We start from the raw sequence: 57,671 nt of genomic DNA on the forward strand, positions 1-57,671 counted from the left end.
AAGTGATTATCTAGCTCCGCCTTAAGCATGCTCTCTATAGTTCCGCCAAGTAGATCTTTTAAGGCTTCTTGTATATCTTCAGCGCTTTGAATATCATACTCTTCAATTAAATTTGCTATGATATTTCTTTTTCCTTCGCTAAGCTTTTGTTTTCTTTTTCCCATAATAAAACAGCCTCCTATAATAATTAAATATTATCATAGAAAGCTGTTGAATTTTGTTATTTACAGAGTTTTTTTCACACACTCAAGGGGGTAACAAAAATGTTACACCCTTTAATTTTGTCTAAATTTGTTAATGAAAAGTCAATGTGTTTGAAGGATTTATTTATTATTTAATTTTTCTATTCTATACCCAATTTCTTTATTGGCAAGCTTATAACTTTCTTCAATCATGTTTTTAGTGTTCATATCATTACCCAATAAACCATCTATGGTAAGTTGATTTCTTTGATGAAAATATTTTTCTAATAGAAGTTCTTCCAAGTATTTTTGTGTTTTTAAATTACCTTCGTGCATTATATGTTTTACTTCAAATTCCTCTTTAATTAATTCTTTTCCAACTAATATGGCACGAGGACATCTTATAGGTTCTTGCATAGCACCAAGTAAGACTATCCTATAACCTTTGATGCAACCAATTTTTAATCTTTCGATACCTTTCTTAAAGTCATCTTCTAATATAACTTTAGCAAAATCTGCATATCCTTCATTATTATAACTTGTTCTAGTTTTTCTCTTAGCACCAAACTCATCAGCCATATAGATATAGGTATAGCCTAACCTTTTTAAGTTTGTTTGAAAAAATTCTTTGTTATATTGAGTATTATACTTTGAATATGGAATAGCTCTTATATCAACTACACAATCTATATTGTATTTCTTTAATATCTCTATAAATTTATCAAAAGAGTAATTAGAATGACCTATTGTATATATTTCCATCTGAATCACTTCCTTGTTATGTATTTAGTTATATAAATATAATACCCTAATTTTAATGTGATACGTAATATAATATCTAAGTTATAAAGTTAATGAAGAGCAATTTTAACCTAATATATATTTATGAAATACAAAAAAATGAATTTTTATTGTAAACAATGGAAATACTGATTAATAATATATAATAAGTAAATTTATTGACATTTAAATTAAAAGATAATAAGATTAAAATAGAAAACCATATAATAAATCCCATGATAAGGAAGAGTAATTAAATTAAGATTCAATATAGAGAGTTGAGGATGGTGGAATCTCGACAAGAAAGATTTGATGAATGGACCTTTTAGGAGTAAATTGAAATCAGTTGAGAGTAGACTTTACCGTGAATTGCACGTTACAGCAGTTGAGGTATGCTAGTACCAAGAATTAAGAGGTATATTTTATTGTATACAATTTAGGTGGCAACGCGGATATAACACTCCGTCCTATAGTTTTAGGACGGAGTGTTTTTAATTGTAAGGAAATTATGTGTTATCTGGTTTATGGATAACATATAATTTCCAACTTATTAATTTGAGCAAGGTCGTTGCCTGAAGCGATAGCAAAATGATTCGCCAACACGTTGCTCGAAGGCGTCTCGTTGGCGACATGAAGTGTAGCGCCCACACAGTGGCTTAAGCGAAGCGAATTTTTAATTATAGAGAATACTGAAAACTATAAATATCATAAGGAGATGAAGAAATGAGTAAAAAAATAATATTAACAGGAGATAGACCTACAGGAAAACTTCATTTAGGTCATTATACAGGTTCATTAAAAAACAGGGTAGCATTACAAAATTCAGGACTATACGATATGTTTGTTATGATAGCTGACCAACAAGCTTTAACAGATAATGCCAAAAATCCAGAAAAAATAATAAATAGTGTAATGGAAGTTACTATGGACTACTTAGCAGTAGGATTAGATCCAGAGAAAACCAATATATTTATACAATCACAAATACCAGAGTTAGCAGAGCTTACAGTGTATTACTTAAACTTAGTTACAGTAGCTAGACTTAGTAGAAATCCTACAGTTAAGGATGAAATCAAACAAAAAGGATTTGGAGAAGGAATACCAGCAGGATTTTTCGTTTACCCAGTAAGTCAGGTAGCTGATATAACAGCTTTTAAAGCTGATTTAGTTCCAGTAGGTAACGATCAAAAACCAATGATAGAGCAAACTAGAGAGATTGTAAGAAGTTTTAACAACACATATGGTGAATTGTTAGTTGAACCAGAAGGAATGTATCCAGAAGGAATAGAAGGAAGAATGCCAGGAATAGATGGTAAGGCTAAAATGAGTAAATCATTAGGAAATGCAATATATTTAAGTGATGACGAAGAAACAGTTAAAAAGAAAGTTATGAGCATGTTTACAGATCCTAATCATATAAGAGTTGAAGATCCAGGATGTGTTGAAAATAATACAGTTTTCACTTATTTAGATGCTTTCTGTACAGACAAAGCTTACGTAGAAGAGTTAAAAGCCCACTACAGAAGAGGTGGTCTTGGAGATGTTAAAGTAAAAAGATACTTAAACGAAGTGCTTCAAGCTGAATTAACTCCAATAAGAGCGAGAAGAGCTGAATTGGAAAAAGATAAATCATATTTATATGAAGTATTAAAAAAGGGTAGCGAAAATGCTAGAGAAGTAGCCGCTCAGACTTTAAAAGAAGTAAGAGAAGCTATGGGAATAGAATACTTTAAAGGTTTATAAGAATAGATAAAAAGGCATTGCTTATTAGTAATGCCTTTTATTTTTTGTAATTACTCCCTTCACTATGATATTATAAGTATGTTGAAAATATTAGATATAATGTTAAATTATAAAAAATAAAATTTATATATTCATGTTTATATAAATGAAATCGTGTTGTATAATTTTTATAGTAAATTGAAAGAAGAGGAAGGTAGTATGAAAATATTTAATCAATTAGGAATAATATTTGGAATATGGGCAGGAGGAGAATTAATAAGCTCTTTATGTAGTGATTTTATTAAAATACCTGGAACAATAGTAGGGATGATGATTTTATTTCTATTACTTCAATTTAAAATAATAAAAGAAGAAACAATTAAAGAAGTATCAGATTTTTTACTTAATAACATGGCTCTATTTTTTGTGCCAGCAGGTGTATCTCTTATAAACTCTCTAGGTTTAATAGGAGAAAATATGGTTGTTTTATTATTAAGCGTAACGGCTGCAACTATGATTATTATGTTTGTAACGGGCAAAACAGTAGATATTATGATTCATAAAAAGGAAGTAGAAATAGATGAAGAAGAATCAGACGAAAGATTCGCATAGTAGAGGGATAGGAGATAATAAATGGAGCAGATATTAAATACACAATTATTTGGACTTGTAACAATTTTAGTTTTTTATAATATAGGTTTATTTATACAGAAAAAAGCAAAAAAACCTATATTTAATGGTTTATTAATATGCATAATACTAATTATATTATTTTTAAAAATTACAAATATACCTTATGAAAGCTTTAAAATAGGTGCAGATATAATGAATTTCATGTTAGGACCTGTTACAGTGGTTTTAGCAGTACCGCTTTACAGACAGTTTGATTTATTTAAAAAGCACTTTAAAGAAATTCTTATTGGGATTGTAGTAGGAGTAGTAACTTCTTTTATAATAATAACTATTATAGGAAAATTAACTTTAACAAATAACGATATAGTTTACTCTATTTTACCAAAATCAATTACAACGCCAATGGGAATATCATTAGTTAACGCACTAGGTGGAGTGGAATCTATAACTGTTGTTTGTATAATTGCAACAGGTATATTTGGAAACATATTAGGGGATTTAGTATTAAAAATAGGTAAGATAACGCATCCTGTGTCAAAAGGAATAGCACTGGGTACGGCAGCTCATGCTATGGGTACAAGTAAGGCTCTAGAAATGGGCGAGGTGGAAGGTGCTATGTCATCTCTATCTATAGGTATTTGTGGTGTTTTAACAGTTATGCTAGTACCTATATTAATGAATTTTGTAGGATAAGATTATATTTAAAGTGTTTTAATTTGGATATAAAAGTGAATAAGTCGAAAGATCAATAAGCATAAAATTTAGGTTAAATAAAAGCTCCTTTATGGCAACGGTTAAAATATAATCATAGTCGAATGGAGCTTTTTATTATATAGCAAATATTTATATTCTAATTTCGTTTAAAGTACCATTAGCACTACTATTTGCATATCTATATACAACTTACCCATCGATTATGATTAATCAAATTTTTTAGGTTTTCATTATACTAGATGACTTATTTAGATTAATTCTCAGGTGAATATTATAAAAGCTAAAAAACAGCATTTGTTATCACAAAATGATAAATTTCGACAAGGGCTATATATTATACTATCTATTGTAGAAATCATATTATTAATAAACAGAGGAGAATTGAGTAATGTCAAAAATGATACAATGTAAATCTTGTTCTAAAGAAATAGCATCTAATGAAAAGTTTTGCCCAGGATGTGGAGCAAAAAATAAAAAACCAATATATAAAAGACCTTGGTTTATAGTAATAGCATTCTTTGTAATAGTTGGAGCAATAGGTTCAGCAGGTGGTGGGGATTCAACTAAAACAAATAGTGGGACAACTGGAACTGAACAGGAAATTAGTAAGAATCAAAAAACAGAAGAAAATGCTTCAGTAGAAGAAAAAGTGGAAGAGGATGTTCCAACAGAATATAAGTCTGCATTGGAAAAAGCCAAAATATATAGTGATACTATGAATATGTCTAAGGCTGGATTATATGACCAATTAATATCAGAGTATGGAGAAAAGTTTTCAAAAAAAGCTGCTAAATATGCTATAGATAATGTAGACGCAAATTGGAAGGAAAATGCATTGAAAAAAGCAAAAACATATCAAGAAAGCATGGCTATGTCTCCAAAAGCAATTTATGACCAATTAACATCAGAATATGGAGAAAAATTTACAAAAAAACAAGCGAAGTATGCTATAGACAATCTGGAGTAATATATTGTAAAAAAGAACTTAAGCACCTAGTATAAAAACTAGGTGCTTTTTATAGTATTATAAATAACTATTAAATCTTTTATTAAATTTATTCTAAGATTAATCTAATTTTCTTAAATCTTCCAGAACCTTTGTTTTATCAGCAGTTTTTTCATCTTTATTCTTAATTATTCTAGCAGGAGAGCCAGCTACTACAACACCTGGAGGAACATCTTTTGTAACAACAGAACCTGCAGCAACAACAGAACCTTTACCGACTCTAACACCTTCAAGAATAACTGAATTTGCGCCTATTAATACATCATCTTCAATTATAACAGGAGTAGCAGAAGGTGGCTCAAGAACACCAGCAACAACAGAACAAGCCCCAAGGTGTACATTCTTACCAAGCATTCCCCTAGCACCTATTACAGCATTCATGTCTACCATAGACCCTTCTCCAACAACGGCACCTATGTTTATTACAGCGCCCATCATGATTACGGCATTTTTTTCTATTGTAACCATATCTCTTATTAGTGCACCTGGCTCAATTCTAGCTTCTGCATGTAAGAAATTATAAAGAGGGATAGCTGAATTTCTTCTATCGTATTCTATATGAATATCATCCACAGAAGATTTAAAGTTTTCCACATCTTTCATTATAGTTTTATAATCACCAATTAAAATATAAGAACCTTCTTGACCAAACACTTTGTAGTTATCATTTTTTTCTATTTTTATATTACCAGAAACATAAACTTTTACAGGTGTTTGTTTTTCAGCATCTTTTATATATTTAGCTATTTCATACGCATCATTTAAGTTAACCATAGTTTTCCTCCAAATTTTGTCTAGTTTTAGTCTAACATATTGTTCATATTGTAATATCCAGTTTCTTTATTTACTAAGAATTTTGCAGCAGCAATAGCCCCTTTTGCAAAAATATCCTTAGATTGAGCTGTATGTTTTATTTCTACAACTTCATCATGGCCGGCAAATATAGTAGTGTGTTCCCCTACTATAGTTCCACCTCTTATGGCGTGAATACCCACTTCAGTAGGCTTTCTCTTTTCACTGCGACCATATCTTCCATAGATACATTCACTATCTTGCAGAACCTCTTTAATTCCATTAGCTATCATAACAGCTGTACCACTAGGAGAGTCTAGTTTTTTATTATGGTGTTTTTCTATTATTTCTATATCAAATCCATTAAGAGCTTTGGCAGCATCTTTAACTAATTTAACTAGAACATTCACACCTAGAGACATATTAGAAGAGTGGAAAATAGGAATAACAGCCGAAGCTTTTTCTATTGCACCTAATTCTTCATCATTAAATCCTGTAGTTGCTATTACTAAAGGTGTTTTTGTTTTTGTGGCATAATCCAAAACATCATATATAGCACAGTGATTAGAAAAATCGATAATAATATCAGCATTTTCTTCTACTTCACTCATTTTATGATAAGTTTTGAATGGGACATCTAATTCATCTCTTGATACACCACAAACAAGTTGTAGCTCACTATCTTCGTTAACACATTTAGTTAAAACTTTACCCATACTACCGCTATAACCATTTATAATTACTCTTAACATGTTGCCTCCTGTATTTTTAGTCCCCAATTAACTAATTCTCTTTTTAAAACTTCTAAATTTTGTTCTTCCATTTCAGCTAGAGGGAGTCTTAAGTCTCCCACATTAAATCCTAATAAATTAACAGCAGTTTTTACTGGTATAGGATTTACTTCTATAAATAAAGCATCTATTAAAGGTTTCATACCTAATTGTAATTCTCTAGAACCTTCTACATCACCTTCCATGAACTTAGCTACTAGATCATGAGTTTCCTTAGGACAAATATTAGCTAGAACTGATATAACTCCAGCCCCTCCTAGAGAAAGTAGGGGTACTATTGAGTCATCATTACCAGAATATACAGCAAAGCCTTCTGGAACTAACCTGCAAACTTCAGCTACTTGAGCTAAATCTCCACAGGCTTCTTTAAGAGCTACAATGTTATCCACATTTTTAGCTAAATCAGCAACAAGTGCAGGTGGAATATTAACCTTTGTACGTGAAGGAACATTGTATAAAATTATAGGAAGCTTAACACTATTTGCAATAGATACAAAATGTTTTCTAAGTCCTAATTTATTAGCCTTATTATAGTAAGGAGTTATAATTAAAAGAGCATCTGCACCTAATTTTTCAGCTTCTTGGCTCATATAGATGGAGTGAGCAGTGTCATTTCCACCTGTTCCAGCTATTACAGGAACCCTTTTATCAACAGCATCAACAATAGTTTTGATTGCTAATAAATGTTCTTCGTCACTCATGGTACTGGCTTCACCAGTAGTACCACAAGCAACTATAGCATCAGTGCCGTTTTCAATTTGAAAATCCACTAATTCTTTTATCTTTTTAACATTAACCTTCCCACTTTCATCAAATGGCGTAACTAAAGCAACTGCAGAACCTTTAAAAATCATAAACAAACCTCTCCTTTTCACCTTAAATTTAATCTCTATTAATTAATATTTATTAAAGCTCATTTTTATACTAAATCATATTTTAATAATAATTCAGCTATTTGAACTGCATTAGTAGCAGCACCTTTTCTTATGTTGTCAGCAACAACCCACATATTAACACCATTATCCACACTAAAGTCTCTTCTGATTCTTCCAACGTAAACCTCATCATGACCTTCAGCATCAACTGCTAGAGGATATTCGTTGTTAGCAGGATTATCAACTATAACTACACCTTCAGTATTTTTTAGAGTACTAAATACATCTTCTAACTCAAAAGGTTTATTAAACTCTAAGTTTATAGATTCACTGTGAGCACCTCTTACTGGAACCCTTACAGTAGTAGCAGTAACTTTAATATTATAGTCTTCTAAGATTTTCATAGTTTCATTTACCATTTTCATTTCTTCTTTTGTATATCCGTTTTCTTCGAAAACATCTATATGAGGAAGACAGTTAAATGCTATTGGATGAGGGTAGAAAGTGTTTGGTTTTCCCTGGATTCCATCTTCCAAGTCTTGAACTCCTTTAACTCCAGAACCTGATACGGCTTGATAAGTTGAGTAAACCACTCTTTTTAAACCATATTTATCATGTAATGGTTTAAGAGGAACCATAGCTTGTATAGTAGAGCAGTTTGGGTTTGCAATTATTCCCTTATGATTTTTTACTGCTTCTGGGTTAACCTCTGGAACAACTAGTGGAACATTAGGATCCATTCTCCATTGGCTTGAGTTATCAACAACAATTACTCCTTTAGAAGCTGCTATTGGTGCGTATTTTTGGCTTATTCCTCCACCAGCAGAGAATAGAGCTATTTGTATATCTCTATCAAAAGAATTTTCATTTAATTCTTCTACAACCACATCTTTGTTAGCAAATTTAACAGTTGTACCTGCAGATTTTGCAGAAGAGAACATATAGATATTATCTATTGGAAAACTTCTTTCTTCTAAAATTTTTATAAAAGTTCTTCCCACCATACCAGTGGCACCAACTAAAGCAACATTAATTTTTTTCATTTTTAATCACCCCGTAATATATTTTAGATTTAACATTAATAACATAGAGAAAATTTAAGGGAGAGCTTTATATTTATATATATAAAAAAACGTACAAAGGTATACTTTGTACGTTTAAAACGACATGTCAAAGTAAACCTTGTAGCTCACCACTTAAAAATAAGTGACAGTGTTATACATATTATGCATAACCCCAAAAATAATCTTTGCCAAGATTATTTTTTCGGCAATGGTTCCTTTCTTTGAATATTAACGTCTGCCGACTACTTTCAAATACTTTTAACCACTGCACCTCTACCCTAGGTTAAGATAGTTTTTTTAAATTATTAATAATAGTAATACAAAAAAATGAAAAAATCAATAAAAATGTAAAAAATTACCTCAAACAACATCTAGATTTTTTGTCGCATTTTAGGTAAAATGTTTTATATGTTATTTAATATTTATAAAAATATTTTTTAAAGGTAAATAATTCTTAAATTATTATTATTATTATTGGAAATATATAATTTTAATTGGGAATATGTTTTCTTATTAAAATAAAAAGAATATCTAAATCCCCGAGGAGGAACAAAATGGAATCACTAAAAGAACTTTACAAAATAGGTAATGGACCTTCCAGCTCACATACAATGGGACCACAAAGAGCTGCTGAACAATTTAAGAACAAATACCCAGAAGCTGTTAGCTATAAAGCTCACTTATACGGAAGCTTAGCTGCAACAGGAGAAGGGCATTTAACTGATTATATAATCAAGAAAACGCTTGAGCCAAAAGAAGTTGAAATACTTTGGAGAGAAGATATAGTTAAACCATATCATCCAAATGGTATGATGTTAGAAGCTATAGATGCAGACGGAAACGTAATGGGAGATTGGACTATCTACTCTGTTGGTGGAGGTACAATAGCTGAAGAAGGAATGAGAAATGCAGGTGGAAACGACACTTACCCTCATTCAACTATGGAAGAAATAATAGCTTGGTGTAACCAAAACAATAAAAACTTCGTAGACTATGTAAAAACTTACGACGATGCTGATATAATGGATTACTTAGTAACTATTAAAGATGCTATGAAAAAATCAGTAGAAGACGGTTTAAAAGCTACAGAAGTTATACCAGGTAAATTAAATCTAGAAAGAAAAGCTGGATATTTCTATAAGCAATATCTTGCTAAGAAGCAATTAAATACATTAGTTTATGCTTATGCTTTAGCTGCTTCAGAGCAAAATGCATCAGGATATGTTATAGTAACTGCTCCAACATGTGGTTCTGCAGGTGTTTTACCAGGAATATTCTTCGCAATGAAAGACTATGAAGGATACACTGATGAGCAATTAGTTGAAGCTTTAGCTGTAGCAGGTATAGTTGGTGTTCTTGTTAAGAGAAACGGATCTGTTTCAGGTGCTGAAGTTGGATGTCAAGGTGAAGTAGGAGTTGCTTGTGCAATGGCTGCTGCAGCAATAGCTTTCTTAAAAGGTGGATCATTAAGACAAATAGAATATGCTGCGGAAATCGGTTTAGAACATCACTTAGGAATGACTTGTGACCCAGCTTACGGATACGTTCAAATACCATGTATAGAAAGAAATGCAATGGGTGCTCAAAGAGCATTAGATGCTGCTAACTATTCATTATTAACTGATGGAGAGCATCAAGTTACTTTTGACCAAATAGTTAAAATAATGGACGAAACTGGTAGAGACATGATGGATAAATACAGAGAAACTTCAAAAGGTGGAATAGCTAAATTATTCTTCACTTGCTAGTTTTTAAATATTGAAATATTTATATTAAAATAGATAAAAGAAACAGGAATTTTCCTGTTTCTTTTTTTTTACAAATTTATAACGAAAGTTGTATTTTATTAAATCTTTATAACAAAGAGAGCACAATCTTATAAAATATAATATTTTTATAATTTTTTTAGATATAGTTAGATATAAGAAAATTAATAAATGGAGGGGAAGCAATTCTAAAAATACAATCAACGATAAAGGGAGGAAAAGAATGAAGGGTGTTTTAAAATTAGCTTTTTATTATTTAAAAAATCAAAAAGGAAGAAGTTTTTCTATAGTAATAGCAATAGGGTTAGCTACGTTGATATCATTTTCTAATATTGTTCAAAAACAAACAAATATAAAACTAGGAACAGAAAAGCTGCATAACACATTTGGAACTTATGACTATGAATATAGTGATATTGATGATGAAGCATTGCAAAAAATATTAAATGATGATACAAGGGATGCTACATATACAATAATGAATTTAGGTAGTATTGTTTACAAAAATGGTGTTAAGAGCACTCTTAATACGTATAATCCAGACTATTTAGAAGAAAGTGAATATACACTTATAAATGGAAGGGCACCTAAAAATGAAAACGAGATAGTTTTAGATAATAAATCTATAGAGGAAATGAATTTAGAAAATAAATTAGGTGAAGACATAGATTTTAACATAGTTAAAAAATATAAAAGTCATGATGGAAATGATGAAATATACAATAAAAATTATAAATTTAAATTAGTTGGAATAGTCAGCAGACCTAAGAACTACTACGAAGAATATAAAGAATATACACTTAAAGTTTTCACAGGTGGATACAAAAATTTAATACCAGAAAACTTTATTACTAATGATGGCATCTTAAATGTAGAAAATGAAGATTCTACAATGGATAATATGTATAAACGAATGGAAAAATACGGCCTTACAGAGGATAAATTCTTTATGAATATCGGTTTAATTCAAGGCCTAAACTCTCTTGGTGTTGGTGAAGAAGCAACAAGCTATGAAATAAGAAACATGTTATTACCTATAGCTGTATCGGCGCTTTTAATATGCAATATTTTTGTAATGACTTTATTTGATATGAAAAAAACAATAGGGATGTTAAGAGCCATAGGTGCTAAAAGGCATCAAATATGTTCTATGATTTTTATACAAAGTTTAATGTTGGTAACTATTGGTATATCCTCTGGTTTTTTAATTGGTAGAGCGTATGTGTATAATTATATATCTAAAATGTACCCTCAAAATCCAAGCCTCTATATAACTAAAGAAGCAATATTCATACCAATATTAATAGCAATAATTACGGTGTTTATTTCAAATATAGTTCCCATATACAAGGCTACTAGAATATCTCCAGTAGAAGGAATGAGAGATAATGGTTTTAGTGACAGAAAGTTTAAAAATAGATTTTATTATAAATGGATAAGAAAAGTATTTAATATGACTGGAGAGATGGCATATAAAAATGCATTCAGATTTAGGACAAGAGCTATCCTTTGTATATTATCTATGGGATTAGTTGGATCTATGTATATAACTGCATTATCAAATTACAACAAAATTGGTATGGATGTAATGCATATGCCAAGTCAAAATATTGATGAGTATGATATAAAACTAAATAAAGACGATTATAATGTGGAAAATGCTCTAGGGATGTATAGTAAGAGTGATGTAGAAAAAATTAAAAATATAGATGGTGTAGACTATGTAGATGGAAAATTAGTGTTGTCTGGGTCTATGAATAAGAATGAATCATATTTAGAAGTTAGGGGTTATACAGAAAAAGATCTGAAAAAATTAGATAAATACATAGAAGAAAAAAGTGATGAGAAAAATAGTGAATACATAAATGTTTTGGTTAATAATCATACTGATGGAACCAATGAACCAATAGATAAGGATTTGAAAATTGGAGAATTAATTGAAATTAAAATACCATCAGCAAATGATGGAAAGCTAAGTTATAAAGTCGAAAAAGTTAGAATCGCTGGTTTCTTAGACAGAAAATGGATTTTAAATAATTTCTATGGAAGAATGATAACGGTAATAATGCCAATAGAGGAATTATCTAAATTGACTAATATAAATGATGTTAATGTAATAGGAGTAAAAGCTTCTAGTGGAAAAGAAAAGGAAGTTGAAAATAAAATAGAAAAAATGATTGGAAATAAGGATTATAACAATATAGAAAGTAGAGGGAAATATAAAGCAGAACAAGAAAAATTACAGGAAATGGATAAGATGCAAAGTATGTTTTTATTATTACTTATGTCTGTAGTAGCATCTTTAAATATTTACTACACTATAAAAACAGGAATACTAATTAGAACTGGAGAGTTATCAACATTAAGAAGTATTGGTATGAGTATGAAAAAGATAAGAAGTATGCTTATTAAGGAGTCTTTAATTTATGCTCTTATTAGCTGCATGCTAGGGTCTGCTCATGTTATATATAAAGGATACAAGGATGTATCTATGGTTAATGAAATTATGGAAACTGGATTTGGTGCTAAGAATCTAGAAAAATTTGAAGTGCCTTTTAATGAAATAGCAATATTTACTTTTTTAGTAATAGTAGTTTGTATTATATCGGTGTACTTGTCTAAGAAAAAACTAGAAAAAATGAGTATATCAGATGGAATTAATAGGAATGAATAAGGGGGAATCAGTATGACGATATTAAAAATAGAAAATTTAAACAAAATTTATGGTAAAAAAGAAAATAAGTTGCATGTTTTAAAGAATATAAATTTAGACATAGAAGAAAATAAATTTATTACTGTAGTAGGTGCTAGTGGGTCTGGAAAAAGTACATTATTAAATTGTATGGCAGGTCTTGATAAACCAACTGATGGAAATATTTATTACAATAATGAAGAAATAAGTAATATGCCAGATGGAAAATTAGCTGATATAAGAATAAAAAACTTTGGATTTGTGTTTCAGAACTTTAACTTAATACCAGTTGTTAATGTATACGAAAACATAACAATGCCTTCATTATTAGAAAATAGAAAAATAGATGAAAAATATCTAGAAGAATTGTTAGATAGGCTACAAATAAAAGATAAAATAAAGAAATTTCCTAATGAATTATCTGGAGGACAACAACAAAGAGTAGCAATTGCTAGAGCTCTTATAAACAAACCTAAAATAATATTTGCTGATGAGCCTACTGGAAATTTAGATACAAAGTCAACAGAAGAAGTTATGAATATACTAAGAGAATGTGTAAACGATTATAATCAGACATTAATAATGATTACTCATAATGAAAATATAGCTAAAGAAGCTGATATTTGCATAAAGATAAAGGACGGACAAGTATTAAGTTAACTTAATAAAACCTAAAATAGATCTTAGAAATAATCATGAACTTAGTATTAATGTATAGAGAGAACGCAAAAAAAGAACAAGAATTAATCTTGTTCTTTTTTTTACATATAAGGAAACTATAGTTGAATTTACGCTGTTGATAAACTCTGGAATTAAGTTATATCAACTCATTTAGGAAATGTAAAAAATGTATTTTTGAGCAATGGAGTTGCCTAAAATTTCATAGCGCCCACGCAGTGGTTTAAAGCGAAGCAAAATGATTCGCCAACACGTTGCTCAAAGGCATCTCGTTGGCGACATGAGCGAAGCGAATTTTTTATAAAAAAATATTATAAGTTTATAATAGAAATGTTATTATTTATTATAAGAAGTTACGATAAATTAGGGGGGTACTCTTATGGATAAAAATAATAAATGCAAACTTAATGATATTTCAAACTATTTGGTAGAAAAGCTAAAAGCAAAAGAAATGACAGTAGAAGAATTTTTAAGTATGAATAGTAATATATCTGCAGAGGAACTCAACAATAATTCAAAGATTTTCAAGATAAATGATTGCAATTTAATAAAATCACTACTAAGTGAAAATGAAAAATCAGAATTAGAAATAACTATGAATCATCTAAATAAAGATTTGGACCATATAGATAAATCATCTTATGAATATAGGATAAGTACAGGAAATTTGGTAGTAATAATTTTAGAAAGTGAAGATGGAGAGTATCTATCAGGTTTTATTATGGATGGGAACGTAGAATTATTATTTAACTCCTTATTAGAATTAATAGGAAACGACTTTGAAAAAAGCAATAACACATTAGAATATATGATCGAAGAATTAAGACGATTTAAACCATATGGCACAATCTAATTTATAAACAAGGGGGATTTTTATGGTAACAAAATATTTAGAGGACAGAGTAAAAAGTCACAGGTATAACTTGCATAACTTAGCAGAACTTTCTCACATGGAATTTAATACAGCAAAGTATATTAGAGACTACTTAGAAAAACTAGGTGTGGAATATGAAATATATTTAGAAACAGCAACAGTGGGAATTATAAAAGGGAAAAATCCTAAAAAAACAATTGCATTTAGGTCAGATATAGATGCACTACCTAGTCCTAAAGGGGCTGAGCACTTATGTGGACATGATGGACACATGAGCATACTTCTTGGGCTAATAGAATATATAGTTGATAATAAAAATAAGCTAAATGATAATATAGTGTTTGTATTCCAACCAGCAGAAGAAGATACTGGTGGAGCCGAAAGACTTATGGACGCTGGTGTATTCAAAAAATACAAAGTAGATGAAGTTTATGGACTACATATACATCCTGATTTTCCAGAAGGATATGTGGCTTGTAGACCAGGTTATTTAATGGCCCAAAATGGAGAAATAAACATAAATATAATTGGCAAAGGTGGCCATGGAGCCATGCCACAAAATACGAAGGATGCAGTTTTGATTGCATCAGAATTTGTTACAAGTTTACAAAGTATAATATCTAGAAATATTAATCCTATAGAAGGGGCTGTTATAACTATAGGAAAAATAACTGGAGGAAGTGTTAGAAATATTATTGCAGAAGAAGTGAGATTAGAAGGTACTATTAGATGTTTTAACCCTTTTGTTTATGATACCATGGTAAATAGAATAAGAGAGTTTATTAAAGGATTTGAAATGTCTTATGGTTGTAAAATAAATGCTGAAATTGTACATGGATATTTGGCAGTTAATAATGATAAAAAGCTGTATGATGAATTTGTAAATGCTATTGGAAAAGATATGATAATAGAAACGGATCCCCTTATGATTTCGGAAGATTTTTCTTATTACCAAAGAGAGGTACCAGGGCTGTTCTTTATGTTAGGTGGAAGAAATGAAGAAAAAGGATTTGTAAACGGTCTTCATAATTTTAACTTTAATTTTAATGAAGATATATTAATCGGTGGCTTAAATATATATAAGCAACTGTTGGAGTATAAAGATTCGTTGCACTCATAGAGCCAACGATATATCCTTGCTAGCGCTACGGATAAATCCGTTGCTTAGAATTCGATGGGATCATAGTGGTAAGGAGTTAATTTTATTTAGTTGATAATATATACCCCTTAGTTTTTGTATAAATTTTTGTCAAGATGACAAAACTACAAAAAAAGAAGGGGTGTTTTTTATGGATAAAAATAAATTAACTAAAGAATTCATTTATAAATGTGAAAAACAAAGAAAGAAAAATGAAAAAAAGGTAAAACCATTGACACAAGATGATATAATGAAATATGAGATAGCAGGAGAATTAGGCTTGCTTGATAAAGTTGATGAAAAAGGATGGGCTGGTCTTACTGCTAAGGAAGCAGGAAGAATAGGTGGAATTCTCACATCACGAAAAAAACAATTAAAAAAGAAAGCTGAAGAAGAGGATAAAAAGGATGAATCAGTATAGTGATTTTGCCTTTGTTTATGATGAACTTATGAACGAAGTTGATTATAACAATTGGGTTAAATACATTGAAGATATAATAAAAAATGAAAATGTTGAAGTACAAAATATATTAGAATTAGCTTGTGGTACAGGAAATTTAACTATACCACTTACTAAAAAAAATTATGATATTGCAGGAATAGATATTTCAGAAGAAATGCTACAAGTTGCCCGAGAAAAAGGAGAAAGAGAAAATGTTGAGTTAGTACTATTAGAACAAGATATCGTAGAACTTGATTTTGATGTGACTAACTTAGACAGTATCCTTTGTGGCTGCGATGGATTTAACTACATAACTTATGACGAAGATTTAGAAGGTGTATTTTCTAAATGCCATGAGTTACTAAAAGATAATGGAATTTTTATATTTGATATAAGTTCTTATTACAAATTATCAAAAGTTCTAGGAAACAACATGTATGGTGAAAACAGAGAAAATGTGGCATACATGTGGCAAAACTATTTCGATGATTACGAAAATTTAGTAGAAATGGACCTTGCATTCTTTGTTAAAGGAGAAGATGGTAGATTTGATAAATTTGAAGAAAACCACTTACAAAGAGCTTATAAAAATGAGGAAATAATCCAATTACTAAAAAATGCAGGATTTGAGTATATAAAAACTTATGGAGATTTTAAATTAGAAGCTCCAAAAGAAGACAGCGAAAGAGTATTTTTTGTTTGTAAAAAATAGGCATAAATGGAGGGAAAACAATGAAGGATTACGTTATAAAAGCAACTAGCACAAATGGACAAGTAAGAGCTTATGTTGGTATAACTAAAAACTTAGTTCAAACTGCTAGAGATAATCATAATACAATAAAAGTTGCAACTGCCGCACTTGGAAGAACATTAACAGCTACAGCTATGATGGGATTAATGATGAAAAATGATAAAGATGAGTTAAGTGTAATCATAAAAGGTGGAGGACCTATAGGGACTATACTTACAACTGCTGACTCAAAAGGAAACGTTAAAGGTTATGTACAATATCCAGACTTAAACGGTGTAGAAGTACAGGACTATCCAAATGGAAAACTAAACGTTGCTGGAGCAGTAGGAAATGAGGGCTATGTTAAAGTAATAAAAGACTTAGGACTTAGAGAGCCTTATGTTGGTTCTTATCCATTAGTAAGTGGAGAAATCGCAGAAGACTTCACTCATTACTTTGCATTATCTGAGCAAACTCCATCAGTAGTTTCTTTAGGTGTTCTTACAACAGCAACAGAAGTTCAACAAGCTGGAGGATTAATAGTTCAATTAATGCCAGATGCAACAGAAGAAACTATAGCTACTTTAGAACAAAACGTAGGTAAGTTAAAATCAGTTACTACAATGTTAAGTGAAGGAATGACTCCAGATGATATATTAAATTTAGTGTTAGAAGGATTAGATCCAAAGATACTAGATATATGTGATGTTAAATTTGACTGTAACTGTTCAAAAGATAGAATAAAGAAAGTTTTAATATCATTAGGTAGAGAAACTTTAACTGAAATAATAGAAGAAGATAAGCAAGCTGAAATAAGCTGCCATTTCTGTAATAGTGCGTATCACTATGATGAAGAGGAATTAAGAGAAATCTTAAATGAGATGTAGTTAATAGAGAGAGTTGTCGTGAGACAGCTCTTTTTTTGATAAATATAAATAGTAGCTATCGTATAAGAAAAATAGCATTAATTTACGATAGCTATTTTTAGTTGTTATTATATGTGAAAATAATAATTGACTTTTTTGGTGTATTAATAATATAATACACTTGTACATGAAGTGTATTATATTATTAATACACAGGGCGAAAAATAATTAAGAAGGGAGAAATACCTTGAAATTTACAGTAAATGATAGAGAGCCAGTTTATATTCAAATTATCAGAAATATAAAACAGAAGATAGTCACTGGGGAAATACAAAAGGGAGAGAGACTACCTTCTAGAAGAGAAATGGCAGTTAATATAAATGTAAATCCAAATACAGTTCAAAAAGCTTATAAGGAGATGGAAGAAATGGGGATAATCAATACAATCAAAAATAATCAAAGTACAATTACTAAAGATGATAATTTAATAAGACAAATAAGAAAAGATTTAATAAGTGAAGCGACAGATGTTTTTATAAAGCAAATGAAAGCAATTAATGTACCCATAGAAGAAGTTAAGGATATTATTACTAAGAAATATATATAAGTAAGGGAAATATATAGGGGAGGAAAATAATGATTGAAGTTAAACATGTGAAAAAGAAATACAAGAGAGTAAAAGCTTTAGATGATGTTTCCTTTAATATAGAAGAAGGAAAGATCACTTGCATACTTGGTGTTAACGGCGTTGGAAAATCAACTATTCTAAAAGTTATAGCAGGACTAGTAAAACCAAATAGTGGAGAAATTTTAATTGATGGGGAGAAATTTAGTCAACAAACTTATAATAAACTAGCTTTTGTGACAGATATAGATATTCACTTTAACCATCTTAATATAAAAGAAACTTTTGATTTAATGAAGTTATTTTATAAAAATTGGGATGAAGATAGAGCTTATGAAATGCTTAGTATGTTCTCTTTAACTGATGATAAAAAAATAAGTGAACTGTCTAAAGGTAATAAGGCAAGAGTAAAGATTATAATTGGATTTGCTCAGAGGGCAAAATATATTTTACTTGATGAGCCATTTTCAGGGATAGATATTTTTAAAAGAGAAGAGTTTATAAATGCAATGTTAACATTAATGGAAGATGACGAAAGTATTGTAATAACGACTCATGAAATTGGTGAAATAGAGCAAATAGTAGATGATGTAATAATTCTAAATAACGGAAAAATTGAACAGATATTTAATGCAGAAGAAGTTAGACAAAATGAAGGAAAATCAATACTAGATAAAATGAGGGAGGTATATAATGGGGAGTAAGATATTAACACTTTTTGATATAGAGTTTAGAAGAGTGCAGAAGATATTTTTTACTGTAATTTCATTGATAACACTAGGTAATGTAGGAATTTTTATTTTAGGAATATATAGAGTACTTGAAGATGTAAAAGCAGAAACTGGTGTAGCACAACAAATATCAGTATTAAAAACTAATATAGGAAAGCATATGTTTTTAGAACTTCAGCTACCTAATTTTATATATTATTTATCAAATTTGCTGATGTTTTTAGCTTTGATAGGATGTGCATTGTACTGTGTATTAATATGGCAAAAAGATTTTTCTAGTAAATCAAAAACAATATATACATTTTTTATGTTGCCGGAAAATAGATTTATCATATTTATTTCAAAATTAATAACAATGCTTACTTTAATTTATAGCATAATATTTGTGCAACACTTGTTATGGGGAATAGAAGCTTTTATAGTTAGTAAATATGCAAATATACCGATAATAAACATGATCAATAGTATAAATAATATAAATGCTATGGAAGGAATTACTCGTTTAATATTAATGCCAATCTACCCTATGGAATTTTTAATGATATTTATAATAGGACCAATAGTTGCTGTAACATCTATATTTACAGCAGTTCTTATTTCTAAATCAATAAAAAAAGTGGGCGGAGTTATAGGAATTGTATCTATGGTTATTTTATTCATAGTATATTTTGTAATAATAGTAGATAATAAATACTCTGACTGTATTTTAAGAAATAATATAATTTTCTACATAGTAGTATTTTTCGTATCAATATTTGTATCTTATAATTTATTAAAAAATAAAATGTATGATTAGGGGGGGATATCATGAAAATAAAATTATCAAAAATAATATTAATAATATCAGTAGTGGGAACTATAATAGTTGGTATTTCTCTAGCTAATATATATCAAACAGATGTAGTGGTAAAAGATGTACACGGTAAAAGATCTGCTTTAGGAGATATGAATATATTACTTCAAAAAACAGGAGGAGTATTTGAAACAGATGAGATTCTTATAGATAAAAACAGTACTACAACGAAGAAACTTGTAAAACAAAAAGATATACTTTTTAATTTAACAAAAGAAAATTTAGATAATAGGGAGTTATTTGAATTTCAATATGATAAAAATATTTTGTTTGAAGACAAAGACACTGTTGGTACAGCTGAGATATCTGGATATGAAGTAGCTGGTAATAAGCAAAGAATGATGGCTTATATTAAAACAAAAGATAAGAAAAATAATAAAATAGAATCTTATAATATTGATATGGGTGAAAATATAGAGACTAACGAAAATTATACTTATGCATCAATACCTGTAAAAAAAGAAGGAGATATTCTTTATGTAGCAACTATGTACTCCTACGGCGATGTTTCGGATGATTCGTCTGATGAAGATTATGTAGATAATTCTACATTAGAAGATACATGTTATAAAATTACAAATTTGAGTCTATATAAATTAAATTTATCTAATAAAACTTCTAAATGTATAGTCAGTAAAGATTATGAAGGGAAAGATTTAAGTATAAAACAATCAGGATTTAGTAATGGAAATAAAGCATATTTTATAGTTAATAAGAAAAATAATAAATCAGCTGATTATAATACGAATTTATTTGAATTAGATATAAAACTAAAAGAAGTGAATTTAATAGATCTAAAAACAAAGGATGATTATATTGAAACATCTTATAATATAGAAAATGATGAAATATTATTATTATCTATGTCATCAATAGATCAAATAAATAGTGAGATAAGTGAAAATGTAGAGGGTATTTTAGTAAATCTAAAAGATAGAGATTTAAAATATAAATATAAATTAAATATAAACTATAATGGAGATTTCACATCTGGAGATAGAGTAAGAAGAGATAATGGGAAAATATATGTAGCATCAGCTACTTATGCTAAGACAGATAAGTATGAAAATAATTATCATACACCATATAATTTCTATGTGTTTGATGAGAAAGATGGTGAGCTGTTGTATGAAGGAAGTACAACAATTAATTCTAGTGATAAAGTAAATATGGGAATTGTTAAGAATGATGAGATTTAGCAATTAATATGATGATAAAGATTTTAAGTATAAACAGTTTTTTATAGAAGGAACGATTGAATAAAAAACATTTGCTGAAAATTTTATATAATATAAAACTTAATATTAGAATTCTGTATTTGATTATTGCATAGTGATTATAATTGCTATGCAATAATTTTTATAAGAGGAATACATCTATGATAAAAGTTAAATGCAAGGCACACCAAGGCACAGCATAAACACAGACATAGGCACAAGCTGGATGTTAGTAAAGGGCAGTGTTTGAAGGAGTGTGTGCCTATAAAAAGCTCTAGTTATTTAATAATCATAGATAATAAGAAATAATGGCGTGTATGTGCATGTGCGCGCGTATAGGTTTTTGGGTGCATAGGCACAAGGCATGTATAATAATAAAAATTAATGATAATGAACCTTATGTAAATGGCAAAAAATATATTGCTATATGTCAAAATTATTAATAAATTGAAATTAGAATAGTATACTACCAAAGTCAAGTACGTTAAAAAACTATGTACTTGATGAAAACTTAATATTTTTATTAGGCTCATTTTAATTATAACTAATTAAGGGGGAGATGGATTATGGACTATAATGAAATTTTAGATTTTCTAAAAGAAAACCAACCTTTTCCGGATGATGAAAACATAAAAGAATATGAAATAGATATGTATGCAGATGCTGTAAAATATTTAGACGAAGTATATTCTGATGAAAAATGTATACCGTTACTATTAAATTGTTTTGGAGATTGGTTTACATATGATATAAATAAACATGTAGAATTTATCATATGCAAATTTGATAAAGAATTAGTGTTGCCACATTTAAGACAAGCATTAAGAAGTAATAATAAATATGTGAGGTACTGGGCATGTCAATATACTATGTCATTCCCAGATAAAAGCCTGATAGATGGTTTAAAAGAAATCATAAAAAATAAAAAAGAAAATGATAATGATACAAGATTGTCAGCAGTTACAGCATTAACATTTATAAATAATTCAGATGTTAAATTTTATTTAGAAAAAATGGATTTAAGGTGTGAAGATAATGAATTTATTGAACAATTTATGGAAATTTTAGATGAAGAAGGTTTTTCTCATATTTAATATAAACGTAGGTTTCTTTCTAATATAAAATTTAGTGTTAAAAAAATATATCGACGATTATAATATTTTTAAAACCTCTAAACTCGATAAAAGCTTAATATTTTTATCAAGTTTATTTTAATTATAATTTAGGCAAGGAATTGATTTGAATTTTGATGGAACACTACATGATAAACATAAAGGACTTGCTAATCCAAGCAATAAAACATTAATATGGCTGAAAAAACGTGGATGGAAGGGGAACAAATAATGGATATATATGGATATAAAAAGGATGAAGACGAAGAAATATTAGAACTAAATGAAGTTTGTTTTTATTGTAATAATAAATGGGAATTAAATAAAATTATAGAATTTTTAAACTATGTTAAGAATGAATATAATAATATGCCAAAAGAAGTAACAGGAGATTGCCATATACATTATCAAGATTGGGATAGAAAATGGAAGCATGATTCTCCAGATATTATTATTACACTAAATCTTGATAATAAGTAATAATAGTATGAAACTAACGGCTGGTATTATAATAATGATATATATGTGTATAATTTAAAGGTAAACATCTAGTATCAATGGATCCTAATACTGGTGAGATGTATAAACTAGCAGTAAGTGGAAGGAAAATAGAAAGATAGGTTAGAAAGGAATATATAGTATGGAATTTTGTTGTAAAAATATGAAAGATAATATTGATAAGAACTGTAGTATTCACAATGAATGTTTTAAGTGTCCTGATACATTAATATATTATAATCAGAAATTTGATGAATTTGGTATTATAATACATGACGGAGGAATGTCTTATATTCATATTAATTTTTGTCCATGGTGTGGGAAAAAACTTCCTGAATCAAAACGAGATAGATGGTTTGATGAACTTGAACAATTAGGATATGATTCACCATTTGACATGGATATACCAGTAGAGTATAAGTCTAATAAATGGTATAAGTGATAGTTTATAGATAAAAAACAAACTTAATATACTTAGAATAAAAATAACAATATAATGATTGTATATAAATACCACAAATTTATACTTATGACAAAGTAGGTAACAGAGTCAAAGAAGTCAAAGATGGAAGTTAAGAATCATCTAAAGATGAGGGAGAGTCCCACACCACACTATCAAATAAAAAATTTCATTTATTCAAGCATATACTTATGATTTAAATGGAAATCAGATTTATGCTCTCTTCAAAAATATTTATTAAAAGTTAAATTCAAGGAACACCTAGGAACAGCAAATTTGATATAAATTCTGTTCCTAGGTAGATCGGAACACCATAGGAACAGAGATAGGAACAAGCTAGGTGTTAGTAAACAATAGTGTTTGAAGGAGGTGTGTTCCGATGTTCCGATAAAAATCTCTAGTTATTTAATAATCATAAAATAATAAGAAATAATGGCGTGTATATGCGTGCGCGCGCGTATAGGTTTTTTGGAACATCGGAACGGAACTTTGGAACAGGGCATGATAATAACTCATGGCAAATGTTTTAATAGCCCATAAATTTATAGTACAACTCACCTTTAAGGGGTTTTTTTAATACTATATATAATAATCTAAATTTTACAGGGGTGATTATTTTGTATAAGGGGTACTTAACAATAAAAATTACTAATGAAGAAACTAATTTTCCTATTGAAGGTGCGAGAATTAAAATATCTACGATATCTAAAGATGAATGTAAAAAAAATAAGATTTTATACAATAACTTACTTACTAATGATTCTGGTCAGGTAAAAAAAGTATTACTAGATGCTCCTAATTTCATGTATTCCCAAGTACCTAATTCTCCTAGAGCATATAGTACTTATTTACTTGAAGTTGAAAAGGAGGGCTATGACACGGTAATAATAGAAGGTGTTCAAATATTGCCCTGTATAGAAGCTATTCAAAATATATCATTATCCAAAGCTTCTAATCTAAAAAAACCAAATGTAAAAGTTTATACCATAGGAAAGCATTCTTTATACGGACCTTACGAATCAAAAATATTAGAGTCATCTTTAAAGGCTGTACCCTATGTTTTACCTAGCGTTGTAGTTCCTGAATATATAATAGTTCACGACGGATTACCAACTGATAAAAATTCTCCAAACTATTGGATACCATTTAGAGATTATATAAAAAATGTTGCAAGTTCTGAAATTTACGCAACATGGCCGACTCAAACTATATATGCAAATGTTATTGCTATAGTTTCTTTTACCTTAAATAGAGTTTATACAGAATGGTATAGAAATATGGGATATGATTTCACTATCACTTCAAGTACACAGTATGATCACAAATTTATTTATAACAGAAATATTTTTGATACTATAAGTATTGTTGTTGATAATATATTTAATGTTTTTATACAAAGACCTAAAGGAGCTAGTCAGCCTCTTTTGGCTCAATATTGCGATGGAGTACAAACACAGTGTCCTGGAAAAATGACTCAGTGGGGTAGTAAATATTTAGGGGATCAGGGATACAAATTTGAAGATATCCTAAAATATTACTATGGAGATAATATAGGACTTAAGGGAACAGATACAATAAAAGGAGTTCCATCATCATTTCCTGGGTATACCCTTTCTCTTGGATCAAGTGGAGAAAGTGTAAAAGTAATTCAAAATCAATTAAATGCAATATCAAATGCATATCCAGCCCTGCCTAAAGTTGCAGTTGATGGTATATATGGCCCAGCAACTAGGAACAGTGTACTGAAATTCCAAGAAATTTTTAGAATGAACCAAAGTGGTGTAGTTGATTTTGCAACTTGGTATGCCATATCCAAAATTTATGTTGCAGTTACTAAAATAGCAGAATTTAATCAATAAGTATATAAAAAATCCATTTTTCTTAAGTTGCTTATTTACAATCATAATATGACTAAAACTTTATAATAGGTAAAAGCGATTATAAATTAGTTATAATCATTTTTACCTATTTAATATTTTTTGATTTATATTACATCTTTGTTTTACTTTGCATATTATCTGGCATATTTTTTAGTTATTTTATAGTAAAGAATGAGTAAAAGGGTAATTAAAATCACATTGTGAAAATAATTTTTATTTGTAGTATAATCACTATTGTAAGAAGCATATAATTCAAATCAAGAAAAAATTATATAGAAATGACAATAGATTATATTAAGGGGGACAAATATGAAATACAATTTTGATAAGAAAATAGACAGAAGAAACAATAATTCTACTAAATGGTCAGGTATGAAAGGGGGATTCATATCAAATGACTTACTACCATTTTGGATAGCAGATATGGATTTTGAAATATGTCCTAATATAAGTGAATCTATGAAACAAGTCTTAGATCAAAATATATTTGGATATGTAAACACGGAGAAAAGTTATTTTGAAAGTGCATGTAATTGGACAGAGAAAAGATATGGATATAGCATAAATCCAGAAACTTTAGTACATGCTTCAGGAGTGGTATTATCCTTAGTTTTAGCAGTGGAGTTATTAACTTGTGAAGACGATAACATTATGATTAGCTCGCCAGCATATCCTCCATTTTATGATTGTGTATTAGACAATAACAGAAAGCTATTTTTAAATGAATTAATAATTAAAGACAATAAATATGTAATTGATTTTGAAGATTTTGAAAAGCAAATAGTAGAAAATAATATAAAGTGGTACATATTATGCAATCCTCACAATCCTACAGGGAGAGTATGGACAAGAAATGAATTGGAGAAAATAGCTGATTTATGTTTAAAACATAATGTAAGAGTAATAAGTGATGAGGTGTGGAGAGATTTAGTGTTTAAAGATTATAAATATACTCCTTTTGCATCTTTGTCAAAAGAGGTTGAAGAAATAACAATAACATGTTTCTCTGCAAGTAAGACTTTTAACTTAGCTGGATTACAAGCATCATTTATTTCCATACCAAAAGAAAATGAGCGAGAAAAATTTAAAAAAGAATTGGCAAAATACCATATTGCAAGAAATAATTCTTTTAGTGTGGCAGCTGTGGAAACTGCATTTAATGAAGGTGAAGAGTGGCTAAGTCAATTATTAGATTATCTAGAAAGAAATTTAAATTACTTAAGTGATTTTATACATGAAAACTTATCAAAGATTAAGTTTATAAGACCTGAAGGAACCTATGTGGTTTGGCTAGATTTTTCAGAGTACAAAATAGGTGACATTAACTTATACTTACAAGAAAATGCTAAAGTAGCATTAAACAAAGGAGAAGCCTTTGACAAGAACTGTAAAGACTTTGCAAGAATTAATATAGCTTGTCCACGTTATCAGTTAGAAGATGGTTTAAACAGAATAAAAGAAGCTTTAGATAGACTATAAATTACAAAAAAGATGCTCAATGCATCTTTTTTTACATTTAAAATTAATATGAAAATCATGTCATAGAAAAACATAATAATTTGTATTTGTATATAAAAAAACACAATAAGACAGTAATTTACAACTATGTTAGAATTGGATTTGGGAATGATTACCATAAAATATCTAATATTACAAGGAGAAAATGGGAATGGGAGTAAGAAGTAAAAAAATTATTACAGTTTTATCAAGTTTAATGATTGGTGTAACAATGTTAGTTGGATGTAGTGGCTCAAATGATAAGTCACAAGATTCATCAAATAAGGATTCTAAAGAGAAATTAGTAGTGGGGGTTTCTACAGAATATTATCCATGGTGTTTTAAAGAGAACGATGAGAATAAAGGTTTTGAAGTGGATGTATGGAAGGAAATAGGGAAAAGGGCAGGATATGATATAGAATTCCAAACAGCTAAATTCAGTGGGTTAGTGGGGATGCTAGATGCTGAAAAAATAGATACAGTTGCTCATCAAATGTCAACAACTGAAGAAAGAAGAGAAAAATATGATTTTACTGAAACATATGCTTATAGTAAATATAAGTTTATAGTTCCAGAAAATAGTAAAATAAGCAAAATGGAAGATGTAAAGGGTATGAAAGTTGGTTGTGTATTAGGTGGAAATGGGGAAAAAACTATAAAAGATCTTAATGAAGAACATAAATTAGGTTTAGATATAGTTACATATGACGGGGTACCTATGGAACAAGATGTAGTAGACGGAAGAATAGATGTTGCTTGGTTATCAGAAGTTAAGGCAAAAACTACAATTGAACAAGGCAAACTACCTTTAAAAATAGCTGATATAGATACAGGTGTTTATGAAATAAATCAATATCCATTTAGAAAAGAAGAAGCAAGTAAAGATAGAATAGCAAAGGTTAATGAAGCTATAAAAGCAATGCATGAAGATGGAACATTTACTGAACTATCAAAAAAATGGTTTGGACTAGACACAACTAAAGAATAAAAGGTGAAAAAATGCAAATATTTGATTTTGAATTTGTAGCAAACTTAGTGCCAATAATGGTTAAATACTTAGGAGTGACTTTTAAGATGTCATTATTGGCATTAGTATTAGGTATTGTAGTAGCTATGGTTATAGCATTGGTTGTTGATGCTGACATACCTGTACTTAAGGGACTATCTAAAATATATATTTCTTTTTTTAGGGGAACTCCCTTAGTAGCCCAATTATTTTTTATATATTTTGGACTAATAAAAATAATACCATCTCTTAAAGGGTTAAGTGCTTTTAATGCAGCCGTAATTGTACTAGGTCTTAACTCATCAGCATACTTTGCTGAAAGTTTGAGAGGTGCCATATCATCAGTAGATAAAGGACAAGCTGAGGCATGTTATGCTTTTGGTATGACTTATACTCAGGCCATGGTGAGAATTATTTTGCCACAGGCTATTAGAGTTGCCATACCAGCCATGACAAATACCTTTGCAGATATTATAAAAGGATCTTCCTTAGCTTTTACAATAGGTGTTACTGAAATAATGGCTACAGCTCAATCAGAAGCGGCAGCAACATATAAATATTTAGAGGCATTTACTTGCGTAGTAATTATCTATTGGCTTATAAATTTGGCAGTTGTATATGTTCAAAATAAGTTGGAGAAAAAGTTAAGTGAAGCGTATTAAATGGAGAAGTACTTATGTTAAAAATAAATAGTTTAAGTAAAAAGTTTGACCAAAATATTGTATTAAAAAATATTGATTTAGAGGTCAAAAAAGGTGAAGTGGTTGTTTTAATAGGACCATCAGGCACAGGAAAATCAACTTTGCTAAGATGTATAAATATTTTAGAAAAAGCTGATAGTGGAAGTTTAACTATAGGAGATTTAAATGTAGATTTAGCAAATTTACATAAAAAAGACATACTAAAAATAAGAAGAAAAACAGCTATGGTTTTTCAAAATTATAATTTATTTAATAATAAAACAGTAATTGAAAATATAACTGAACCACTAATTGTAGTGAAAAAAATAGACAAAGAAAGTGCAAATAAAATAGCTCTAGAAAAACTTAAATTAGTAGGGATAGAAGAGAAAAAAGATGAATATCCATCTAGACTGTCTGGAGGACAAAAACAAAGAGTTGCCATAGCGAGAGCTTTAGCTGTAGACCCAGAAGTAATACTAATGGATGAGCCAACTTCAGCCCTTGACCCAGAGTTAGTTGGGGAAGTTCTAGATGTTATAAGATCTTTGGCAAAAGCTCATATGACTATGATAATAGTAAGTCATGAAATGAAGTTTGCTAGAGAAATAGCAGACAGAATTATATTTATGGAAAATGGTGTTATAGAGGAGGAAGGAAGCCCATCAGAGCTATTTAGAGAAAACAAAAATACACGTATAAATCAGTTTGCCAAAATAATTGTATAAATTTAGCATAAATGAGAGGGAGTTGTCATAAGGCAACTCCCTTATTGTTTATTAAATAATACCATTATGAAAATATTGGGAAAACGATTGACAGACATTTCAAAATATTATACCATTTAAATAGTAATGATATAGTATTTTGTCATCAGGTTGCTAAAGATATGACTCCTGATTATGATTATATAATTTTTATATAAAGATTAATAATAATGTTAAAAATGTTAAGGATTACATTTTTATAAGATGTAAAAGTAGGAACTTTATAAAATAAACTTTTTTTATAGATACATACAACTTGTGATGGTTATGTAAATTGTATGTACGGTTTTTGCGAAAACATTAGTAGCATTAAATACAGTCAATTTTACATTTACATCAATTAGGAGTTAAAATTTGCATACAATATATTTAGAACACATGAAACTATAAGAGTAATATAATAAACTACAGGTTTTAGGGGGAAGATTGATGGTTGAATTTATAAACAAAATAAATGGTCCAATTAATAGCTTTGTATGGGGGCCAGTAATGTTATTATTATTAGTTGGTTTTGGTATATACATGACCAGTAGGACAGGATTTTTTCAGATTAGAAAATGTAACACAATAGTAAAAAATACTATAGGTTCTATAAATAAAAATAAAGATGCAGCAAAAGATGGTGTTTCACCTTATTCAGCTATGTCGGCAGCTGTGGCAAGTAGTGTTGGAGTTGGGAGTATAGCTGGTGTTGCAACTGCCATAGTTGCAGGTGGACCAGGGGCAGTATTTTGGATGTGGATGTCAGCAATATTTGGAATGATGACAAAATACTCAGAGGTTGTATTGGCTGTATATTATAGAAGTAAAAATGAAGAAGGCCTTTATTATGGTGGGCCAATGTATTACATGGAAAAGGGTCTAAAAAGTAAAGGATTAGCAACATTATTTGCTATATTTGCTGGTGTTGCTTGTTTTGGAACAGGTAATTTAACTCAATCAAACTCAATAGCAACAGCTTTGCAAGGTTCATTTGAAATACCTACTTATGTTACAGGGCTAGTACTTGCAGTATTAACAGGTTTAGTTATATTTGGTGGTGTTACTCGTATAACAAAAACTGCTGAAACTTTAGTTCCTGTTATGGCATTATTCTATATTTTAGGATCTCTTATAGTTATATTTGTACATGTAGATGCAATACCAGCTGTTATGTCTTCAATATTTGCTGATGCCTTTAGTTTCAAATCTGCAGGTGGAGGTATAATGGGATACACAATAATGAGAGCTATGAGATTTGGGGTAGCAAGAGGTGTATTCTCAAATGAAGCAGGACTTGGATCAGCTCCAATGCTTCACTCAACAGCATCTACAGATAATCCAGTAAAACAAGGTATGTGGGGAATTTTTGAAGTATTTATAACAACAATTTGTATTTGTTCTATGACAGCCTTAGTTATACTTACTACAGGTGTGGTAGATTCTGGATTAACTGGACCAATTCTTACAGCAGAAGCTTTTGGTACAGTATTTGGTTCATTTGGAGGAGCATTTGTATCTATAGCAATTACTTTCTTTGCCTTTACATCAATATTAGGATGGTCATATTATGGAGAGTGTAGCTGGGGTTATATTTTCAAAGACAAACAGCAACTAGTTTCAAAAATGATAAAATTATTATGGATACCTACAGCATTTATAGGTTCAGTAGGAAGTCTTGATTTAATATGGAATGTTTCGGATACATTTAATGGACTTATGATAATACCAAATATTATTGCATTATTTGGACTTTCAGGAGTAGTAATAAAGCTTACAAAGTCATATATTAAAGATCCAGATTCAGTAACACTGGAAGAAGAAGATGAAGAAGGTATAGTATAAGTAATAAATATATTATAATAAAATATATACTAAAAAAGATGGCTTTTGTATAACATAAAAGCCATCTTTTTTAATTACTAGAAAATTATGATTATTTTAAAACTGTGAAAAAATCTTGAATTAAATTATTTCGTTTAATATTTCATTCATTAAATCTGGATAATCTGAAAATACACCATCCACATTAAGGGCTATCATTTTTCTCATTGTATTAGGTTTATTAACAGTATAAACAAATACTTTTATATTATTTTTGTGAGCCAAATCTACTATTTCCTTTGAAACTAATTGCCTTGAAATATTAATACTATATACCTTTAATTTTTTAGCATGTTCAACAACATTAGCTTCTGGAGCATAGTCTTTTTTATATTCATAAAGGGCACCGTACTTAAATCTATTGTCTAAGTTTTGTAAAATATTTAAGCACTTATGATTAAAAGAAGATATAAAAATTTTATCTTCAATACCATATTCTTTGATTAAATTCAAAAGATCTTGTTCTAAATCATAGTGTATTAAATCAGTTTTTGCTTCCACATTTAAAACAATATTTTCATTTTTAATTAGCTCAAAAACTTCTCTTAGTGTGGGGATTTTACAATCCTCATTTTCAATAAATTCAAACTTTCTACACAAAAAACTTTTGATTTCATCTAAAGTATAATCTTTTATAAGTCCCTTACCTTTAAAAGTTCTTTGAACATCTTCATCATGTATAACAACTAATTGTCCATCCTTACTTTTATGAACATCCAACTCAATTCCATCTACACCTATTGATAAAGCTTTTGAAAAAGCTAACATAGTATTTTCGGGATAGTCACCACTGGCTCCCCTATGAGCAAAAACTTTCATTTTACATCCTCCCTTGTGAAAAAACCAATCAAATTTAGTATAGTGTTTAAGAATGGAGCATGTCAACGCTTGGCATCTATTTAATATACATTCTACAATTTAGATAAGAGTTTGTTAATATATTGTTTTAACATCTATTATTGTAGATTTTAATGTATAATTAATTTATAAAAAAAATACTAGTTGGGTTTTAGGAAGGGACAGATTAAATAATTATGAGAGAGTTATTAGAGTGTAATCCTATAATAGGAGCTATAAAAGATGACGAAGATTTAGAAAAAGTTATAAATTCCGATTGCAATGTTGTATTTTTACTAAGTGGGGACATTTTAACATTAAAGGAAAAAGTAAATAAGCTTAAGTTAAATAATAAAAGGGTATTTGTTCATTTAGATATGATAGGAGGGATTTCAAGCAACCCTGTAATTGTAAAATACTTAAAGGACGAATTTCATATAGATGGAATAATAACAACAAAGATAAGTTTAGTAAAAAAAGCATTAGAAGAAAATATAAATGTAGTACAAAGAATATTTTTATTAGATTCTATATCCTTAAAAACTTCCATGGAGAATATAAGAAAGGCAAAACCAAGCGCAATTGAAATTATGCCTGGTGTAATTACTAAAGCAGTTAAAAGATTGCATAAAGAGTTTCCAGATCTACCTATAATTTGTGGTGGACTAATTGATGAGAAACAAGAAATTATTGATGTGCTAAAATATGGGGCCATGGCAGTATCTACTACAAAAAAAGAATTATGGTAATATTGTAATAAAAATAGTGACAAAAGTATTTCATTTGAATATAATGATTAGTATAGAAGGAAATTTTAAACAGAAAAGTAATAAAAGTTAATATATATGGCGGGAGAACAGAGAGCCTTTTCTATAAGTAATTATAGGGGAGACTCTCTGTTTTTTGAGCGAAAAAGGAGGCAATAAAATGTTTGATGTAGCAATTATAGGAGCTGGAATTGTAGGAAGTGCAGTAGCTAGACAACTATCAAGATATGATTTGAAAATAGTAGCTTTAGAAAAAGGCGTAGAGGTTTGTCAAGGCACAACAAAAGCAAACAGTGCCATAGTGCATGGTGGATTTGATGCAAAAGAAGGAACTTTAAAGGCTAAACTAAATGTTCTAGGTTGTAAGATGTATCCAAGCATTTGTGAAGAATTAAGTGTTGAATATAAAAATAATGGATCATTGGTTTTAGCTTTTAATGAAAATGACATGGATCATATACATGAGCTATATGAAAGAGGATTAAAAAATGGTGCAAATGACATTGAAATAATAGATGGAGAAAAGGTGAAAGAAATAGAGCCTAATGTTAGTGAAGATGTGGTTGGAGCACTTTGGTGTAAAAGCTCTGGAATCGTTTGTCCATTTAATTTAAACATAGCTCTTATGGAAAATGCAATTACAAATGGTGTTGAGTTAAAACTGGAAAGTGAAGTTTTAAATATAAAAAAAATAGAAGAAGAAAATTACTTTGAAATAAAAACAAATAAAGAAATTATAAAATCAAAATATGTAATAAATGCAGCTGGTGTATATTCAGATAAAATTAATAACCTTATTGGAGGAAATGAGTTTTATATTATACCAAGAAAGGGCGAATACAAGATTTTAGATAAATCTGAAGGAAATAAAGCAAGTCATACTTTGTTCACCTGTCCTACAGAAAAAGGAAAAGGAGTACTAGTAACTAAAACAGTTCATGGAAACTTATTAGTAGGACCAAATGCGAAAGAGGTGGAAAAAGATGATATAACTACAAGTAAATCTGGGTTAAAAGAAATTATGGATGGTGGTAGAAAATCCATTCCTAACATAGATTTTTCAAAAACAATAACATCCTTTGCTGGAGTCAGAGCTACACCAAATACAGGAGATTTTATGATATTTAAGTCAAAGGTAGCAAAAGGATTTATAAATGTGGCAGGGATAGAATCGCCAGGACTAGCATCAGCACCAGCCATAGCTTTACATGTAGAAGATTTATTAAAAGAAGTAATGTATGAAGATAATAAAAAACTAGAACTAAATAAAAATTTCAATCCAATAAGACTAAAAAACAAGCCTTTTATGGAAATGATGCCAATGGATCAAAAAGAGATTTTAAGTAAAGATGAAAAATATAAAACTATAATCTGTAGATGTGAAAACATTACAGAAGGAGAAATAGTTGATGCTATAAATAGACCTTGTGGAGCAAGAACTGTAGATGGTGTAAAAAGAAGAGTTAGACCTGGAATGGGAAGATGCCAAGGCGGATTCTGTGGACCAAAGGTTGTTGAAATTATAGCAAGAGAATTAAATATTACACCAGAAGAAGTACTAAAAGACTATGAAAATTCAAAGATGTTAGTTGGCAAAGCTAAGGAAGTAAGGGGTGAGACTGTTGAAGTATAATGTGATTGTAATTGGAGGCGGTCCAGCAGGACTTGGAGCAGCTGTTGAAGCAAAGAAAAATGGAGCACAAAAAGTATTAATAGTAGAAAGAGATAGAGAACTAGGTGGAATTTTAAATCAATGTATTCACAATGGATTTGGATTACATGAGTTCAAAGAAGAATTAACAGGACCAGAATATGCAGGTAGATTCATTCAAATGTCAAAGGAAAATAATATAGACCATGTGTTAAATACAATGGTACTTAGTATAGATGACGATGGAGAAAACAAAGTAATAAGAACTTTAGGTGAAAATGGCTTAGAAGAAATAAAAACCGATGCTGTAATTCTTGCAATGGGATGTAGAGAAAGAACCAGAGGAGCAATAGATATTCCAGGATACAGACCAGCAGGAGTTTATAATGCAGGAGCAGCCCAAAGATACATTAATATGGAAGGCTATATGGTAGGTAAAAAGGTAGTTATATATGGCTCGGGAGATATAGGGTTAATAATGGCAAGACGTATGACTCTGGAAGGTGCAGAAGTTAAATGTGTTGTGGAAATAAATCCTCATTCCAGTGGACTAACTAGAAACATAGTTCAATGTTTAGATGATTTTCATATTCCTTTAAAATTACAAACATGTATAAACTACATACATGGAAAAGATAGGGTGGAAGGGGTAACTTTAGCTAAACTAGATGAAAATAGACAAGTTGTAGCAGGAAGCGAAGAATTTATAGAATGTGACACTTTACTTCTTTCTGTAGGATTAATTCCAGAAAATGAACTTTCTACTAATATGGGAATAGAACTAGACAGAAAAACCAGTGGACCAATTGTGGATAGTAGTATGTCTACTAATAAAGAAGGAATTTTCGCCTGTGGAAATGTGGTTCATGTTCATGACTTGGTGGACTTTGTTACAAAAGAAAGTAGAATAGCAGGAAGAGAAGCTGCCTTATATGTGAAAAATAAAAATGAAAGATTAATCAAATTAGATCATAAAAAAATAAACACTGTGGCAGGAGATGGAATATCTTATATTGTGCCACAAAGTTTAAATATAGACTCAGAAGAAGAGATAAATCTATTTATGAGAGTAAGAAATATTTGCAACAATAAGAAGTTAGTTGTTAGAAGTGGAGACCAAGTTATATTAGAAAAGAAAAGACCTCATATGATACCGTCAGAAATGGAAACTTTAAAAATAAACAAAGAAAAGTTATCTAATATAAAGGAAGATATAAGTATTTGTGTGGAGGAGATATAATTATGAAAAGAGAAATAACTTGTATAGTATGTCCTAAGGGATGTCAAATGATAGTTAATAATATAGAAGGACAATATATAGTAGAAGGAAATAGTTGCATTAGAGGTGCAAAATATGGCGTGGATGAAGTTACCAACCCAAAAAGAATGGTAACTTCTACAGTAAGATTAGAAGGAGCTTATTTGAATATGCTTCCAGTAAAAACATCATCATCTGTGGCAAAAGACTTAGTTTTTGAAGTGATGAAGGTATTATCAACAATAAAAATCACTGCCCCAGTAAAAGTTGGAGATATAATAGTAAAAAATATATTAAACACAGGAGTAGATATAATAAGTACTAAAACAATAAATAATATCTATGAGTCTTATGGAAAAGAAGAATTAAGAAAAATTTTATAAAAAATAAGAAAAATAACTAAAATAAGCCTATAAATCTTATAAAAAAATTTAAGATTTATAGGCTTATTTTTATTTTACTTTTATAAAAACTTTATTGTTAATAAATAAACTTAGATATAATAAAAAAATTGTAAAAAAGTAAAATACACATATTTATAAAAAAGGATAAAATACTTTTTAAAAGGATAAAATAAGTTACATGAATAGAAGACGTTTTTTGTCAAAAGATAAAATAAATTTACTTAAAAAAATACAAAAAATCACTTGAAAAATGGTTTTCATTAGAGTACAATAAAAATATCTTGTGGGACACAAAATAAGTATAAGGGACATAAAAAGTCCCGATTATTAAATCAAGAGGATGTAATAATGAAAAATTTATTAAAAATTCAGCAAAAACTAATTCCTGAAGTTATTGACATTATGACAAAGAGATATTTGATTTTAAGAGAAATATCTTTAAGCGAACCAATAGGAAGACGAGCTTTAGCAACAAATCTCCAAAGTGGAGAAAGAATCATAAGATCAGAAACAGAACTTCTAAAAAAACAAGGTCTTATAGATGTAAATTTAAAAGGTATGACTATTACCGAAGAAGGCAAAGAAATATTAAATGCTCTAAAAGACAGCATGAATGATGTAATAGGACTTAATACCCTTCAAGAAGAACTTAGAAACGTTCTAGGAATCAAAAAAGTCTTGCTAATACCTGGTAGCTATGAAAAAAATAAAAGTTTACTAAAAGATATTGGGAAACAAGCTTCAAAATATTTTTTAAGTGTACTTAAAGACGATGACATAGTTTCAATTGCTGGTGGAGGTACAATGCTTGAATTTGCTAAATCAATTAAATGTGATAAAAAATTTAGCTCTACAGTAGTAGTTCCAGCAAGAGGTAGTGTTGGTCTCGATGTTGAGACACAATCAAACAATGTAGTAGCAGAAGTAAGTAAGAATATACATTCAACTTACAAATTACTAAACATACCAGATGAGCTTGGCGAAGAGTCAATAAAAACTCTTACACAAGAACCAGAAATAAATAAAACATTGAAATTAATACAAAATTCCAATGTACTAGTATTTAGTATTGGTAGAGCTGATGAAATGGTAAAAAGAAGAAAATTATCAGATGAAAAAGCAAAAGAGATAATGGACAAAGAAGCTATAGGTGAAGCCTTTGGTCATTACTTTAATAAAAAAGGGGAAATTGTTTATAAGTTAAATACAGTGGGGATTGATATAGAATCTTTTAAAAACAAAAGAGAAACTATAGCTGTATTTGCGGGGAGAAAAAAAGCAGAAGCTTTTATTCCAATTTCCAAACTAAACAAGAATATAGTTCTTGTTACAGATGAAGATAGTGCAAAGAGAATTCTTGAACTAACTGTAAATAACTAGCTTAGCTAGTAAAAAATATAATGAAAATTACACCACGTAGGAGGTATATGAAATGGTTAAAGTAGCAATCAATGGATTTGGTAGAATAGGTAGATTAGCATTAAGAAAATTAATGGAGCAAACAGAAGAATTTGAAGTTGTTGCAATAAACGACTTAACAGACGCTAAAACATTAGCTCATTTATTCAAATATGATACAGCTCAAGGTAGATTCAACGGTGAAATAGTTGTTGAAGATGGTGCTTTCGTAGTAAACGGACACAAAATAAAAGTTACAGCTGAAAGAAACCCAGCTGACTTACCATGGGCAGAACTTGGAGTAGATATAGTATTAGAGTGCACAGGATTCTTCACTTCTCAAGAAAAAGCTGGTCTTCACTTAGAAGCAGGAGCTAAAAAAGTTGTTGTATCTGCACCAGCAACTGGTGATGTTAAAACTGTAGTTTTCAACACTAACCAAGATATATTAGATGGATCTGAAACAGTTATATCAGGAGCTTCTTGTACAACTAACTGTTTAGCACCAATGGCTAAAACTTTAAATGACAAATTCGGTATAGAAAAAGGTCTTATGACTACTATACATGCATATACAAATGACCAAAATACTTTAGATGGCCCTCATCCAAAAGGTGACTTAAGAAGAGCTAGAGCTGCAGCAGGAAACATAGTTCCTAACACTACAGGAGCTGCAAAAGCTATAGGTTTAGTTATACCAGAATTAAAAGGTAAATTAGACGGAGCTGCTCAAAGAGTTCCAGTTGTAACTGGTTCATTAACTGAGTTAGTTTGCACATTAAAGAAAAACGTAACAGTTGAAGAAATAAATGCTGCAATGAAAGAAGCTGCTAACGAATCATTTGGATACACTGAAGAATACTTAGTATCTTCTGACATAATAGGAATAAGCTATGGTTCATTATTTGATGCAACTCAAACAAGAGTTATGGAAGTTGACGGAAAGCAATTAGTTAAGACTGTTTCTTGGTACGACAATGAAATGTCTTATACTTCTCAATTAATAAGAACATTAGGATACTTTGCCAAATTAGCTAAATAGTATGACATAAAGTCCGGGTTTGTAGTTTTATGCTACGGGCTCCGGACTTTTTTAACAGTGAATAGTATAAAGATCGAGAATAAATAGTAAAGAATAAATTTAATAATACAAAAATGATATACCAAAAGGGGAATAGTATAACATAATGTATGCAAATATACACATATAGTATGTACAAATCAGTGGGGAAAGATATATAATAGATACGGAGTAATAATAACGAAAGGAGATTGTATTATGTCAATGTTAAACAAAAAAACAATCGAAGATATAAGTGTAGACGGAAAAAAAGTATTAGTAAGATGTGATTTCAATGTTCCATTACAAGACGGAAAAATAACTGATGAGAATAGGTTAAATGGAGCGCTTCCAACTATAAAATACTTAATAGAAAATGGAGCAAAAGTTATACTTTGCTCACATATGGGAAAACCAAAAGGAGAAGCTAAACCAGAATTATCTTTAGCACCAGTTGCTGCTAGATTATCTGAAATGTTAGGTAAAGAAGTAGTATTTGCTGCAGATGACAATGTTGTTGGGGAAAAGGCAAGAGCGGCAGTAGAAAAAATGGAAAATGGTGATGTAGTATTACTACAAAACACTAGATATAGAAAAGAAGAAACTAAAAACGAAGAAAACTTCTCTAAAGAATTAGCTTCATTAGCTGAAATATTCGTAAATGATGCTTTCGGTACTGCTCATAGAGCTCACTGCTCAACAGTAGGTGCTGGAGAATTCTTAAATGAAAGAGCTTGTGGATACCTAATCCAAAAAGAATTAAAATTCTTAGGAGAAGCAGTAGCTAATCCTGTAAGACCTTTCACAGCTATACTTGGAGGATCAAAAGTATCTGACAAAATAGCAGTTATAAACCAATTATTAGACAAAGTTGATAACATAATAATCGGTGGAGGAATGGCTTATACATTCTTAAAAGCTCAGGGATACGAAATAGGAACTTCTTTATGTGAAGAAGATAAAGTAGATTATGCAAAAGAAATGTTAGAAAAAGCTAAAGAAAAAGGTGTTAACTTCTTATTACCAGTTGACTCAAGAGCAGCTTCTAAATTTGCTGCAGATGCAGAGGTTGTTGTAACAGAGGATCAAAACATACCTGCAGGTCACATGGGACTAGATATAGGACCTAAATCAGAAGCTAAATTCGTAGATGTTGTAAATAATTCTAAAACAATAGTATGGAATGGACCAATGGGAGTATTCGAATTTGAATCTTTCGCAAAAGGAACACTTGCAATAGCAAAAGCTATGGCACAGTTAGAAGAGGCTACTACTGTAATAGGTGGTGGAGATAGTGCTGCTGCTGTTAACCAACTAGGATTCGGAGACAAAATGACTCACGTTTCAACTGGTGGTGGAGCATCATTAGAGTTCTTAGAAGGAAAAGAATTACCAGGAATAGTTGCTTTAGATAACAAATAATATTGAAGGTGGAGGAATAACCATGAGAAAACCTATTATTGCGGGAAACTGGAAAATGAACAAAACAATAGCTGAAGCTGTTGAATTTGTTAATGATATAAAGGGTAAATTAAATGATGAAAGTGTAGATGCTGTAATATGCGCTCCTTTCACTATGTTAAAAGACCTAAAAGAAGCTACAAAAGGTACTAATGTAAAAATTGGTGCTCAAAATATGCACTTTGCAGACAATGGAGCATTTACAGGAGAAGTATCTCCAGCAATGCTTAAAGAATTAGATATGGACTATGTTGTAATAGGCCACTCAGAAAGAAGAGAATACTTCAACGAAACTAATGAAACTTGCAACAAAAAAGTATTAAAAGCTTTAGAAGTTGGAATAGATCCAATACTTTGCTGTGGTGAAACATTAGAAGAAAGAGAAACTGATAAAACTAAAGACGTTGTAAAAACTCAAGTAGTTGCAGGTCTTGCTAATGTAAAAGCTGAAGATTTAGTTAAAGTTGTTATAGCTTATGAGCCAATATGGGCTATAGGAACTGGAAAAACTGCTACTGCAGAGCAAGCTAACGATGTTATAGCTTATATAAGAGAAGTAATAGATTCTTTATATAAAGAATTAGCTAATGAAGTTAGAATACAATATGGTGGAAGTGTTAAACCAGGAAATGTAGTAGAAATAATGGGACAAAGCGACATAGACGGTGCATTAGTTGGTGGAGCTTCTTTACAACCAGCTGACTATATGGCGCTTGTTAATTATCAAGGAGTGAAATAGTTAATGAAAAAACCAGTAGCTTTAATCATCATGGATGGATTTGGACACACTACTAAAGTAGAAGGCAGTGCTATAGACAAAGCTAATACACCTAACATAAAAAAATTAGTAGACGAATATCCAAATACATTAATAAATGCTAGTGGTCTTGATGTTGGACTTCCAAATGGACAAATGGGTAACTCAGAAGTTGGGCATACTAACATTGGTGCAGGAAGAATAGTATATCAAGATTTAACTAGAATAACAAAAGCAATAGAAGATGGCGAATTCTTCAAAAACGAAGTATTATGCCAAGCTATGGAAAATGGAAAGCAAAAAGCACTTCACATCATGGGATTATTATCTGATGGTGGAGTACATTCACATATAGATCACCTAAAAGCCTTACTAAAAATGGCAGATGATAAAGGTGTAAAAAAAGTTTATGTTCATGCATTTACTGATGGTAGAGATACAGATCCTCAAAGTGCTATACACTATGTAAGAGAAATAGAAGATTACATGGATGAGATAGAATGCGGTGAGTTTGCTACTGTAAACGGTAGATACTATGCAATGGACAGAGATAAAAGATGGGAAAGAGTTGAAAAAGCATACAATGCTATGACTTTAGGAGAAGGAGAAACTGCTTCTTCTGCAAGTGAGGCTGTTGCAAACTCTTACAAATCAGGAAATAATGATGAATTCATATTACCAACTGTTATAACTAAAAACAACGAACCAGTTGGAAAAATATGTGATGGAGATTCTGTTATATTCTTCAACTTTAGACCTGATAGAGCTAGAGAAATAACTAGAGCTATAGTAAGTGACGAATTTAGCGGATTTGAAAAATCTCCTATAAAATGTTTCTTTGTATGCTTAACAGAATACGATGTAACTATACCAAATGTTCACATAGCATTTTGTCCAGCATCATTAACTAACACTTTAGGTGAGTACTTAGCTAAAAACAAAAAGACTCAACTTAGAGCTGCTGAAACAGAAAAATATGCTCATGTTACATTCTTCTTTAACGGTGGTGTTGAACAACCAAATGAAGGTGAAGATAGATTATTAATACCTTCTCCAAAGGTTGCAACTTATGATTTACAACCAGAAATGTCTGCACCAGAATTAGTTGAAAAAGTTATGGCAAAAATAGATGAAGATAAATACGACTTTATAGTAGTTAACTTCGCAAATCCTGATATGGTTGGTCATACAGGAGTTATGGAAGCCGCTATTAAAGCTGTTGAAACAGTAGATGATTGTGTTGGTAAATTAGTAGATAAGTTAAGCTCAGTAGGTGGTAGCGCAATAATAACTGCAGACCATGGTAATGCTGAACTTATGATAGACTTAGAAACTAAAAAAGTTATAACAGCACATTCAACAAATCCTGTTCCACTTATAGTAACAGGTGAAGAGTTCAAAAATGCAAAATTATTAAGTGGTGGTAGACTATCAGATTTAGCTCCAACTATACTTGATATGATGCAATTAGAGAAACCAGAAGAAATGACTGGTCACTCATTAATAAGTAAATAATTTTCAAAGATTAGGTGTTCATCACCTAATCTTGAGAATTTATATAATAATGAATTAACCTAATTTATTAAAAAATAAAAAAGATTATAAAAAGGTTGCTAATTTAGAAAAAAATTATATTTATAATAAAAATTTAAAATAATAATAAAGAAATTTATGAACTTACCCATCAATAAGTATAATAAATTTTAAATTAAGCATTTTAAATTTGAAATTGCAAGTTAGCAAATAAATTATTTAAATCGAAGGGAGAAATACCATGTCAGTAATAGAATCAGTATACGCAAGAGAAGTCCTAGACTCAAGAGGAAATCCAACTGTAGAAGTTGAAGTAGTTTTAGAATCAGGTGCAGAAGGTAGAGCTATAGTTCCATCTGGAGCATCTACAGGAGCTTTCGAAGCTGTTGAATTAAGAGACGGTGATAAAGGAAGATACTTAGGAAAAGGAACTCAAACTGCTGTTGATAACGTAAACAACATAATAGCTGAAGAATTAGAAGGAATGGAGTCAACTGATCAACCAGGTGTTGATGCACTATTAATAGAATTAGACGGAACTCACAACAAAGGTAAATTAGGAGCTAACGCAATACTTGGTGTATCTATGGCTGTTGCTAGAGCATCTGCTGAAGAATTAGGATTACCATTATTCCAATACATAGGTGGAGTAAACGCTAAGCAATTACCAGTTCCAATGATGAACATATTAAACGGTGGAGAACATGCTGATAACAACGTTGACGTTCAAGAATTCATGATATTACCAGTTGGTGCTCCTTCATTTAAAGAAGGTTTAAGAATGGGTGCAGAAGTATTCCATTCATTAAAGAAAGTTCTTGGAGAAAAAGGACTTGCTTGTGGTGTAGGTGACGAAGGTGGATTTGCTCCAAACTTAGGATCAAACAGAGAAGCATTAGAATTAATAGTTGATGCTATAGCTAAAGCTGGATACGAGCCAGGAAAAGACGTTATGTTAGGATTAGACGTTGCTGCTACAGAAATGTACAACAAAGAAACTAAAAAATATGTTTTAGCTGGAGAAGGAAAAGAATTAACAGCTGAGCAAATGGTTGAATTATACGAAGATTGGGCTAACAACTTCCCAATAATAACTATAGAAGACGGTCTTGACGAAGAAGATTGGGATGGATGGAAAGTTCTTACTGAAAGATTAGGAAACAAATTACAATTAGTTGGAGACGACTTATTCGTTACTAACACTGAAAGACTTGAAAGAGGTATAGACGCTGGTGTTGCTAACTCTATACTAATAAAAGTTAACCAAATAGGTACTATAACTGAAACTTTAGATGCTATAGAAATGGCTAAGAGAGCTGGATACACTGCAGTAATATCTCATAGATCAGGAGAAACTGAAGATACTACTATAGCTGACTTAGCTGTAGCTGTAAATGCAGGACAAATAAAAACTGGTGCTCCATCAAGAACTGATAGAGTTGCTAAGTACAACCAATTATTAAGAATAGAAGAAATGGTTGGAGACTGCGCTAGATACTGTGGATTAAACTCTTTCTACAACTTAAAGAAATAGGTTATAAAATAAAGAGATTAATATAATTAAAAATCCTAGCCACTTGCGGTACTAATTACTGTATGGCTGGGATTTTTTTAACCTAATATAATAAAAAAGTTGCACATTGTATACAAATCATGTGTATAAGGGAATATATATGGGAAAACGTATTTTTATTGAAGTGAAATTGAAAATATAAGACAAAATGATAGATTGATGAAATCTACAAGATATGGAGAGGAACTATTATGGATAAGACAAAAAGAACTAAAATCGTTTGTACATTAGGACCAGCTAGTGAAACTGAGGAAATATTAAGAGATCTTATAAACAACGGATTAAATGTATGTAGAATGAACTTCTCTCATGGTTCTCATGAAGAGCATAAAGTGAGAATGGATTTAGTTAAAAAAGTTAGAGAAGAGTTAGGACAACCTACTGCCATACTTTTAGATACTAAAGGACCAGAAATAAGAACAGGAAACTTCTCAGACCCAGAAGTTCTTCTTGAAGAAGGGCAAACTTTTACAATAACAATGAAAGATGTTATGGGAAATAAAGAAATATGTACAGTAAGTTACAAAGGATTAGTTCATGATGTTAAGCCAGGAGATACTATATTAATCGATGATGGTTTAGTAGGACTTACTGTTAAAGAAATAAAAGGTGATGATATAGTTTGTGAAGTACAAAACTCAGGAATAGTTAAAAATCACAAAGGTGTTAACGTACCAGGAGTTAAAGTAAATTTACCAGCTATAACTGAAAAAGATAGAAGTGATATAGAGTTTGGTATAGAACAAGGAATAGATTTCATAGCAGCATCTTTTGTAAGAAAGGTTTCTGATATTTTAGCAATAAGGGAAATATTAGAAGAAAAGAATGCAACTGATATAAAGATAATATCTAAAATAGAAAATCAAGAAGGTGTTGATAACCTAGATGAAATCATAGAGATATCTGACGGAATAATGGTAGCTAGAGGAGATTTAGGTGTGGAAATACCAACACAAGAAATACCAATTGTTCAAAAATTAATGATTAAAAAATGCAACGATGCAGGAAAGCCAGTTATAACAGCTACTCAAATGCTTGATTCTATGATAAGAAATCCAAGACCAACTAGAGCAGAAGTTACAGACGTTGCCAATGCTATCTACGATGGAACAGATGCAATAATGCTATCAGGAGAAACTGCAGCAGGTAAATACCCAGTAGAAGCAGTAAAAACAATGGCTCAAATAGCTAAAAGAACAGAAGAAAGTATAAACTATAATGAATTATTAATATGCAAAGCTAGCAAAGCTAAAAACGTTGCAGATGCTATAAGTTATGCAACTTGTACAACTGCTATGAATTTAGACGCAAAAGCAATTCTTACATCAACATCTTCTGGTCATACAGCTAGGATGGTATCTAAGTTTAGACCAGATTGCCAAATAGTTGCTACAACAAGTCATGATAGAATTATGAGACAACTTTCATTATCTTGGGGTGTAATGCCATTAATAAGATCATCATCAAAAACTACAGATGAGGTTATAGAAAATGCTATAGTATCTGCTAAAAATGCTAAATATATCAATGAAGAAGATTTAGTTGTTGTAACTGCTGGTGTTGCAAGAGGAGTAAGTGGAACAACTAACTTAATAAAAGTAGAAACAGTTTAATTAGAAAGAGATGCTAAAATCTATAAGGTGAATAAATTTGCCTTAACTAAAAAATTAATTAAATATATGAGAGCCTTAGAAATTATTCTAAGGCTCTTTTGTTTTCGGGAGGTATCAAAATTGTGCATACCTTTAAAAAGTTATGAATATGATATATGTGTCAGGTAATAGGGTTGGAGCTAGAATATATAAAAAATATTATTTATAAAAATAAAAGGAAATATATGAAGAATATAGAATGGAATATGAAAGTAAGAAGAAGATTGTGTATGGAGGTTGTAAATATGGATATACGCCAAATTGCCCAAAAAGCAGGGGTTTCTGTTGCTACAGTATCTAGAGTACAAAATCATCCAGAAACAGTAGCGCCAGCTACACTAGAAAAAGTACAGGCTATAATTGAAGAATATCAATATACGCCTAATTGGTTTGCAAGGGGAATGAACTTAGGAAAAGGAGATACCATAGGTTTAATTGTTCCAGATATACTAAATCCAAGTTATATGGAAATAGTTAAAGGAATAGAAGAAATCGTATACAAACATGGATATATTACGCTTATGTGTAATGGAGATGGCGATTCAAAACAAGAAAGTGACTCTATTGATAATCTGTTAAAAAGAAGTGTAGATGGATTGATTGTACTTTCAACAGCCCTAGGAAAAGAAAAACTAATTTCTATTAGACAAAAAGGTATTCCTATAGTATCTATAGGGGAAAGTAATGCAGGTTCTGAAATAGATACAGTTAAAATAGACTATAGAGAAGCAACTCATAATGCTATAAAACATTTAGTTGATATGGGGTATAGAAGTGTGGCAATTATTAACGGACCTATTAGTAAAATAGAAAATCAATTAAGGTTAAAAGGATATGAAGAAATACTAGAATCAGCTGGTATACCAATTGATAAAAAGTATATAATTTCGTCTAAAATTTCTATGGAAAATGGATATATTCAGGCTAAAAAATTATTAAAATTAGATAAATTACCGCGAGCTATATTTGCTACAGATGATGTAATAGCAATGGGAGTTATGGCAGCCCTAAGAGATGAAGGAATAAAAGTGCCAGAAGATATTGCAATTGTTGGTTTTGACAATATTAATATTATAAAAATGATGGAGTCTAAGCTTACCACGGTAGAAAATCCTTTATATAGGCAAGGCGTAGAGGGTGCAAAGCTTTTATTGGAGCTTATTGAAAGTGGAAATACAAAAGAATGTGTTCCTAAAGAAATTTTATTAAAAACTAAACTTAAAATACGTAAATCCTGTGGATATAAAACTAAATAATATTTAGAATAAAACCTAGTAGTTATGAATAAAATAAAATACAGAGTCAAATATAATCCTCTATTTTGCATGAAAACTAAATTAATAATATGCAAAATAATGCAAAATAACAGATATAAACATGAAAATATACATAAAAAAAATGTATATAATTAATTATTGTTTAATATAAAAAATTAATACAAAATAGATTGACAATAATAAAACAGGTTACTATAATTAGAAATATAAATAAAAATTTTTAAAAAAATAAAATATTACAAAAAATAAATATATATATATATATATATAAAAATTCATAATACCAAATCTAAAAATACATAACTTTTACTATTCATTAAAAACACCCACAAAATAAAACAAAAACTATTAAAACAAAATAGAGTCATCATAATAAATTATTAAAATATATATTACTATGTTGATTTATATGAAATCATATAAACAAATATTTTAAAAATGTAAACGGTTACATAGGGATTTAATTTCTCGCTTCTTTTCTTATGGAGAGTGTATCTTTTGGAAGATTCACTGTAAACAACTTGGAGTTGAGATTTAAATATAAATAAGTTAATAGAATTATTGTTTATTAGGAGGAGTATCTATGGAGGGCTTTAAATTAACAAAAGAACAATTACTACAAAAGGAATTGTTTTACAGATTTTCAGAGAATGAAATTAGACCAATAGCTAGAGATATGGACGAAGCGGAAGAGTATTCTCAAGAATTAATTAAAAAACTACAAAAAGCTGGTATGTTTGGAATTCCTTACTCTCGTGAGTATGGAGGACAAGGATCAGATGTTTTAACTTATGCACTATGCATGGAAGAAGTTTCAAAAATAGATGCAAGTACAGGGATAACAATATCTGTTCATACATCTCTGGCTTGTGCATGTATAAATGAATTTGGATCAGAAGAGCAGAAACAAAAGCATTTAAGACCATTAGTTGATGGAAGTAAGATCGGGTGCTTTGGTCTTACAGAACCCAATGCAGGAACTGATGCATCTGGAGTTCAAACAGAAGCAATTTTAGATGGAGATGAGTATGTACTTAGTGGCTCAAAAATATTTACTACAAATTCTGGTTTTGCTGATACTTTTGTAATATTTGCCTTAACAGATAAATCTAAAGGACCTAAGGGAATGTCTGCATTTATAGTAGATAGAAATTCAAAAGGGCTTTCAGTAGGAAAAAATATACCTCGTATGGGAATAAGAGCTGCTTCAAACTGTGAAGTTGCTATAGAAAATGTTCGTGTCCCTAAAGAGAATTTATTAGGTAAAGAAGGTAAAGGATACAAGATAGCTATGACAGCTCTTGGTGGAGGGCGTATAGGAATAGGTGCCCAAGCTGTTGGTATAGCTCAAGGATGCATAAATGAGACTGTGAAATATGTAAAAGAAAGAAAGCAATTTAATCAGAGAATATCACAATTCCAAAACACACAATTTAAACTTGCTGAATTACAAACAAAGGTTGATGCTGCAAGGTTAATGGTGTGGAGAGCCGCTGTGGCAAAAGATAATAAGGAAAATTATGCTCCTCTTGCTGCAATGTGTAAACTATATGCTTCAGGAGTAGCAAATGATGTAGCTAGAGAGTGTGTTCAACTATTTGGAGGATACGGTTATTCTAGAGAGTATCCAGTAGAAAGAGCTTTAAGAGATGCTAAGATAACAGAAATATACGAAGGTACATCAGAAGCTATGAAAATGATAATTTCTGGTTCAATGAAAATAAAATAAATAGCATATAGGGATAAAAGGGGGAGTTTTACAATGAAAATTGTTGTATGTATAAAACAAGTTCCAGATACAACAGAAGTAAAATTAGATCAAAAAACAAATACTCTTATAAGAGATGGAGTTCCAAGTATAATAAATCCAGATGATAAGGCTGGTATAGAAACTGCATTAAGATTAAAAGAAAGTTTAGATGCAACAGTAACAGTTGTTTGTATGGGACCTCCACAAGCAGAAGTAGCATTAAGAGAAGCTTTGGCTATGGGATGTGATGATGCAGTATTATTATCAGATAGAAAATTTGGTGGATCTGATACCTTTGCAACAGCAACTATAATAGCTGCAGGACTTAAGTCTATAGATTATGACTTAATAATAACTGGTCGCCAAGCTATAGATGGGGATACAGCTCAAGTTGGACCTCAAATTGCTGAACAATTACAAATACCTCAAGTAACATATGCTGAAGAGGTAAAACAAGAAGAAGGAAAATTAATAATAAAAAGACAGTTTGAAGATAGATATCATATGATAAGAGTTTCAACTCCTTGTTTAATAACTACATTAGCTGAAACTACTAAACCTAGATATATGTCAGTTAGAGGAATAGTAGAAGCTCATGAAAAAGAAATAAAAGTCTTAGGATTTGAAGAGCTTAAAGAAAATTTCAATCCTGATAATATAGGATTAACAGGATCTCCAACTAATGTTTATAAATCTTTTACTAAGCCATCAAAACAACCAGGTGTAATAGTTAATAAATCAGCAGATGAAGCTGTTACAGCAATAATGGAAAAATTAGTAGAAAAGCACGTTTTATAAATAATAGGAGGAGAGTAATATGAGTAAAAATATTTATGTATTCATAGAACAAAGAGATGGAAAAATTCAAAAGGTTGGATATGAACTTATTGGAGAATCAACAAGACTGGCTAAGGATTTAGGTCAAAAAGTAGTGGGAGTTTTATTAGGGCACAATATAGCTGATAAAGCTGAAATGATAATAAAGCATGGAGCAGATGAGGTAGTGGTAGTGGATAACCCTATATTAGAAGAATATAGTACAGAACCATATACAAAAGCTTTATCTAAAATTATCAATGACTTAGAACCAGAGATAGTATTGTTTGGAGCTACTTCAATAGGAAGAGATCTTGCACCAAGAATTGCAGGTAGAGTTCATACAGGTCTAACAGCAGATTGTACATCTTTATCTATAGATGAAGAATCCAAGCTATTATTAATGACTCGCCCGGCTTTCGGTGGGAATATAATGGCTACCATAGTTTGCAAAAAACATAGACCACAGATGGCTACAATAAGACCAGGTGTTATGTCTACACTTGATATAGATATGGATAAAGAGGGAGAAATAAAATTATTTAATGTTGAATTTACAGATACAGATAAAAATGTAGAAATACTTGAAGTTGTAAAAGAAAATAAAAAAGCTACTGATATAACAGCAGCAAAAGTTTTAGTTTCTGGAGGTCGTGGAATAGGTGGACCAGAAGGATTCAATATACTTAGAGAAGTTGCTAGTGAGTTAGGTGGGGAAGTGTCTTCTTCTAGAGCATGTGTTGATGCTGGTTGGATAGAGTCTACTAGACAAGTAGGCCAAACTGGTAAAACTGTAAGACCAAACTTATATCTAGCTTGTGGCATATCTGGAGCAATACAACACGTTGCAGGTATGGAAGAATCTGATTGTATAATATCTATAAATAAAAATGATACGTCTGCAATTTTTAATGCATCAGATTTAGGAGTTGTAGGAGATTTAAAGGTTATACTACCTAAATTACTAAATGCAATCAAAGAGTACAAAAATAAGGATAAAGAAACTGTAGATAGTTTGGTATAACTTACAATAAGCATTTATATAATTAAGGATTATTAAATTGGTTTATTAGAGTAAATAAGTTAAAAAGTACATATTTCTCTTAAAAAACTAAGTAATAATAAATAATGAATATAAAAAATTAAGGGGGATTTAGAAATGGAAAAAATAACATCAACAATAAGATTAAGAATGGCAGCTCATGATGCACATTATGGTGGAAATTTAGTAGATGGGGCTAGAATGGTTCAATTATTTGGGGATATAGCAACAGAAATAATGATAAAATGTGATGGAGATGAAGGCTTATTTAGAGCATACGATAATATAGAATTTTTAGCACCAGTATATGCAGGAGATTTCATAGAAGCTTATGGCGAGTTGGAAAAATGCGGAAATACTTCGAGAATAATGAAAATGGAAGCTAGAAAAGTAATAGCTCCTAGAAGTGATATTAGTGATTCAGCTGCAGATTTCTTAGAAGAGAGCGTAGTAGTGGCTAGAGCTCATGCAACTTGTGTAGTAAAAAAAGAATGTCAAAGAAGAACTGTAGAAAACGCATAATTAATTTATAATTAACCCAACGAATATAAATTTTATTATAAGCTCATATTGATAAAGTTGCACTTAATCAATATGAGCTTATTTTTTAACTAATTTTAATAATAATATCTAAGATATCAGTGGTTGCATAAGCTGTGAAGTCTGGTTTAACAATCCAATCACTAGGAGTGTTACCACTATAGCTTGCTGAAATACAGATTACTTTAGTATTATACCCTTGGGATTTATAGAATTCTTCTGCATTTTTGCCAAAAATAGTATCTTCTTGATGATCACCAATATATACTAGAATACTGTCATCTAATGAAATATCTAGCTTTTCAACGCATTTTAAAAATCCCATTGGATTTGGTTTTTGCTCAGTATATGAGATATCTTCGTACCCTATAATACTATGAAAGCATTTTTCAACATTATAATGTTTTAATGTATTATAAATATTTTTAGAACAATTTTGCGAGCATATACCATGTTTAATATTAGATAAATTATTTACAACATAATCCATTTTATCAAACATATCAGGTAGTGTAGTGTCCTTTAACTGATAAGGGCTCCACAACTTACCAGCCTCATCTATTTGCTCATCTGTTAATCCATAAGCAAACTTATATAATTCTCTCCAATTTTTATATTTATAATTTGCCTCTTCATAATTTTCAACAGATGTTAGAGCCTTTGGAAGATTATTATCCAAATCAGGTATAAAGTTTTTTAAAACCTCTTTAGTTACTTCTATGTTCTTTTTTACAGAATTAACCAGGGTACCATCGTAATCCCACAGTATAGCTGAAATTTTCATAATTAATACTCCTATTATATTTATATTTTATTAATTAAAATTAATATGACTTTACTAATAACTAAAATAATTGTAAATCAAGCAAAGAATAAGTGCACCACAATTTTTATTAATATATAAATAATAATTTGTAGATTACAGCAAACTATTTAGGGAATAAAAATAATAAAGATAGATTCACATGGAAGGAGAATTGTTATGAAAAAGTTAGCAACATTTGCAGGAGGATGTTTTTGGTGCATGGTAAAACCTTTTGATGAGTATGAAGGTGTAGAATCTGTAATTTCAGGTTATACTGGTGGATATACACAAAATCCTACTTACGAAGATGTATGTACTGACTTAACAGGACATATTGAAGCTATACAAATTACATTTGATGATGAAATAATAAGTTATAAAGAACTATTAGATATATATTGGAGTGTTATAGACCCTACTCAAGTAGGAGGACAATTTGCTGATAGGGGGCATCATTACAAGACAGTGATTTTTTATCATGATGAAAATCAAAGAAAAGAAGCAGAAAAATCTAAAGAGGAATTAGGACAAAGTGGACTATACAACAAGCCAATAGCAACAGAAATTAGAAAAGCAGAAGTTTTTTATGAAGCAGAAGACTATCATCAATATTATTATAAGAAAAATCCAGAGCATTATAATAGATACTACCAAGGTTCAGGAAGAGCAAAACATATTAAAAAAGTGTGGGCGAAGAAAAATCTTACACCACTTCAATATGAAGTAACTCAAAATTCTGCCACAGAGCCACCTTTTGAAAATGAATATTATGATAATTTTGAAGCAGGAATTTATGTGGATATTATAAGTGGAGAACCTTTATTTGCATCTAAGGATAAGTTTGAATCAGGTTGTGGATGGCCTAGTTTTGCAAAACCACTGGGAAAAGGAATACTAAATTTTTATGAAGATTATTCTCACAACATGGAAAGAGTAGAAGTTAAGGGGAATAAAAGTGGAGCTCATATGGGACATGTGTTTGAAGATGGACCAGAAGAAATGGGAGGACTTAGATTTTGCATTAATTCTGCATCCTTAAGATTTATTCCAAAAGAAAAAATGAAAGACGAAGGATATGAAGAATATTTGAAATACTTATAGAGAAAAATAATAATAAAGAGTTGAATTTGTGGATAAAAGCAAAGTCTATTCGTTGTAAAATACACCATATTATGATAAACTAAAGGTTGAATATTTATTAATATCATAAATAGGAGGTTACATTATGATAAATAATGTATTAATGGGGATACAACTTGTTTTAGCCGTATTCTTAATGTTAGTTATCATGCCACAAGAAGGTAAAGATAACTTTAAATCGGATTTTAGTGGTGGAGGAGATGGTTCACAAGCTTACTTCAAACCAAAAGGAAAACAAGCATTTCTTTTAAAATCAACTAAGATAGTATCAGTACTATTTTTCATAAATGCAATAGCATTATTAATAGTAAACAAATAATATTAAATAAATGGCCAAATTTAATATTCAAAAACTTAAAGGTTAAATTTAATTTTTAAATGAAGAGGATGATTATGCAAAAGCATAGTCATTTTTTTGCTATAATATTAATATAATACTAAATTTATAATAAAAAGGGAGAATATTATGGCTGAAATAGATAATATTTTAGAATGGATCTTTATTTCAAAATGTAAAATACCAGAAGATATAGTAGATGTGCTAGCACCAGGGGAAGTAGCAGTTACAGCCTACAGAACTTTAAGGGATAGTGCAACATTTACAGACAAAAGAATAGTAATAAGAGACGTTCAAGGGTTAACAGGCAAGAAAGTTGAGATTTACTCCATACCATATTCATCAATAAACATGTGGTCAACAGAGACAGCAGGAATGTTGTTTGATTTAAGTGCAGAAGTAGAGATTTGGACAAGAGCAGGTCATATAAAAATAACATTGCAAAAAGGTGTAGATGTGAGAGAATTTGATAGACTTATTGCTCACTGTGTTTTAAGATAGAGAAATTTCAAGTAGATATCATACTAATATGTATGATATCTATTTTTTTGTGGAAAAAAGTATTAGGTAACCTTTTGCATCTTATGATGAAATTAAAAACCTTTTTTACATATACACAAGAACGTATAATAAAAATATAAGTATCTTACACAAGATTACATAATATTACATATACCGTGAATTGTGATAAAATATTAAAATATATTTATATGATATATTTAAATATTCATTATAAAATGTTTATTAACTAAAGGTTAAAAATATATAATTTAAAGAGTTTGGGCAATGGGAGGTGTAATGATGCGAATATTAAATATTATTAATGATTTAGTTGATGCCAATAAATATTTGTCTATAGGATATTTTATGGATAGATACTCTGTATCTAAGAGAACAGTACAAAATGATTTTTCTTATCTTACGAATATATCAAAGAAAAAAGGTTTTTCTCTAAATCAAAAAAGAGGTAGTGGATATCTTTTAGAAATAGAAAATCAATTAATATTTAATAATTTTATAAAAGAATTAAAACAAGTAAGTAATCAACCTAAGCTAAATGTTGAGAATATAATTGCTTTTATTGCTCTTAATGAAAATTATATAACAATAGATAATTTAATAGAACAATTACAATCTAGTAGATCAGTAATAAAAGGCCACATGAAAGAGACAAATAATTACTTAAAGCAATATAATCTTACATTGGAGAGAAAAGCTCACTATGGAATAAAAATATGTAATGGAATGAAAGAACGCAGAAATTTACTTGTGGAACTTTACACAAATGAAAATGAAATCATAAAAAAACATATTGATAGTGTTGTGGAAAACGATTTTAAAAATGTTGAAGATGAATTAATAAATGAACTTAAAGAAAAAAACTTAGTTATTAATTATATGGAGTTAAAAGAGATATTATCATGGCTAAAAATCACTATATATATAAATGAAAAATTCATTGAATTAGATGAAAATAATAATGATTTAGGAAAAGTAGAAGGCTCTAATATTAAATTATTTGAATCAGACAAAGAAGATTTAATAAGTCTAATTAAAAGCAAGACAAGAAAAAAGGTTAAAAGAAGCGAGACTATAGATAATTTATCTAAGAACTTAGAATATTTTCTAACTGAATTTGATGAGAACAATAATACATTTTTCAATCATGATAATGAGTTTAAAAAAAGTTTGTTAAATCATGTTTCATCTTTATTAGAAAGGTCTGCATTTAGTATATCATACAAAAATCCTATTATTGATGAAATACAAATAAAGTATCCAGTGGCATTTAATATAGCCATATTACTTGGCAAAATGCTTAATTCAAAATACCAAGTAGATATAAATCGTGATGAAATTGGATTTATTGCTACACATTTTGCTATGAATATGGAGAAGCAATTAGTTTATAAATTTAAAAAATATAACTCTATAGCAATTGTTTGTTCATCTGGAGGTGGAAGTGCTCAATTGATAAAGTTTAAAATAAGCGGTTTATTCAAAAATACTGAGATAAGAACCTTTTCTATACTACAGGTAAAAGAAATGGAAGATTTTAATCCTGACATTATTTTTTCTATTTGTGAAATAGACACTAATTTAAAAGTACCAGTTATATATATAAAAGAGCTTTTAGATGACTACGATATTTTAAGAATAAAAGAGTTAGTAATGTTTGAAAATTTTAATCAGTCACTTATACAAGAGAAAAAAACAGCTTTTATTAGTAAGTTCTTCAATATAGATTATTTTGATATAGATGAGAAATCTCTGGACTATATGAAATGTTTAGAACAAACTTCTAAAGACATAGAAGAAGACAAAATAGGTGGAAGTAATTACTCTAAATATGTACTAAAAAGAGAAGGTTTTTCTTCAACTATATATTTAAATGGGGTAGCAATACCTCATCCAATAGAAATGAATGGTAACGAAAATTTAGTTGCTGTGAAAGTTCTGAAAAAACCAATAGAGTTTGAAGGAAAAAAGGTTTCCATTATATTTATGGTTTGTTTGAAGAAAGAAAGTTTAGAACTACACAAAAAAATAACAAATGATTTATATGAAGTCATGAGTGATGTTGAAACAGTACAATTACTTACAAAAGTTAAAACTTTTAAAGAATTTGTAGCAATAATTAATGAAAGAATATAGAGGTTTGTAATGGATATTAAATACTTAAAGAAATTATGTGAAGCAGATGGAATTGCTTCACAGGAACAAGAAATAAGAAATCTATTAATAGAAGATATTAAAGGGGAAGTTGAATTTGATAATCTTGGAAGTATGATAGTACATCATAAAGGCGAAGGAATAAAAATGATGTTTTGTGCTCATATGGATGAAGTAGGTTTCATGGTTAGATATATAAGTGATATAGGAATGCTTCATTTAACAAATGTAGGTGGAGTTAAAGACTCAGCAAAATCATTTCAAAAAGTTACTGTTACGAAAGTAGATGGAAGTAAAGTTAAAGGTTTAATGAATTGTGCTTATGATGATAAACATAGTGTGAAAGATGTTTATGTTGATATAGGTGTAAGTTCTGCAAAAGAAGTTGAAACTTTAGGAATAAACATAGGCGATATGGTTTGTTTTGATAGTGAGAGTGAAATGCTAAATGAAAATGTACTAATGGCAAAGGCATTAGACGATAGAATAGGGTGCTATGTATTAAAAGAACTAGATAAACGATTAAATAATAACAAATCTAATGATGTATATTTAAGTTTTACTAGTTCGGAGGAAGTTGGAACTAGAGGGGGAAAAACAAGCACAGATATTATAAACCCAGATATAGTTTTTGCCATAGATGTGGCATGTGCACCAGACCTAACTAGGAATTATACAAATAATAGACAGCTATCTAAGGGATGTATGATTGTTCATTATGACAAGACAATGGTACCAAATAAGAAATTCCTTAATTATATAAAAAATTTAGCAAAAGAAAAAAATATAAAGTTCCAATGCGATATGTTTGGCGGTGGAGGAACAGATGCAGCAAATGCCCATTTAGTTAATGGTGGAAAATTGGCAATTGTTTTAGGTATACCATTAAGATATTGCCATGGAAACTATTCTATGGTTGATCTTAGAGATGTTGAAGACGTTATAAATTTATGTACTGCTATTGTAAATGAAATGAGCAAAAAACAGTATGATGACATATTAAGTTTTATTTAGGAGGAAGAGAGAATGAATGATTTAGAAATGAAGATAATGCAAATTATTGTATCTTCAGGGGAGAGTAAAGCAAAATCTTTTGAAGCTTTAAATAAAGTGAAAGAAAGAGATTATGCTGGAGCTAGAGCATGTATGGAGGAAGCAAGAAAAATAGATATAGAAGCACATAATGCTCAAACAGCTTTAATACAAAGTGAATTATCTGGAGATGGTGAAGACAAACCGATGTTAAGTTTATTAATGGTTCATGCACAGGATCATTACATGACTTCACAATTATCTAGAGATTTAATAGAAAAACTAATAGAGGTATTTGAATCAAAGGAGGACTAAATATGAGAATAGTATTATGTTGTGCAGGTGGTTTTTCAACTACTATGTTAATGAAAAATATGGAGAACACAGTAAAGAATAGTCAGAAGTTAAATAATGACGATTTTGAGTTCGCTGCTATTCCAGTAGATTTATTAAAGCAAGAAAGAGATAACTGTGATGTATTAGTTATAGGGCCACAAATAGCTCATAGACTTGATTACATCAAACCAATAATTGAACCTAATAATATACCATACGTAGTTATAGATCAAGATACTTATGGAAAAATGGATGGAGCAACAGCTCTAAAAATGGCACTAATAGCTCATAAAAAAGCAAATATGTAATTTTGCAGTGTAAAAAATATATAAAAATAAGGGGAAAAGCAATGTTTGAGAAATTTGAGAAATTTATGAACAAATATCTTACACCATTGGCGCAAAAGATGGATAAGCAACCTCATCTAAGTGCTATAAAGAAATCTATGGTGGCAATGACACCAATACTTATAATAGGAAGTTTATGTTTAATACCAGAGGCAATAGGTAACATTCTAGGAGAAGGAAATCCTATAGCTGATTTTATAATGGCTAATATGGATAATTTTTATCTACCTTTCTATCTAACAATAGGCATGATGGGGCTTTATGTATGTTTATGTATAACTTATTTCCTTG

55 protein-coding genes, 2 pseudogenes, 1 riboswitch and 1 other annotated feature (1 of these 59 running past the window's edge) are annotated in these 57,671 nt (G+C 29.9%); of the genes and pseudogenes, 49 read left to right on the top strand and 8 right to left on the bottom strand.

Features of this window, described 5'->3' with window-relative positions; all coding sequences use genetic code 11:
• Both K0040_RS11775 and K0040_RS11780 read right to left on the bottom strand, forming a co-directional pair.
• Positions 1–164: pseudogene (locus K0040_RS11775) on the bottom strand (IS256 family transposase); the annotation flags it as partial.
• A gap of 159 nt (positions 165–323) precedes the next feature.
• Positions 324–944, bottom strand: a complete 621-nt coding sequence (locus K0040_RS11780) for a DUF488 domain-containing protein (RefSeq protein ID WP_228108991.1) — start codon at positions 942–944, stop codon at positions 324–326.
• A 245-nt stretch (positions 945–1,189) separates the two neighbouring features.
• Positions 1,190–1,435 (top strand) — a binding site (T-box leader).
• A gap of 250 nt (positions 1,436–1,685) precedes the next feature.
• On the opposite strand from K0040_RS11780, the gene trpS reads away from it, so the two are divergent.
• The 4 genes from trpS to K0040_RS11800 all read left to right on the top strand — a co-directional run bounded on the left by trpS (position 1,686) and on the right by K0040_RS11800 (position 4,998).
• The gene (gene trpS, locus K0040_RS11785) at positions 1,686–2,705 is read left to right on the top strand and encodes a tryptophan--tRNA ligase (protein ID WP_228108992.1); all 1,020 of its coding nucleotides are present in this window, start codon (positions 1,686–1,688) and stop codon (positions 2,703–2,705) included.
• A 198-nt stretch (positions 2,706–2,903) separates the two neighbouring features.
• Positions 2,904–3,296: a CidA/LrgA family protein gene (locus K0040_RS11790; RefSeq protein WP_228108993.1), complete on the top strand. Its 393-nt coding sequence runs from the start codon at positions 2,904–2,906 to the stop codon at positions 3,294–3,296.
• 21 nt (positions 3,297–3,317) lie between these two features.
• A complete protein-coding gene (locus K0040_RS11795) occupies positions 3,318–4,010 on the top strand; it encodes an LrgB family protein (RefSeq protein WP_228108994.1) in 693 nt (230 codons plus the stop codon).
• Between the two features lie 409 nt (positions 4,011–4,419).
• Positions 4,420–4,998, top strand: coding sequence for an Ltp family lipoprotein (locus K0040_RS11800; protein WP_228108995.1), 579 nt, complete (start codon positions 4,420–4,422; stop codon positions 4,996–4,998).
• Between the two features lie 99 nt (positions 4,999–5,097).
• On the opposite strand, the gene dapD is transcribed toward K0040_RS11800, so the two are convergent.
• From dapD to K0040_RS11820, 4 genes are all read right to left on the bottom strand, one after another.
• A complete protein-coding gene (gene dapD, locus K0040_RS11805) occupies positions 5,098–5,811 on the bottom strand; it encodes a 2,3,4,5-tetrahydropyridine-2,6-dicarboxylate N-acetyltransferase (RefSeq protein WP_228108996.1) in 714 nt (237 codons plus the stop codon).
• Between the two features lie 26 nt (positions 5,812–5,837).
• Positions 5,838–6,581 carry a 4-hydroxy-tetrahydrodipicolinate reductase gene (gene dapB / locus K0040_RS11810; protein WP_228108997.1) on the bottom strand — a complete coding sequence of 248 codons (744 nt, stop codon included), beginning with the start codon at positions 6,579–6,581 and terminating at the stop codon, positions 5,838–5,840.
• A complete protein-coding gene (dapA, locus tag K0040_RS11815) occupies positions 6,575–7,474 on the bottom strand; it encodes a 4-hydroxy-tetrahydrodipicolinate synthase (RefSeq protein ID WP_228108998.1) in 900 nt (299 codons plus the stop codon). The genes dapB and dapA overlap by 7 nt, the downstream gene beginning before the upstream one ends.
• 65 nt (positions 7,475–7,539) lie before the next feature.
• Positions 7,540–8,538, bottom strand: coding sequence for an aspartate-semialdehyde dehydrogenase (locus K0040_RS11820; RefSeq protein WP_228108999.1), 999 nt, complete (start codon positions 8,536–8,538; stop codon positions 7,540–7,542).
• Between the two features lie 134 nt (positions 8,539–8,672).
• Positions 8,673–8,843: riboswitch (Lysine riboswitch) on the bottom strand.
• Positions 8,844–9,113: 270 nt separating this feature from the next.
• On the opposite strand from K0040_RS11820, the gene K0040_RS11825 reads away from it, so the two are divergent.
• The 21 genes from K0040_RS11825 (at position 9,114) to K0040_RS11925 (ending at position 30,895) form a co-directional block, all read left to right on the top strand.
• Entirely contained in the window at positions 9,114–10,307 is a 1,194-nt protein-coding gene (locus K0040_RS11825; RefSeq protein ID WP_228109000.1) for an L-serine ammonia-lyase, iron-sulfur-dependent, subunit alpha, read from the top strand.
• 241 nt (positions 10,308–10,548) lie between these two features.
• Positions 10,549–12,999, top strand: coding sequence for an ABC transporter permease (locus tag K0040_RS11830; protein WP_228109001.1), 2,451 nt, complete (start codon positions 10,549–10,551; stop codon positions 12,997–12,999).
• A gap of 12 nt (positions 13,000–13,011) precedes the next feature.
• Positions 13,012–13,677, top strand: a complete 666-nt coding sequence (locus K0040_RS11835; protein WP_228109002.1) for an ABC transporter ATP-binding protein — start codon at positions 13,012–13,014, stop codon at positions 13,675–13,677.
• Positions 13,678–14,074: 397 nt separating this feature from the next.
• Positions 14,075–14,548 (top strand): hypothetical protein, encoded by a 474-nt coding sequence (locus tag K0040_RS11840; RefSeq protein WP_228109003.1) that lies wholly within the window; start codon positions 14,075–14,077, stop codon positions 14,546–14,548.
• Positions 14,549–14,570: 22 nt separating this feature from the next.
• Positions 14,571–15,689, top strand: coding sequence for an amidohydrolase (locus tag K0040_RS11845; protein WP_228109004.1), 1,119 nt, complete (start codon positions 14,571–14,573; stop codon positions 15,687–15,689).
• 169 nt (positions 15,690–15,858) lie between these two features.
• Positions 15,859–16,128, top strand: coding sequence for an alpha/beta-type small acid-soluble spore protein (locus tag K0040_RS11850; protein ID WP_074919545.1), 270 nt, complete (start codon positions 15,859–15,861; stop codon positions 16,126–16,128).
• Positions 16,115–16,861 carry a class I SAM-dependent DNA methyltransferase gene (locus K0040_RS11855; RefSeq protein WP_228109005.1) on the top strand — a complete coding sequence of 249 codons (747 nt, stop codon included), beginning with the start codon at positions 16,115–16,117 and terminating at the stop codon, positions 16,859–16,861. Before K0040_RS11850 ends, K0040_RS11855 begins: the two co-directional genes overlap by 14 nt.
• Before the next feature lie 20 nt (positions 16,862–16,881).
• A complete protein-coding gene (gene hslO / locus K0040_RS11860; RefSeq protein WP_228109006.1) occupies positions 16,882–17,766 on the top strand; it encodes an Hsp33 family molecular chaperone HslO in 885 nt (294 codons plus the stop codon).
• 226 nt (positions 17,767–17,992) lie between these two features.
• Positions 17,993–18,352, top strand: coding sequence for a GntR family transcriptional regulator (locus tag K0040_RS11865; protein WP_228109007.1), 360 nt, complete (start codon positions 17,993–17,995; stop codon positions 18,350–18,352).
• Positions 18,353–18,381: 29 nt separating this feature from the next.
• Positions 18,382–19,074, top strand: a complete 693-nt coding sequence (locus K0040_RS11870; protein ID WP_228109008.1) for an ABC transporter ATP-binding protein — start codon at positions 18,382–18,384, stop codon at positions 19,072–19,074.
• Positions 19,064–19,897: a hypothetical protein gene (locus K0040_RS11875; protein WP_228109009.1), complete on the top strand. Its 834-nt coding sequence runs from the start codon at positions 19,064–19,066 to the stop codon at positions 19,895–19,897. The genes K0040_RS11870 and K0040_RS11875 overlap by 11 nt, the downstream gene beginning before the upstream one ends.
• Before the next feature lie 11 nt (positions 19,898–19,908).
• A complete protein-coding gene (locus K0040_RS11880; RefSeq protein ID WP_228109010.1) occupies positions 19,909–21,153 on the top strand; it encodes a hypothetical protein in 1,245 nt (414 codons plus the stop codon).
• Positions 21,154–21,737: 584 nt separating this feature from the next.
• A complete protein-coding gene (locus tag K0040_RS11885; RefSeq protein WP_228109011.1) occupies positions 21,738–22,265 on the top strand; it encodes a HEAT repeat domain-containing protein in 528 nt (175 codons plus the stop codon).
• A 249-nt stretch (positions 22,266–22,514) separates the two neighbouring features.
• Complete coding sequence (locus K0040_RS11890; RefSeq protein WP_228109012.1) at positions 22,515–22,763, top strand: hypothetical protein; 249 nt, start codon at positions 22,515–22,517, stop codon at positions 22,761–22,763.
• Positions 22,764–22,923: 160 nt separating this feature from the next.
• A complete protein-coding gene (locus K0040_RS11895; protein WP_316719895.1) occupies positions 22,924–23,223 on the top strand; it encodes a DUF6980 family protein in 300 nt (99 codons plus the stop codon).
• A gap of 635 nt (positions 23,224–23,858) precedes the next feature.
• Positions 23,859–25,100, top strand: a complete 1,242-nt coding sequence (locus K0040_RS11900) for a peptidoglycan-binding protein (RefSeq protein WP_228109014.1) — start codon at positions 23,859–23,861, stop codon at positions 25,098–25,100.
• Positions 25,101–25,430: 330 nt separating this feature from the next.
• Positions 25,431–26,600: a MalY/PatB family protein gene (locus tag K0040_RS11905; RefSeq protein WP_228109015.1), complete on the top strand. Its 1,170-nt coding sequence runs from the start codon at positions 25,431–25,433 to the stop codon at positions 26,598–26,600.
• 190 nt (positions 26,601–26,790) lie between these two features.
• Positions 26,791–27,606, top strand: a complete 816-nt coding sequence (locus K0040_RS11910; RefSeq protein ID WP_228109016.1) for a transporter substrate-binding domain-containing protein — start codon at positions 26,791–26,793, stop codon at positions 27,604–27,606.
• A gap of 11 nt (positions 27,607–27,617) precedes the next feature.
• Positions 27,618–28,286 carry an amino acid ABC transporter permease gene (locus tag K0040_RS11915; RefSeq protein ID WP_228109017.1) on the top strand — a complete coding sequence of 223 codons (669 nt, stop codon included), beginning with the start codon at positions 27,618–27,620 and terminating at the stop codon, positions 28,284–28,286.
• A gap of 14 nt (positions 28,287–28,300) precedes the next feature.
• Positions 28,301–29,032 carry an amino acid ABC transporter ATP-binding protein gene (locus K0040_RS11920; protein WP_074919535.1) on the top strand — a complete coding sequence of 244 codons (732 nt, stop codon included), beginning with the start codon at positions 28,301–28,303 and terminating at the stop codon, positions 29,030–29,032.
• A 468-nt stretch (positions 29,033–29,500) separates the two neighbouring features.
• On the top strand, positions 29,501–30,895 hold the full coding sequence (locus tag K0040_RS11925; protein ID WP_228109018.1) for an alanine/glycine:cation symporter family protein: 1,395 nt from the start codon (positions 29,501–29,503) through the stop codon (positions 30,893–30,895).
• Between the two features lie 120 nt (positions 30,896–31,015).
• Here K0040_RS11925 and K0040_RS11930 read toward each other — a convergent pair whose 3' ends face one another.
• On the bottom strand, positions 31,016–31,753 hold the full coding sequence (locus K0040_RS11930) for a glycerophosphodiester phosphodiesterase (protein WP_228109019.1): 738 nt from the start codon (positions 31,751–31,753) through the stop codon (positions 31,016–31,018).
• Between the two features lie 215 nt (positions 31,754–31,968).
• Here K0040_RS11930 and K0040_RS11935 point away from each other — a divergent pair, with 215 nt between their 5' ends.
• From K0040_RS11935 to kal, 16 genes and pseudogenes are all read left to right on the top strand, one after another.
• Complete coding sequence (locus K0040_RS11935) at positions 31,969–32,520, top strand: glycerol-3-phosphate responsive antiterminator (RefSeq protein WP_228109020.1); 552 nt, start codon at positions 31,969–31,971, stop codon at positions 32,518–32,520.
• Between the two features lie 178 nt (positions 32,521–32,698).
• Positions 32,699–34,171 carry an NAD(P)/FAD-dependent oxidoreductase gene (locus K0040_RS11940; protein ID WP_228109021.1) on the top strand — a complete coding sequence of 491 codons (1,473 nt, stop codon included), beginning with the start codon at positions 32,699–32,701 and terminating at the stop codon, positions 34,169–34,171.
• Entirely contained in the window at positions 34,158–35,429 is a 1,272-nt protein-coding gene (locus tag K0040_RS11945; protein WP_334302505.1) for an NAD(P)/FAD-dependent oxidoreductase, read from the top strand. Before K0040_RS11940 ends, K0040_RS11945 begins: the two co-directional genes overlap by 14 nt.
• A gap of 2 nt (positions 35,430–35,431) precedes the next feature.
• Positions 35,432–35,830 carry a DUF1667 domain-containing protein gene (locus tag K0040_RS11950; RefSeq protein ID WP_228109023.1) on the top strand — a complete coding sequence of 133 codons (399 nt, stop codon included), beginning with the start codon at positions 35,432–35,434 and terminating at the stop codon, positions 35,828–35,830.
• Between the two features lie 369 nt (positions 35,831–36,199).
• On the top strand, positions 36,200–37,231 hold the full coding sequence (locus K0040_RS11955; protein ID WP_228109024.1) for a sugar-binding transcriptional regulator: 1,032 nt from the start codon (positions 36,200–36,202) through the stop codon (positions 37,229–37,231).
• Between the two features lie 52 nt (positions 37,232–37,283).
• Positions 37,284–38,291 carry a type I glyceraldehyde-3-phosphate dehydrogenase gene (gap, locus tag K0040_RS11960; RefSeq protein WP_018591752.1) on the top strand — a complete coding sequence of 336 codons (1,008 nt, stop codon included), beginning with the start codon at positions 37,284–37,286 and terminating at the stop codon, positions 38,289–38,291.
• Between the two features lie 237 nt (positions 38,292–38,528).
• Positions 38,529–39,731 (top strand): phosphoglycerate kinase, encoded by a 1,203-nt coding sequence (locus tag K0040_RS11965; protein WP_228109025.1) that lies wholly within the window; start codon positions 38,529–38,531, stop codon positions 39,729–39,731.
• Positions 39,732–39,753: 22 nt separating this feature from the next.
• Complete coding sequence (gene tpiA / locus K0040_RS11970) at positions 39,754–40,509, top strand: triose-phosphate isomerase (protein ID WP_228109026.1); 756 nt, start codon at positions 39,754–39,756, stop codon at positions 40,507–40,509.
• A gap of 3 nt (positions 40,510–40,512) precedes the next feature.
• Positions 40,513–42,042, top strand: coding sequence for a 2,3-bisphosphoglycerate-independent phosphoglycerate mutase (gene gpmI, locus K0040_RS11975; protein WP_228109027.1), 1,530 nt, complete (start codon positions 40,513–40,515; stop codon positions 42,040–42,042).
• Between the two features lie 259 nt (positions 42,043–42,301).
• Positions 42,302–43,594, top strand: coding sequence for a phosphopyruvate hydratase (gene eno / locus K0040_RS11980; protein WP_228109028.1), 1,293 nt, complete (start codon positions 42,302–42,304; stop codon positions 43,592–43,594).
• Between the two features lie 227 nt (positions 43,595–43,821).
• Positions 43,822–45,243, top strand: a pseudogene (gene pyk, locus K0040_RS11985) (pyruvate kinase); the annotation flags it as partial.
• Positions 45,244–45,470: 227 nt separating this feature from the next.
• On the top strand, positions 45,471–46,541 hold the full coding sequence (locus K0040_RS11990; RefSeq protein WP_228109029.1) for a LacI family DNA-binding transcriptional regulator: 1,071 nt from the start codon (positions 45,471–45,473) through the stop codon (positions 46,539–46,541).
• 604 nt (positions 46,542–47,145) lie between these two features.
• The gene (locus K0040_RS11995; protein WP_228109030.1) at positions 47,146–48,291 is read left to right on the top strand and encodes an acyl-CoA dehydrogenase family protein; all 1,146 of its coding nucleotides are present in this window, start codon (positions 47,146–47,148) and stop codon (positions 48,289–48,291) included.
• 33 nt (positions 48,292–48,324) lie between these two features.
• The gene (locus K0040_RS12000; protein WP_228109031.1) at positions 48,325–49,110 is read left to right on the top strand and encodes an electron transfer flavoprotein subunit beta/FixA family protein; all 786 of its coding nucleotides are present in this window, start codon (positions 48,325–48,327) and stop codon (positions 49,108–49,110) included.
• A 19-nt stretch (positions 49,111–49,129) separates the two neighbouring features.
• On the top strand, positions 49,130–50,152 hold the full coding sequence (locus K0040_RS12005) for an electron transfer flavoprotein subunit alpha/FixB family protein (RefSeq protein WP_228109032.1): 1,023 nt from the start codon (positions 49,130–49,132) through the stop codon (positions 50,150–50,152).
• A 135-nt stretch (positions 50,153–50,287) separates the two neighbouring features.
• Complete coding sequence (kal, locus tag K0040_RS12010; RefSeq protein WP_265588876.1) at positions 50,288–50,692, top strand: 3-aminobutyryl-CoA ammonia lyase; 405 nt, start codon at positions 50,288–50,290, stop codon at positions 50,690–50,692.
• An 85-nt stretch (positions 50,693–50,777) separates the two neighbouring features.
• Here the strand turns inward: kal and K0040_RS12015 are convergent, their stop codons facing one another.
• Positions 50,778–51,494 carry an HAD family hydrolase gene (locus K0040_RS12015; protein ID WP_228109033.1) on the bottom strand — a complete coding sequence of 239 codons (717 nt, stop codon included), beginning with the start codon at positions 51,492–51,494 and terminating at the stop codon, positions 50,778–50,780.
• Positions 51,495–51,692: 198 nt separating this feature from the next.
• On the opposite strand from K0040_RS12015, the gene msrA reads away from it, so the two are divergent.
• The 8 genes from msrA to K0040_RS12055 form a co-directional block, all read left to right on the top strand.
• Positions 51,693–52,616 (top strand): peptide-methionine (S)-S-oxide reductase MsrA, encoded by a 924-nt coding sequence (msrA, locus tag K0040_RS12020; protein WP_228109034.1) that lies wholly within the window; start codon positions 51,693–51,695, stop codon positions 52,614–52,616.
• A 124-nt stretch (positions 52,617–52,740) separates the two neighbouring features.
• On the top strand, positions 52,741–52,974 hold the full coding sequence (gene secG / locus K0040_RS12025; RefSeq protein ID WP_228109035.1) for a preprotein translocase subunit SecG: 234 nt from the start codon (positions 52,741–52,743) through the stop codon (positions 52,972–52,974).
• A gap of 147 nt (positions 52,975–53,121) precedes the next feature.
• Entirely contained in the window at positions 53,122–53,493 is a 372-nt protein-coding gene (locus K0040_RS12030) for a PH domain-containing protein (RefSeq protein ID WP_228109036.1), read from the top strand.
• Between the two features lie 297 nt (positions 53,494–53,790).
• Positions 53,791–55,647 carry a BglG family transcription antiterminator gene (locus tag K0040_RS12035; protein WP_228109037.1) on the top strand — a complete coding sequence of 619 codons (1,857 nt, stop codon included), beginning with the start codon at positions 53,791–53,793 and terminating at the stop codon, positions 55,645–55,647.
• Between the two features lie 9 nt (positions 55,648–55,656).
• Positions 55,657–56,679 carry an aminopeptidase gene (gene ypdE / locus K0040_RS12040; protein ID WP_228109038.1) on the top strand — a complete coding sequence of 341 codons (1,023 nt, stop codon included), beginning with the start codon at positions 55,657–55,659 and terminating at the stop codon, positions 56,677–56,679.
• A gap of 12 nt (positions 56,680–56,691) precedes the next feature.
• Positions 56,692–57,012: a PTS lactose/cellobiose transporter subunit IIA gene (locus K0040_RS12045; RefSeq protein ID WP_228109039.1), complete on the top strand. Its 321-nt coding sequence runs from the start codon at positions 56,692–56,694 to the stop codon at positions 57,010–57,012.
• Positions 57,013–57,014: 2 nt separating this feature from the next.
• The gene (locus K0040_RS12050; protein WP_228109040.1) at positions 57,015–57,341 is read left to right on the top strand and encodes a PTS sugar transporter subunit IIB; all 327 of its coding nucleotides are present in this window, start codon (positions 57,015–57,017) and stop codon (positions 57,339–57,341) included.
• A 41-nt stretch (positions 57,342–57,382) separates the two neighbouring features.
• Positions 57,383–57,671 carry the start of a PTS transporter subunit EIIC gene (locus K0040_RS12055; RefSeq protein ID WP_228109041.1) on the top strand. It continues 335 nt past the right edge of the window, so the window shows 289 of its 624 coding nt (coding positions 1–289); it begins with the start codon at positions 57,383–57,385; its stop codon lies beyond the right edge, outside the window.

The organism is Terrisporobacter petrolearius, from assembly GCF_020748185.1.
GTDB classification, from domain to species: domain Bacteria; phylum Bacillota; class Clostridia; order Peptostreptococcales; family Peptostreptococcaceae; genus Terrisporobacter; species Terrisporobacter petrolearius.

Excerpts from the sequence above, each read along its gene's own strand:
- K0040_RS11940 (WP_228109021.1), top strand. The coding sequence starts at position 32,699 with ATGTTTGATGTAGCAATTATAGGAGCTGGAATTGTAGGAAGTGCAGTA.
- dapA (WP_228108998.1), bottom strand. The coding sequence starts at position 7,474 with ATGATTTTTAAAGGTTCTGCAGTTGCTTTAGTTACGCCATTTGATGAA.
- secG (WP_228109035.1), top strand. The coding sequence starts at position 52,741 with ATGATAAATAATGTATTAATGGGGATACAACTTGTTTTAGCCGTATTC.
- K0040_RS11910 (WP_228109016.1), top strand. The coding sequence starts at position 26,791 with ATGGGAGTAAGAAGTAAAAAAATTATTACAGTTTTATCAAGTTTAATG.
- K0040_RS11895 (WP_316719895.1), top strand. The coding sequence starts at position 22,924 with ATGGAATTTTGTTGTAAAAATATGAAAGATAATATTGATAAGAACTGT.
- K0040_RS11795 (WP_228108994.1), top strand. The coding sequence starts at position 3,318 with ATGGAGCAGATATTAAATACACAATTATTTGGACTTGTAACAATTTTA.
- eno (WP_228109028.1), top strand. The coding sequence starts at position 42,302 with ATGTCAGTAATAGAATCAGTATACGCAAGAGAAGTCCTAGACTCAAGA.
- K0040_RS11905 (WP_228109015.1), top strand. The coding sequence starts at position 25,431 with ATGAAATACAATTTTGATAAGAAAATAGACAGAAGAAACAATAATTCT.
- K0040_RS11840 (WP_228109003.1), top strand. The coding sequence starts at position 14,075 with ATGGATAAAAATAATAAATGCAAACTTAATGATATTTCAAACTATTTG.
- tpiA (WP_228109026.1), top strand. The coding sequence starts at position 39,754 with ATGAGAAAACCTATTATTGCGGGAAACTGGAAAATGAACAAAACAATA.
- K0040_RS11950 (WP_228109023.1), top strand. The coding sequence starts at position 35,432 with ATGAAAAGAGAAATAACTTGTATAGTATGTCCTAAGGGATGTCAAATG.
- K0040_RS11935 (WP_228109020.1), top strand. The coding sequence starts at position 31,969 with ATGAGAGAGTTATTAGAGTGTAATCCTATAATAGGAGCTATAAAAGAT.
- K0040_RS11920 (WP_074919535.1), top strand. The coding sequence starts at position 28,301 with ATGTTAAAAATAAATAGTTTAAGTAAAAAGTTTGACCAAAATATTGTA.
- K0040_RS11965 (WP_228109025.1), top strand. The coding sequence starts at position 38,529 with ATGTCAATGTTAAACAAAAAAACAATCGAAGATATAAGTGTAGACGGA.
- gap (WP_018591752.1), top strand. The coding sequence starts at position 37,284 with ATGGTTAAAGTAGCAATCAATGGATTTGGTAGAATAGGTAGATTAGCA.
- K0040_RS11925 (WP_228109018.1), top strand. The coding sequence starts at position 29,501 with ATGGTTGAATTTATAAACAAAATAAATGGTCCAATTAATAGCTTTGTA.
- trpS (WP_228108992.1), top strand. The coding sequence starts at position 1,686 with ATGAGTAAAAAAATAATATTAACAGGAGATAGACCTACAGGAAAACTT.
- K0040_RS12005 (WP_228109032.1), top strand. The coding sequence starts at position 49,130 with ATGAGTAAAAATATTTATGTATTCATAGAACAAAGAGATGGAAAAATT.
- K0040_RS11990 (WP_228109029.1), top strand. The coding sequence starts at position 45,471 with ATGAAGAATATAGAATGGAATATGAAAGTAAGAAGAAGATTGTGTATG.
- K0040_RS11885 (WP_228109011.1), top strand. The coding sequence starts at position 21,738 with ATGGACTATAATGAAATTTTAGATTTTCTAAAAGAAAACCAACCTTTT.
- K0040_RS11930 (WP_228109019.1), bottom strand. The coding sequence starts at position 31,753 with ATGAAAGTTTTTGCTCATAGGGGAGCCAGTGGTGACTATCCCGAAAAT.
- dapD (WP_228108996.1), bottom strand. The coding sequence starts at position 5,811 with ATGGTTAACTTAAATGATGCGTATGAAATAGCTAAATATATAAAAGAT.
- K0040_RS12045 (WP_228109039.1), top strand. The coding sequence starts at position 56,692 with ATGAATGATTTAGAAATGAAGATAATGCAAATTATTGTATCTTCAGGG.
- msrA (WP_228109034.1), top strand. The coding sequence starts at position 51,693 with ATGAAAAAGTTAGCAACATTTGCAGGAGGATGTTTTTGGTGCATGGTA.
- K0040_RS11890 (WP_228109012.1), top strand. The coding sequence starts at position 22,515 with ATGGATATATATGGATATAAAAAGGATGAAGACGAAGAAATATTAGAA.
- K0040_RS11955 (WP_228109024.1), top strand. The coding sequence starts at position 36,200 with ATGAAAAATTTATTAAAAATTCAGCAAAAACTAATTCCTGAAGTTATT.
- K0040_RS11870 (WP_228109008.1), top strand. The coding sequence starts at position 18,382 with ATGATTGAAGTTAAACATGTGAAAAAGAAATACAAGAGAGTAAAAGCT.
- K0040_RS11835 (WP_228109002.1), top strand. The coding sequence starts at position 13,012 with ATGACGATATTAAAAATAGAAAATTTAAACAAAATTTATGGTAAAAAA.
- K0040_RS11825 (WP_228109000.1), top strand. The coding sequence starts at position 9,114 with ATGGAATCACTAAAAGAACTTTACAAAATAGGTAATGGACCTTCCAGC.
- K0040_RS11845 (WP_228109004.1), top strand. The coding sequence starts at position 14,571 with ATGGTAACAAAATATTTAGAGGACAGAGTAAAAAGTCACAGGTATAAC.
- K0040_RS11780 (WP_228108991.1), bottom strand. The coding sequence starts at position 944 with ATGGAAATATATACAATAGGTCATTCTAATTACTCTTTTGATAAATTT.
- K0040_RS12030 (WP_228109036.1), top strand. The coding sequence starts at position 53,122 with ATGGCTGAAATAGATAATATTTTAGAATGGATCTTTATTTCAAAATGT.
- K0040_RS11915 (WP_228109017.1), top strand. The coding sequence starts at position 27,618 with ATGCAAATATTTGATTTTGAATTTGTAGCAAACTTAGTGCCAATAATG.
- K0040_RS12050 (WP_228109040.1), top strand. The coding sequence starts at position 57,015 with ATGAGAATAGTATTATGTTGTGCAGGTGGTTTTTCAACTACTATGTTA.
- dapB (WP_228108997.1), bottom strand. The coding sequence starts at position 6,581 with ATGTTAAGAGTAATTATAAATGGTTATAGCGGTAGTATGGGTAAAGTT.
- K0040_RS11820 (WP_228108999.1), bottom strand. The coding sequence starts at position 8,538 with ATGAAAAAAATTAATGTTGCTTTAGTTGGTGCCACTGGTATGGTGGGA.
- K0040_RS11830 (WP_228109001.1), top strand. The coding sequence starts at position 10,549 with ATGAAGGGTGTTTTAAAATTAGCTTTTTATTATTTAAAAAATCAAAAA.
- K0040_RS11995 (WP_228109030.1), top strand. The coding sequence starts at position 47,146 with ATGGAGGGCTTTAAATTAACAAAAGAACAATTACTACAAAAGGAATTG.
- K0040_RS11850 (WP_074919545.1), top strand. The coding sequence starts at position 15,859 with ATGGATAAAAATAAATTAACTAAAGAATTCATTTATAAATGTGAAAAA.
- K0040_RS11875 (WP_228109009.1), top strand. The coding sequence starts at position 19,064 with ATGGGGAGTAAGATATTAACACTTTTTGATATAGAGTTTAGAAGAGTG.
- K0040_RS12000 (WP_228109031.1), top strand. The coding sequence starts at position 48,325 with ATGAAAATTGTTGTATGTATAAAACAAGTTCCAGATACAACAGAAGTA.
- hslO (WP_228109006.1), top strand. The coding sequence starts at position 16,882 with ATGAAGGATTACGTTATAAAAGCAACTAGCACAAATGGACAAGTAAGA.
- K0040_RS11855 (WP_228109005.1), top strand. The coding sequence starts at position 16,115 with ATGAATCAGTATAGTGATTTTGCCTTTGTTTATGATGAACTTATGAAC.
- ypdE (WP_228109038.1), top strand. The coding sequence starts at position 55,657 with ATGGATATTAAATACTTAAAGAAATTATGTGAAGCAGATGGAATTGCT.
- K0040_RS11790 (WP_228108993.1), top strand. The coding sequence starts at position 2,904 with ATGAAAATATTTAATCAATTAGGAATAATATTTGGAATATGGGCAGGA.
- K0040_RS12015 (WP_228109033.1), bottom strand. The coding sequence starts at position 51,494 with ATGAAAATTTCAGCTATACTGTGGGATTACGATGGTACCCTGGTTAAT.
- K0040_RS11800 (WP_228108995.1), top strand. The coding sequence starts at position 4,420 with ATGTCAAAAATGATACAATGTAAATCTTGTTCTAAAGAAATAGCATCT.
- K0040_RS12035 (WP_228109037.1), top strand. The coding sequence starts at position 53,791 with ATGATGCGAATATTAAATATTATTAATGATTTAGTTGATGCCAATAAA.
- K0040_RS11880 (WP_228109010.1), top strand. The coding sequence starts at position 19,909 with ATGAAAATAAAATTATCAAAAATAATATTAATAATATCAGTAGTGGGA.
- gpmI (WP_228109027.1), top strand. The coding sequence starts at position 40,513 with ATGAAAAAACCAGTAGCTTTAATCATCATGGATGGATTTGGACACACT.
- kal (WP_265588876.1), top strand. The coding sequence starts at position 50,288 with ATGGAAAAAATAACATCAACAATAAGATTAAGAATGGCAGCTCATGAT.